The organism is Methylobacterium terrae (assembly GCF_003173755.1).
GTDB lineage: Bacteria > Pseudomonadota > Alphaproteobacteria > Rhizobiales > Beijerinckiaceae > Methylobacterium > Methylobacterium terrae.
The window spans coordinates 311,569-367,271 of record NZ_CP029553.1; the positions used below are offsets into that span (position 1 = coordinate 311,569).

Genomic DNA, 55,703 nt, shown 5'->3' on the forward strand with positions numbered 1-55,703 from the left:
GCGCCAGCCCGGTGCGGCAATGGGCGATGAGGTCGTCGGCCGAGGCCTCGGCGCCCGGGCGCAGGACCACGACGGCGGTCACCGCCTCGATCCATTTCGGGTGCGGCAGGGCGACCACCGCCACCTCCGACACGCCCGGATGGGTGAACAGCACCTCCTCGACCTCGCGGCTCGCCACGATGGTGCCGCCGGTCTTGATCACGTCCTTCACCCGGTCGACGACCGTGATGAAGCCCTCCTCGTCCATCACCCCGACATCGCCGGAATGGAACCAGCCGCCCCGGAACGCCTCACGGGTCTCCTCCGGCTTGTCCCAGTAGCCGGCCATGAGTTGCGGCGAGCGGTGGACGATCTCGCCCCGCTCGCCCGCCGCCACGTCCTGCATCGCATCGTCGACGATCCGGGTCTCGACGTTGAAGACCGGGCGGCCGCAGGAGGCCGGGCGGGCATCGTGCTCCTCGGGGCGGAGCACGGTGGCGAGGGGGGCGATCTCGCTCTGGCCGTAGCAATTTTAGGGCTCGGCCCCGGGCAGGCGGGCGCGCAGTTCCTCGAGCACCGGCACCGGCATGATCGAGGCGCCGTAATAGACGTGGCGCAGGGACGAGAGGTCCCGCCGCGCGAAGTCGGGCGAGCGCAGCAGGCTGATCCAGACCGTCGGCGGCGCGAAGAACGAGGTGAGGCGGTGCTCCTCGATCAGGCGCAGGCAGGTCTCGGGGTTGGGGGCCTCGATCAGCACCGTCTCGGCCCCGGCGAGCAGCTGGGGCATGGTGAAGGCGTGCATCTGCGCCGTGTGGTAGAGCGGCAGCGCGGCGAGCGCCCGGTCGCGCGGCCCGAAATCGAGGGCGGTGACGCAGCTGAGATACTCGGCCAGCAATCCCCGGCTCGTCATCATCGCGCCCTTGGGCGCCGCGGTGGTGCCCGAGGTGTAGAGGAGCTGGACCACGTCGTCGTCCTCGACCGCGACGTCGACCTCCGGCGCCTCCCCTTCGCCTTCGGCGAGCCGCAGCACGTCGAGGCCGCCGCCGCCGAACAGGCTCCCGAACCAGGGGGCCGTCCCCTCCCCCGGCCCGCCCTCGCCCAAGGCGTCCCGGGCCGCGGGTTCGAGGGCCGGATCGGCGATCAGCGCCCGCGCCCCCGATTGCTCGACGATGTAGCGCAGCTCCCGGCCGGTCAGGGCGTAGTTCACCGGGACGTGGATGATCCCGGCGCGGGCGCAGGCGAGCCACAGGATCAGGTAGGCGTCCGAGTTGCGCCCGAGCGCCCCGAGCCGGTCCCCCCGCACCAGACCCGCCGCGATCAGGCCGCCCGCGACCCGGTCGACGGCGCGGTCGAGGCGCGCAAAGCTCCAGCGCCGGTCGCCGAAGGACAGGGCGGTACGCTCGCGGTGGCGCCGTGCGGCGCGGCGCAGGGCGTCGGAGATCGTGTCGCGGCGGGCGCGCGCGGCCTCGTGCCCGGCGGGCAGATCGGATGCCATGGCGGTGTCTCCCTCAAGGCATCGCCCGACGGCGCGGGGCCGGCGCGTCGGACGCGATGCGTCACTGGCGAAAAGCATGCGGGCGGCTCCCGGTCGCCGCGCGACCGGGAGCCGCCCTGTCGGTCTTCGGGCCCGATCTACTGCGACCGCGCGACGAGGCGGCACTGGCTCTCGGCGAGCGGGCGGAACGCCTGCTCCGGCGGGATCTTGGCGACGAGCTTGTAGATGTCGTTGCGGCCCTTCGATTCCGCCGGCGTCTTCACCTGGAACAGGTACATGTCGTGCATCTTGCGGCCGTCCTCGCGGATGCTGCCGGTGCCGAGGACCGGATCGTCGGTCGGCATCTGCTTCATCTTGGCGAGCACCGGCCCGGCCTCCTTGGTGCCGGCCGCCTGCACCGCCTTGAGGTAGTGCAGCACCGAGGAGTAGACGCCGGCCTGGACCGAGGTCGGAAGGCGGCCCTGGTAGGCGCGGGCGAACCGCTCGGCGAAGTCGCGGGTCTTGTCGTTGAGGTCGGCGTAGTACGCCTCCGTCAGGACCAGACCCTGCGCCACGTCGAGCCCGATCGCCTGGATGTCGCTGGAGAAGACCAGGAGGCCGGCGAGCTTCTGGCCGCCCTGGGTGATGCCGAACTCCTTGGCCTGCTTGATGGCGTTGATGGTGTCGCCGCCGGCATTCGCCAGCCCGATCACCTTGGCGCCCGAGCCCTGCGCCTGGATCAGGAACGACGAGAAATCCTGGCCCGGGAAGGGATGGCGCACCTTGCCGACGACCTTGCCGCCGGCCTGCATCACCACCGCCTCGGTGTCGCGCTCCAGCGCGTGGCCGAAGGCGTAGTCGGCGGTGACGAAGAACCAGGTGTCGTCGCCGCCCCGCACCATCGCGCCGCCGGTGCCGCGGCTGAGCGCGTAGGTGTCGAAGGTCCAGTGGATGGTGTTGGGCGAGCACGCCTTGCCGGTCAGGTCCGAGGTCCCGCCGCCGGAGACCAGCAGGATCTTGTTCTTCTCCCGGGTGATCTCGTTCACGGCGAGCGCCACCGAGGAAGTCGGCACGTCGACGATCACGTCGACGCCGTCCTTGTCGTACCAGGTGCGGGCGACGTTCGCGCCGACATCGGGCTTGTTCTGGTGATCGGCGCCGACGACCGTGACCTCGATGCCCTTCTCGCGGGCCTTGAAGTCCTCGACCGCCATCCGGGCGGCCGCCGCCGATCCCTCGCCGGTGATGTCGGCATAGACGCCGGACCGGTCGTTCAAAACGCCGATCTTGGTCCTGATCTGCGCCTGGGCCTGTCCGGCGCTCATCACGCCGATGAGGCCGGCGACGATGGCCTTCCAGGGTCTCATCGATGATCTCATGGGCTCCTCCCGCTGCGCGCGCTTCGCGTCGTGCGGCGCGCTTCCAGCCGATTGGCGTTTCCTCGTGGGTCGATTCGTTCTTGTCGTTCGGGACGCCGCAGCTTCCCGAACGGGAGCCTGCCCGAGGTCCTAGTCTTCGTCAACGACGGGGCGGTCTTGTTCTTGCTCTATCACGAAAGTCGTGCCGGCTCGCCGCACCGGCTTCGACTTTCGTTGTATCAAGGCGGCGCGGCGTACGGACCGGTGCACGCAGTCCGGGACATTCGCGCCTCACACGGGATCACGCGCCGTGGAACACCGTGTAGCTCTCCACCGGCTCCCGCTCGGCCCGCAGCGCATTCACCGGCTCGTCCGGATCGGCGAAGCCCAACGCCATGCCGCAGACCACCATCTCGCCCTCCGGCACGCCGAGCTCGGCCCGCACCACCCCCGGATAGCTCGCGATCGCCGCCTGCGGGCAGGTGTCGAGGCCGCGGCCGCGGGCGGCGATCATCAGGGATTGCAGGAACATGCCGTAATCGAGCCAGCTGCCCTGCTCCATGTCGCGGTCGATGGTGAAGACGAGGCCGACGGGGGCGCCGAAGAACGTGAAGTTGCGCCCCATCTGGCGCTTGGCGCCCTCGCGGTCGCCCTTGCCGATCCCGGCGAGCCCGTAGAGCTGCCAGCCGAGCGTCCGGCGCCGGCCGAGATAGGGGTCCCGCCAGTTCACCGGGTAATACTCGTATTCCCGTGCCTCCGGCGCGTCGCTCTCGTGCGCGGCAGAGAGGGCGGCCGTCAGGCGCGCGAGCGCCGCCCCGGTGACGACGTGGACCTTCCAGGGCTGGATGTTGCTGCCGCTCGGCGCCCGTCCGGCGAGCGCGATCAGGTCGCGGATCGTCTCGTCCGGTACCGGGTCCGGCCGGTAGCCCCGGACGCTGCGCCGGCTCTCGATCGCGGCGTCGACGGCGTTGCGCTCTGTCATGCGGGCGTCTCCTCGCCTCCTGAGTGCCACGCCCCGCGCCCCGCTTCCAGCGGTGGCGCCGATCGGGCATGGTGCCGGGCCGCATTCAGGAACCCGACCGCCCCGTGAACAACGATCCCCGCTCGCACGGCCTCTGGGAGAGAACAGCCCCGCCCGCCCCCGACGCCGTGCCCCTGAGGGGCGAGGCGCGGGCCGACGTGGCGGTGGTGGGCGCCGGCTATACCGGCCTCTCGGCGGCCCTGCACCTCGCGAAGGCCGGCGCCCGGGTGACGGTGCTCGAGGGCGAGGCGGTCGGGTTCGGCGGGTCGGGGCGCAATGTCGGCCTCGTCAATGCCGGCCTGTGGGTGAAGCCCGATCTCGTGCCGGCGGCGTTGGGGCTCGAGCGCGGCGAGCGCCTGCTGGCGCTGCTCGGCGCCGCGCCCCGCCTCGTCTTCGACCTCGTCGCCGAGCACGGCATCGCCTGCGAGGCGGTATCCGAGGGCACGCTGCACTGCGCGGTCGGGAATAAGGGCCTGTCCGATCTCGAGGACCGGGCCCGGCAGTGGCAGGCGCGCGGGGCACCGGTCCGCCTCCTCGACGCGGCGGAGGCCGCGCGGGCCACCGGCACGCCGGCCTACGCGGGCGCGCTCCTCGACGCGCGCGCCGGCACGATCCAGCCGCTCGCCTATGCCCGCGGCCTCGGCCGGGCGGCGCTCGCCGCCGGGGCGGTCCTGCACACCGGCAGCCCGGTCGTCGGCGTCGCCGAGGAGGGATCGCGCTGGCGCCTGACGACGCCCGGCGGCACGGTGAGCGCCGAGTGGGTGATCGTCGCCACCAACGCCTACACGCGGGCGCCGTGGCCGGAGATCCGGGCCGAGATCGCCCACCTGCCCTACTTCAACATCGCGACCGCGCCGCTCTCCGACAACCTGCGCGGCACGATCCTGCCCGGCCGCCAGGGCGCCTGGGACACGAAGGCGGTGCTGACCTCCTTCCGCCTCGACGCCGCCGGGCGCCTCGTGATCGGCAGCGTCGGGGCGTTGCGGGGCACGGCGGCGTCCGTGCATCGGGCCTGGGCGCGGCGCACGCTGAGAAAACTCTACCCGCAGGCCGGCGACGTGCCGTTCGAGGCCGAGTGGTACGGCAAGATCGGCATGACGGCGGACGCCCTGCCGCGCTTCCACCGCCTCGCCCGCCGGGTCGTGGCGTTCAGCGGCTATAACGGGCGCGGCATCGCCCCCGGCACCGCCTTCGGCCGCGTCCTCGCCGACCTCGTCGCGGGCAGGATCGCGGACGTCGACCTGCCCCTGCCGGTCACGGCGCCGGAGCCGATCGGCTTCCGGGCGGTGCGGGAACTCGCCTACGAGGCCGGGGCGCAGGCGGTGCACTGGGGCGAGGCGCGGTTTCCGGGACGGGCGCTGCCGTAGAGGCAGATGGTCCGCCACCTGTCTTCGACCAGGACGTTCGACACCCCTCCATCGTCATCCCGGGGCCGCGCCGCGGAAACCCGGATCCACGGCCGCGGACGATGCAGGATGACGCGAAACGTCGTAAGCGATGTCGGGCACCGTCGCGGTCACGGATCCCGGGTTCTCGCCTCCGACGCGCCCCAGGATGCCATGGCACTTCCTACGCGAACCGGCGATCGTCCCAACCCGGATCCCGCTTCACCCGGAGAACGCTGCATCCTCCGGCGAGGGGCGAGACGGCACGGACCTGCGGATTCCTTCGCGCTGGCGCTCACAGCCCTTCCCTCTGGCCCGCCACGTGCTAAGCGCGACCGTGGGGAGACGCCCGTGAAGAAGGAATCGTGATGATGCTGTCGCGCAGATCGCTGGCGAGCCTTGTTGGGGCCGGCACCGTGGCGGCGGGGGCCGCCGCCTCCGTGATCGCCAACCCGGCCCTGGCGCAGGACGCGTCCGAGAGCGCCTTCGACCGGATCCGGCGCACGAAGAAGCTGCGCACCGCGGCGGTGGCCGGCGGCGCGCCGTACTACCAGAAGGACATCGCCACCGGGCAGTGGCGCGGCTTCTACGTCGACATGGCGAAGGCGCTGGCCGCCGAGCTCGAGGCCGAGCTCGAACTGTCCGAGACCACCTGGGGCAACGCGGTGCTCGACCTCCAGGCCAACAAGATCGACATGTTCTTCGGCCTCAACCCGACCCCGAAGCGGGCGCTCGTCGTCGACTTCTCGGTGCCGGTGTTCAGCAACGCCTTCACGGTCATCGCCAAGAAGGGCTTTGCCGCGAAGACCTGGGCCGAGCTGAACAGCCCCGACGTGAAGCTCGCGGTCGATGTCGGCTCCTCGCACGACGCCGTGGTGACGCGGCTGTGCCCGAAGGCCCAGATCGTGCGCTTCAAGTCCGCCGACGAGGCGACGCTGGCGCTCTCGACCGGGCGGGTCGACGCGCAATGCCTGATCCTGATGCTGGCGCTGACCGTGCTGAAGAAGAATCCGGCGCTCGGCCAGCTCGTGGTGCCGAACCCGGTCTTCGCCACCACCTCGAATGCCGGCTTCCGGCGCGAGCGCGACAAGACGCTGCGCGATTTCGTCAACACCTGGATCGACTACAACAAGGGCCTCGGCTTCATCCGCCAGACCATCGTGTCGAACATGGAGCTGGTCGGCGTGACCGAGGCCGACATGCCGGCCGGCGTCTCGCTGTAACCCTCGAGACCGGGCGAGGCGACCTGACATGGACAGGTTCGGACATGTATAACTGGGATTTCGGCTCGCTCTGGACCTACCGCTGGCTGTTCGTCCAGGGGCTCGGCGTCACCGTGGCCTTCACGGTCGCGATCGTGGTGATCGGGCTCCTGGTCGGTCTCGCGGCCGGCCTCGCCAAGCTGTCCGGCTTCGCGCCCCTGCGCTGGCTCAGCAACGCCTATATCGAGGTGTTCCGCTGCACCCCGCTGCTGGTGCAGCTGGTGTGGTTCTACTACGCCCTGCCGATCCTCGCCGGGATCGAGATCTCGGCGGTCGGCGCCTCGGTGCTGGCGCTGTCGCTCTACGGCGGCTCGTTCTACGCCGAGATCATCCGCGGCGGCATCGTGTCGATCGACCGCGGGCAGGGCGAGGCGGCCGCGGCGCTCGGCATGACCCCGGCCCAGAGCCTGCGCCGGATCGTGCTGCCCCAGGCGTTGAAGCGCATGGTGCCGCCGCTGATGAACCAGTCGATCATCCAGTTCAAGAACACCTCGCTCGTCTCGGTGCTGGCGGTACCGGACCTGCTCTACCAGGGCCAGGTCGCGGCCCATGACAGCTACCGGCCGCTCGAGATCTACACGCTCGTGGCCGTCCTCTACTTCGCGGCGCTCTACCCGCTCACCTGGATCGTGCGCCGGGGCGAGAAGCGCCTCGCCACCAGCGATTGAGGCTCGACCGCCATGGCAAACGAGACTTCCGGCGAACCGAAGATCGCGATCACCCGCCTCGCCAAGAGCTTCGGCGGGAACGCGGTGCTCAAGGACGTGTCGCTCACCGTGCCCGCGGGCGGCGTGGTGGCGCTGATCGGGCCGTCGGGCTCCGGCAAGTCGACGCTGCTACGCTGCATCAACCTCCTGGTGGTGCCGGATGGCGGCGAGGTCCGGGTCGGGGGCGACGCCTTCCGGTTCGGCCCCGGCACGAGGCTGCCGGGCATAAAGGCCCTGGCGCGTTTCCGCGCCGGGACCGGCATGGTGTTCCAGCACTTCAATCTGTTCCCGCACCTCACCGCGCTCCAGAACATCATGGAGGGGCCGCTCACCGTGAAGCGGATGCCGAAGGCGCAGGCCGAGGCGCGGGCCCGCGCGCTGCTCGCCAAGGTCGGCCTCGCCGACAAGGCCGAGCAGTATCCGAGCCGGCTGTCGGGCGGGCAGAAGCAGCGCGTCGCCATCGCCCGCGCCCTCGCCATGGAGCCCGAGGTGATGCTGTTCGACGAGGCGACCTCGGCCCTCGACCCGGAGCTCGTCGGCGAGGTGCTCGGCGTGATGCGGGCGCTCGCCGCCGACGGCATGACGATGGTGATCGTCACCCACGAGATCGCCTTCGCCCGCGAGGTCGCCGACCGGGTGGTGTTCCTGCGCGACGGCGTCGTGGTCGAGGAAGGCCCCGCCCGCACCCTGATCGACGCGCCGCGGCACCCCGACACCCGGGCCTTCCTCGCCCATTTCCACCGCCGCGGCGAGGCGCCGGCGGCATGAGCGCGGACCCACGCGCCGCCTTGCCGGAGGGTACGGCCGCCCGGGTGACGCTGGTGACGGGGGCGGGCAGCGGCATCGGCCGGGCCACGGCGCTCGCGCTCGCCGCCCCCGGCCACGGCCTCGTGCTCCACAGCGGCCGCAACGCCGACGGCCTCGCCGCGGTGGCGGCCGCCGCCCGCGCCCGCGGCGCCACCGTGGCGACCTGGCTCGACGACCTCGCCGACCCGCAGACCGGCCCGCGCGGCGTGGCGCTGGCCTCGGAGGCCTTCGGGCGTCTCGACGCCGTGGTGGCGGCGGCCGGCAAGGCGCAACGCGGCGGCGCGCTCGCGCTCGAGGCGGGGAGCCTCGCGGACGCGCTCGCGCTCTCGGCCGGGTCGTTCCTGCACCTCGCCCAGGCCGCCGCGCCGCTGCTGCGGGCGGGCGACGCGCCCCGGATCGTCGCGGTGTCGTCCTACGTCGCCCATCTCACCCGGGCCGATCTCGGCCTGTTCGCGGCCTCCGCCGCCGGCCGCGCCGCCCTGGAGGCGCTGGTGCGCAGCCTGTCCCGGGAGCTCGCGCCGGACGGCATCACCGTCAACGCCGTGGCGCCGGGCCTGACCGCCAAGGATCCGGGCCGCGGCGGCGCGCTCTCGAGCGAGGCGATCGCGACCCTGGAGGCCGCCATTCCCCTCGGGCGCCGGGCCGATCCGGCGGAGGTCGCGGCGGTCATCGCCTTCCTGGCCTCGCCGGCCGCCTCCTACGTCACCGGCCAGGTCGTCCACGTCGACGGAGGGCTCACGTGAGCTCCGATTCCCTCATCATCGAGAACCTGCGCGTCGTCCTGATCGAGAGCCCGATCAGGATGGCCCGCCGCCAGGGCGTCGGCGACGTCAAGGGCAGCGTCAAGCGGGTGCTCCTGCGGCTCACCACCCGCGAGGGCGTGGTCGGCTGGGGCGAGGCCGCCCCCTGGGAGGTGTTCACCGGCACCGCCGAGGGCGCCTTCGCGGCGCTGGACACCTACCTGCGCCCGCTGATCCTCGGCCGCTCGGCGCGCGGCGTGCGGGCGCTCGCCGCCGACCTCGACCGGGCGCTCACCGGCCACACCGACGCCAAGGCGGCGGTCGAGATGGCGCTGTTCGACATCCTCGGCCACGCCTGCGGGCTCTCGGTGGCGGAACTCCTCGGCGGCCGGGTGCGGGACACGATCCCGCTCTCGTTCTCGATCGCCGACCCGGATTTCGAGGCCGACCTCGCCCGCATGCACGCCATGACGGCGACCGGCCACCGCCTGTTCAAGGTGAAGACCGGGGTGAAGACCCACGCCGAGGACTTGCGCCATCTCGAGGCGATGCGGGCGGCCTTCGGCGAGCGCATCGACCTCAGGGTCGACTACAACCAGGCCCTCGACCCGTTCGGGGCGCTGCGCACGCTTCGCGACGTCGAGGCCTTCCGGCCGACCTTCATCGAGCAGCCGGTGGCGCGCCGCCACCTCGACGCCATGGCGGCGCTCACCGCCGCCCTCGACACACCGATCCTCGCCGACGAGAGCTGCTTCGATGCCGCCGACGCCCTGGAGGTGGTGAAGCGCCGGGCCGCCGACGCGGTCTCGGTCAAGCTGATGAAGTGCGGCGGGATGCTGAAGGCGCAGAGCCTGATGGCGATCGCCGACACCGCCGGGCTGCCGGGCTACGGCGGCACCCTGTGGGAGGGGGGCATCGCGCTCGCCGCCGGCACCCAGATGATCGCCGCGACGCCCGGCATCTCGCTCGGCTGCGAGTTCTACATGCCCCACCACGTGCTGACCGACGACGTGCTGGAGGCGCGCGTGCCGGTCGAGGGCGGGGAAGTCGTGGTGCCGAAGGGGCCGGGTCTCGGGATCGCGGTGAGCGAGGCGGCGATCCGGGGCAACGCGCGGGTGCTGGCGGAGGCGTGAGGCGCGAGCCTCCCTCGACGGTTCCGCCAGCTTCCCGGATCTCACGCCGCCGCCCGCGGCGCCTGCGCCACCAGCTCGTCCGCCGGCCCGAAGAACTCGTAGCGGATCCGCGCCGCCGGCACGCCCAGGCGGGCGAGGCCGTGGACGAGGCTCGCGAGGAAGGGCTTCGGGCCGCAGAGATAGTAGGTCGCCTCCGCGGGCGTGTGGGCGACCAGCCACTCGGGCGTGATGCGGCCGGCGGCGTCGTAGTCCACGCCGGGCCGGTCCGAACCGAGCGGGACCTCGTAGACGGTGTGCAGGCGGATCGCCGGGCGGCCGGCGGCGAGCTGCCGGGCCTGCGCGGCCATGGCGTGGACCCGGCCGTTCAGCGCCCCGTGGACGTACCAGGTCGGGCGCTCCGGCGTCTCGGCGTGGATCGTCTCCAGCATGCTCATCATCGGGGTCAGCCCGACGCCGCCGCTCACCAGCACCACCGGCGAGGCCGCATCGCGGTCGAGCACGAAGTCGCCGGCGGGGGCGGCGGCCTCCAGCACCGTGCCGGGGCGGGCACCATCGTGCAGCCAGGACGAGACGAGGCCCGCGGGATGGCCCGGCGTCGCCTCGCGCTTCACGGTGATGCGGTAGGCCCGGCCGTTCGGCGCGCAGGAGACCGAGTAGTTGCGCACCACCACGCCGTGGCCCGGCAGGTCGAACCGCAGGCCGAGAAATTGACCCGGCCGGTGAGCCAGCACCGGCCCGCCGTCGACCGGCACCAGCACGAAGGAGCGGATCGTCGCGCTCTCGGCGTGGACGCTCTCGATGCGGAACTCCCGCCAGCCGGACCAGCCGCCGGGCCGCGCCTCGTGATCGTGGTAGATCGCGGCCTCGCGATCGATCAGGATGTCGGCCAGGAACCAGTAGGCCTCGCCCCAGGCGGCGCAGATCTCGGGCGTGGCGGCCTCGGCCAGCACGTCCCGGATCGCCCCGAGCAGCGCCTCGGCGACGGAGCGGTAATGCGCGGGCTGGATCGCCAGGGTGACGTGCTTCTGGGCGATGCGCTCGACCGCGCCGGCGAGCGCGCCGAGGTCGTCGATGTGGCGCGCATAGGCCAGCACGGCATCGGCGAGCGCCTTGGGCTGGGACCCGGTCGCGCCGTGATGCGACTGGTTGAACAGGTCGCGGATCGCCGGATCCTCGAACAGGCGCTCGTACATCCGGCGCGTGATCGCCAGCCCGTGGATCTCCAGGGCCGGCACGGTGGCCTTGACGAGGGCGATGGTGGCGGGGCTCAGCGGGATCGGCATGGCGCGGCTCGAAGGTCCGTTCGGTTAAAAGGTGTATTCAATATGCACCTTATAGGCCGGCGGATAAAAGGTGTATAGGAATTACATGTTATGAGGCGGGCACGGCTCCCATGCGCCTGACGCGCTACACCGACTACGCCCTGCGCACGCTGCTGTATCTCGGTGCCCAAGACATCGGTGCCCATGAGCCGCGGCAGAGCTCGATCGGCGAGATCGCCCGGGCCTACGGCATCTCGGAGAACCACCTGACCAAGGTGGTGCACCAGCTCGGGCGGCTCGGCCTGGTCCGCACGATCCGCGGCCGCGGCGGCGGCCTGCGCCTCGCCCTGCCGCCCGGCGAGATCGTGGTCGGCGCGGTGGTGCGGCAGATGGAAGAAGATCTCACCCTGGTCGAGTGCTTCGGCGCGGGCGCCTGTGCCATCACCCCGGCCTGCCGCCTGCGCGTCGCCCTCGGCGAGGCGCTCGCCGCGTTCCTGACGGTGCTCGACCGCTACACCCTGGCGGACCTGCTCGCGGGCGGGGCGGCGCCCGACCTGGCGCGGCTCCTCGGCCTGCCGGAGGCGGGGGCCGAGCGGGCGGGACGCTAGGGACCGCCAGCCCGACGAAGGAGCACGATCGAGGATCGCGTGCACACTCTCCCCGCTGCGCAGGGCCGTCGGGGGGCAATCCCGTTCGGACACAAGCGCGGGTCCCTCTCCCGTGCGGGAGAGGGGGGCCTGCGCTCCATTCTCGATCCGGAACGTCTCCGGCCAGCCCTGCCCCTTGCGGGAGAGGGTGCATTCCCCGGCCTCAGCCCCTCGCCCGCCCCGGCCGGTTCTCCTCCGGCGTGTAGTCGATCGTCGTGAAGCTGCCGCCCTGGAGGGTGCGGGCGACCGGGTCGAGGGGGTTCTCCTGCGCCAGGATCTCCTCGGCCCAATCCTCCGCCGACTGGGTCGGCCGGTAGCCGATCGCCGCCGCGGCGGCACTGTTGTCCCAGTAGCTGCGCGGGTTGTTCGACGCGCCCCAGACCGCGACGTAGCCGGGGATCGGCGCCGCGATACTGCGCAGCACGAGCTGGGCGAGGTCGTCGTGGCCGAGCCAGGTCGAGAGGTGGCGGAACTCGGTCGGGCGCGGCAGCGCGCTGCCGATGCGCAACGCCACCCCCTCGATGCCGTGCCGGTCCCAGTACATCTGGCCCATCAGCTCGCCCCAGGCCTTGCTGAGGCCGTAGGCGCCGTCCGGCCGGAACGGCGCCGCGGCGTCGAGCCGCTCGGTCACCTTGTGCATGCCGAAGGCGTGGTTGGAACTGGCGAACACCACCCGGCGAAGGCCGTGACGGCGGGCGCCCTCGTAGACCGCGTGCAGGGCGATGAGGTTGTTCTCGATCACCTCCGGCAGCGGCTTCTCCACGCTGGTGCCGGCGAGGTGCACCAGCACCTCGGTCCCCTCGAGCAGCCGGTCGACGGCCCCGGGGTCGCGCAGGTCGCCGGTCGTCACGGTCTCGGATTCCGAGAGCGGCGTCAGCGCCGTCGGTCCCCCGCCCGAGCGCAGAACGCAGCCGGCGGCGACGAGCCGCGGCCGCAGCACCGCCCCGACCTGCCCGCCCGCCCCCGACAGGGCGACCCGGATCCCCGCTGCCTCGCTCATGCTTCCTCCCGTTTCATGGTTCGTGGGTGGGCGCCCCGCCGGGGCGCGTCACGCCTCATCATCGAGGAGCGACGGTCCGTCGTCGAGGATCGTCGCGACGTGGTGGGACAGGGCGCGGGCGAGCGCCGGCCCGTCCCGGCTCTCCGCCGCCGCCACGATCCCCAGATGGCGCTGCGCCGTGTGGGCGAGGTCCGCCGGCCCGGCGATCAGCTTGAAGCGGTGGTTGTGGGTCAGGCAGCGCAGGAGCATCGGCTCCAGGCTCGGCCACCCGGCCTGCGCGAAGAGCCGGCGGTGGAACTCGCGGTCGGCCTGGGCGAGGGCGTAGGGGTCGCCGGCGGTGGCCGCCGCCTCCATCAGGCCGAGCTGCACCTCGAGGTCGGTCCGCAAGCTCCCCGATGCGCCGGGAGGCCCCGCGCAGGCCCGGCGGGCGGCGCGGCATTCGAGGTCGCGGCGCAGCCGCAGCATCTCCACCGCCTCGTCGGGGTTGAGGTCCGAGACCCGGGTGCCGCGATGGCCGGAGCGCTGCACCAGCCCCTCCTCCTGCAGCAGCAGCAGCGCCTCGCGGATCACCCCCTGGCTGCAGCCGAACCGGCCGGCGAGTTCCAGTTCGAGCAGGGCGGCGCCCGGCGGCGTCTCGCCGAGCATGACGGCCCGGCGCAACGCGTCGGCCACCTGCACGTGGCGGCGGGCCCGTGACGGAATCGGTACGACGGCGGCGATCATGCCTCCGGCCTCGGTCATGCCCCCTCCCTTGTCAAGCATTATCGATATCGATAATCACCGCAAAGCTCGCCGCGACCGCCCCCGGCACCAAGACCGGGACCGCGCAGGGCATTGATTCTGCATTGTTTCCGGCCCGGCCGGCAATGCCCCACGGGAGGGACACGCGATGGGGAAGGTGAGCGGCCTGCGAACGCAAACCAGGAAGGTGAGCGGCCTGCGAACGCAAGCCGGCAAGCCGAGCGGCCTGCGGTGGCGCATCCTGGCGCTCGTCGGGCTCGGCACGGTCGTCAACTACATCGACCGCAACACGCTCGGCGTGCTGGCGCCGGTGCTGAAGGACCAACTCGGCGTCTCGACCGAGCAGTACTCGTTCATCGTCGCGGCGTTCCAGATCTCCTACGGGGTGATGCAGCCGGCGGCGGGCTTCCTCACCGACCTGATCGGCCTGCGCACCGGCTACTGCCTGTTCGCGCTCGTCTGGGGTTCGGCCTGCGCGCTGCACGCGCTCGCCGGCAACTGGCAGGCGATGGCGGCGTTCCGGGGCCTGCTCGGCCTCGGCGAGGCGGCGGCGATCCCCTCGGCGGTGAAGACCTCGACCCTGTGGTTCCCGCCCCGGGAGCGCTCGATCGCCACCGGCTGGTTCAACACCGGCTCGTCGGTCGGCGCGATGATCGCGCCGCCGCTCGTCGTGTGGCTGTCGCTGACCTGGAGCTGGCAGGTCGCCTTCGTGGTCACCGGCCTCATGTCGGTCGGCGTCGCCGCCCTGTGGTGGCTGCTCTACCGCGATCCGCACGACCATCCCGGCCTCGGCGAGGCGGAGCGGGCGCATATCGGCACCGACGCGCCGCGGGCGGTGCTGGCGAAGCCCTCCGTCGGGGCGGTGGTCGGCCGGCGGCAGTTCTGGGGCATCGCGGTCGCGCGCTTCCTCACCGAGCCGGCCTGGCAGACCTTCAGCTACTGGATCCCGCTCTACATGGTCAGCGCGCGGGGCATGGACATCAAGCAGTTCGCGCTGTTCGCCTGGCTGCCGTTCCTCGCCGCCGATCTCGGCTGCGTGCTCAGCGGCTACCTCTCGCCCTACCTCGCCCGGCGCTTCCGGATCTCGCTCGCCAATTCCCGCATCGCCGGCATCGGCATCGGCGCCGTCTGCATGGTCGGCCCGGGGCTGATCGGCCTCGCCTCGAGCCCGTTCGCGGCGATCTGCCTGTTCTCGCTCGGCGCCTTCGCCCACCAGGTGCTGTCGAGCCTGCTCTACGCGGTCGTCACCGACAATTTCGCGCCGCACGAGGTCGCCACGGCGACGGGCTTCTGCGGCATGGCGGGCTATCTCGGCGGCACCCTGTTCTCGCTGCTGATCGGGCAGCTCGCCGGGCGCATCGGCTTCGAGCCGCTCTTCGCCTGCCTCACCGTCTTCGACCTCGTGGCGCTGCTCGTGGTCTGGCTGGTGCTGGGCGAGCGCCGGCGGGGGCGGCCGCTGCCGGCGGGCGCTGCGGCGCACTGAGTCGGCGCCCGGCAACACCCGCCCGAGGAACGCCTTGCATCCCGCGCGGCGGGCCGCGAAGGTCCGCCGCGAGAAGAACCATCAGGAGGACAAAGCCCGTGTGGACGCCGACGACCCGGTATCCCGACCCCGCCATCGAGGTCCTCGACCCCTCCTTCGCCCGCTACCGGGTGTTCAGCGCCGGGGTCGAGCGCCTCGCCACCGGCTGCCGCTGGAGCGAGGGCCCGGTCTGGTTCGGCGACGGGCGCTACCTCCTGTGGAGCGACATCCCCAACAACCGGATCCTGCGCTTCGACGAGGAGACCGGCGCGGTCTCGGTCTTCCGCAAGCCGTCGAACTTCGCCAACGGCAACACCCGCGACCGCCAGGGCCGCCTCGTCACCTGCGAGCATGGCGGGCGCCGGGTGACGCGCACCGAGTACGACGGCAGCATCACGGTGCTGGCCGATTCCCACGAGGGCAAGCGCCTCAACTCGCCCAACGACGTGGTGGTGGCCTCCGACGGCGCGGTCTGGTTCACCGACCCGCCCTTCGGGATCCTCGGCAACTACGAGGGCGAGCGGGCCGAGCCGGAGCTGCCGCAGAACGTCTACCGCCTCGATCCCGTCACGGGCGCGCTCGACGCCGTGGCGACCGACCTCGCCGGGCCGAACGGCCTGTGCTTCTCGCCCGACGAATCGATCCTCTACCTCGTCGAGTCGCGGGCGCAGCCGAACCGCCGCATCCTCGCCTTCGACGTCGAGGGCGGGCGCCTGACCAACAAGCGCGTCCACATCGATGCCGGCCCGGGCACGCCGGACGGCTTCCGCTGCGACACAGACGGCAACCTGTGGTGCGGCTGGGGCATGGGCACCGACGCCCTCGACGGGGTGATGGTCTACAACCCGGAAGGCACCCTGATCGGCCGCATCCGCCTGCCGGAGCGCTGCGCCAACCTCTGCTTCGGCGGCCGCCACCGCAACCGGCTGTTCATGGCGGCGAGCCAGTCGCTCTACGCGCTCTACGTCGACGTGCAGGGCGTGGCCGGGGGATAAGGTGGCAGGCCGGGCGGGCGTCCCGGCCACCGCGGGGTCCTCCCCCGCCCGGCATTCCCGTGCGGCACGGGCAGAGGATCCGGGAACGGACGATCCCGCGGGCGCCGCGTCCGCCCCGGGGCGCGGCGCGCCCGCGTCGAGGGCCGAGGCCGTCGCGCGGCGCCCGGTGAAGCGGTGATCCACACCGAAGAACATCGTCGCACATGTCGCGGCATCAAAGAAAAGTACTCCCAAATTCTGCGGTAATATCAGAACATCATTCCGGTTGACGCTCACCGCATCCCTGATCACAGTCCGACATGCATCGAATTCGGGTCGTTCTCGATCTCGTTGCTTGCCACGTGCCGGATCGAAACCCGATCCCGCCCAGGAAGGACCGTGATCATGATCCCGTGCCGCGCGTTCCGGCACCCTCGCCCCGGCGCCCAGCGGGGCGTCGCGGCATGACGATCCCGTTGCGCCGCCCCATCCCCGCGCCACCGGCCGAGGGCGCGATCGCGGTCGCGCGGGCGCTGAAGCCGGTCCTGGCGCCGCTCGCCGCGGCGGACGACCGCGACGGGCGCTTCGCCCATGCGAGCCTCGCGGCGATCCGGGATGCGGGCCTTCCCGCCCTGACGGTGCCGGCGGCCCGGGGCGGCGGGGGTGCCGGTCTCGCGGTCGCGAGCGCGGTGATCGGGGCGTTGGCCGAGGCCGACCCGGCGGCGAGCCTGGTCCTGGCGATGCAGTTCGTCCACCACGCGAGCCTTGCCCGAGCACCAAGCTCTGCGTCGGGACCGCTCGCCCGGCTGCAGCAGGCGGCCCTGCGCGAGGGCGCCTTCGTCAACGCGCTCAGGGTCGAGCCGGCCCTCGGCTCGCCGGCCCGCGGCGGCCTGCCCGAGACCGTGGCGCAGGCCACGCCCGAGGGCTGGCGGGTCAGCGGGCGCAAGATCTACTCCACCGGGGCGCCGATCCTGTCCCACGGGCTGGTCTGGGCCCGCACCGACGAGGCGAGCCCGCGGGTCGGGTTCGTGCTGGTGCCGATGGGCGCGCCGGGCGTGCGGATCGAGGAGACGTGGGACCATCTCGGCCTGCGGGCAAGCGGCAGCCACGACGTCGTCCTCGACCGGGTGCCGGTGCCCGACGACCACGCCCTCGACCTGCGCCCGCCCGCCGCCTGGGGGGCGCCCGACCCCGTGACGCTCGCCTGGAACACGACGCTGCTGGCGAGCCTCTACGACGGCGTCGCGCGGGCGGCGCAGGGCTGGCTGTGCGAGCACCTGAACGGGCGCGCGCCTTCCAATCTCGGTGCGCCGCTCGCGAGCCTGCCCCGGTTCCAGGAGGCAGTCGGCGAGAACGCGCGCCGCCTCGCGGTCAACCGCCGGCTCCTCGGCGGCGTCGCCGCCGAGACCGATGCCGGGGAGCCGCCCGCGGCGGGCGAGAGCGGGCTCGTCAAGCTCACCGTCACGCAGAACGCGATCCGCGTGGTCGAGGACGCGGTCGCGCTCGTCGGCAATCCGGGCCTCTCGCGGAAGAACCCGCTCGAGCGCCACCTGCGCGACGTGCTGTGCGCGCGCATCCACACCCCCCAGGGCGACGCGGTCCGGCTGGCGGCCGGGCGCGCGGCGCTCATGGCCTGAGAAGGACCGACCGTCATGGCACAGGCAACGGCACAAGCAGCGGTGGAAGCACAGGACGTGCATTTCATCGGCTTCGTCTCGGCCCAGTACGGGTCGGAGATCCACGCCCCCTCCGGGCCGGTCGTCGACCGGGCCTACCTCCGGGCCTCGGCCCAGGCGCACGAGCATGGCGGCTTCGACCGGGTGCTGGTCGCCTTCCACTCGACCGCGCCCGACAGCGTCGCGCTGGCGCAGTCCATCACCTCCGTCACCGAGCGGATCGGCCTGATGATCGCGCACCGGCCGGGCTTCCAGGCGCCCACGGTCGCCGCCCGCCAGCTCGCCACCCTCGACCACCTCACCGGCGGGCGCGCCGGGGTCCACATCATCACCGGCGGCAACGACGCGGAACTCGCCCAGGACGGCGACTTCCTGACCAAGGACGAGCGCTACGCCCGCACCGGCGAGTATCTCGACATCGTCAAGGCATCCTGGACCCACTCGGCCCCGTTCGACTATGATGGGCGCTACTACCGCGTCGCGGGGGCGTTCTCGGCGGTGAAGCCGGTGCAGCAGCCGCACCTGCCGGTCTATTTCGGCGGCTCCTCGGACGCGGCGATCGCGGTGGCGGGCCAGCACGCCGACACCTACGCCCTCTGGGGCGAGACCCAGGCGCAGGTGCGCGAGACGATCGCGCGGGTGCGCGCCGCCGCGAGACCCCACGGGCGCGAGGACCGGATCCGCTTCAGCCTGTCGTTCCGCCCGATCCTCGCCGCGACCGAGGCGGCGGCCTGGGCACGGGCGGAAGACATCCTCGCGCGTACCCGGGCCTTGCGGGCCGCCCGCGGCCTCGGCCCCGCCGCGGTGCCGCAGAACGAGGGCTCGCGCCGGCTGCTCGCGGCCGCCGCGCAAGGCGACCGGCTCGACCGGCGGCTCTACACCGCCATCGCCGCCGAGACCGGGGCGCAGGGCAATTCCACGGCGCTCGTCGGCACGCCCGAGCAGGTGGCGCAAGCGCTGCACGAGTACCGGGCGCTCGGAGTGACGACCTTCCTGATCCGCGGCTTCGATCCGCTGGAGGACGCGGTGCAGTACGGGCGCGAGCTGATCCCGGCCTTCCGGCAGCTCGCCGGGGCCCGCCGCCCGGCCGCCGCGTGAGGCCCGGCATGCGCCCGATCCTCGGCGTCCTCGCCCTTCTCCTCGCCGCCCTCCCCGTCCGTGCCGAGACCGTCCTGCGGGTCGGCGACCAGAAGGGCGGCTCGCGCGCCCTGATGGAGGCGGCGGGTGTCCTCGACGGCCTGCCCTACCGGCTCGAATGGCGCGAGTTCCCGGCCGCCGCGCCGCTCCTCGAGGCGCTCAATGCCGGGGCGATCGACACCGGCATCGCCGGCGACGCGCCCTTCACCTTCGCGGCCGCCGCCGGCGCGCCGATCAAGGCGATCTTCGCCATCCGCCAGAACCAGGCCGGCCTCGCCCTGCTGGTGCGGCCGGATTCGCCGGTGCGGTCCTTCGCCGACCTCAAGGGCCGGCGGATCGCGACGGGGCGCGGCTCGATCGGCCACATGCTGGTCCTGGCGCAAGGCGAGAGCGCGGGCTGGGGCCCGGGCGACGTCGCGCTGTCGTTCCTCCTGCCCGCCGACGCCCAGATGGCGCTCACCTCCGGCGCCATCGACGCCTGGGCGACCTGGGAGCCCTACACCTCGCAACTCGAGGTTTCGGGCCGGGCCCGGATCGTCGCCGACGGGCGCGGGCTGACGCCGGGCCTGAGCTTCCAGATCGCCCGCGACGACGCCATCGCGTCGAAGCGCCCGGCGCTGGAGGATTTCGTGCGGCGCCTCGCCCAGGCCCGGGTCTGGGGCACGGCGCACCAGCAAGCCTTCGCCCGCCGCTGGTCGGCGCTGATCGGCCTGCCCGAGGCGGTGCCGCTCGCCTGGTTCCGCCGGGCCGACATCCGCCCGGCACCGATCGACGAGGGCGTGATCGCCGACGAGCAGCGCGTCGCCGACCTCTACCACCGCGCCGGGCTGATCCCGCGCCGGCTCGAGGCGCCGTCGGTGTTCGACCCCTCGTTCGGCGACGCCGCCCGCGCCGGGGCGGCGGCAGCGACGCAGTAGGGGCTCAGCCGTAGCGCCGCGCCGCCTCGACGGTGAGCCCGAGGCCGACCGAGCCGAAGGTGTCGCCCTCGACCACCCGGGCCTCCGGCGCCGTCGCCAGGATGGCGGCGCGCACCGGGGCGAGGCGGGTCGAGCCGCCGGTGAGGAACAGGGCATCGATCTTCCCCGGGGCCACGCCCGCGTCGCGCAGGCACCGCGCGATGCAGGCCCCGATGCGCCGGGCGAGGTCGGCCGAGTGCCGGGCGAGGTCGGGGCGGCCGATCTCGGCCGTCAGGCCGGGCTCGACCCAGCCGAGCGGCAGGCCGATCCGGTCGACCTCCGACAGGGCGATCTTGGCATCCTCGACCTCCATCGCCAGGGTGTGGCCGCGCTCGGCCTCGATCACCGCGGCGAGGCGGTCGATCAGCTCGGGGCGCGCCACCTCGCGGCGCAGGGAGCGCAGCTCGCGCAGGGTTCGGCCGTCGTAGAGCCGGTTGATCTGCGACCAGGTGGCGAGGTCGTGGTAGTAGGCCGAGGGCACGTCGAGGCCCGGGCGCCGCATCGGGCTGCCGAGGCCGAGGAGCGGCATCACCTCGCCGACGCTGAGCGTGCGGTCGAAGTCGGTGCCGCCGATCCGCACGCCGTCGTTGGACAGGATGTCGCCGGCCCGCTCCACCGCCCGGTGCCGCTCGGGGCTCAGGCGCACCACCGAGAAGTCCGACGTGCCGCCGCCGATATCGGCGATCAGCGCCACCTCCTCGCGGGCGAGCCCGCGCTCGTAGTCGAGCGCGGCGGCGATCGGCTCGTACTGGAACGACACCTCGGCGAAGCCGACCTCCCGGGCGATGGCGGCCAGCGCCTCCTCGGCCCGGCGGTCGCCGTCGGGGTCGCCGTCGACGAAGTGGACCGGGCGGCCATGGACCACCCGGGTCAGGGCCTCTCCCGCTTGGCTCTCCGCCCGCGCCTTCACGGCGGCGAGATAGCGGGCGATCACCGCCCGGAACGACAGCCGCCGGCGCCCGACCGGCGTCGTCTCCTCGAGGAGCGAGGAGCCGAGCACCGATTTCAGGCTGCGCATCAGCCGCCCGGGCGTGCCCTCGACATAGGCCGCGATGGCGGCCCGGCCGATCGCCTCGTCGCCGGCGGGCGGGAAGAAGATCGCGCTCGGGATCGTGACCGCCTCGCCCTCCAGCCGCGCCAGCGCGGGCCCGTCGGCCCGGTTGAGTCCGAGAGTGGTGTTCGAGGTGCCGAAATCGAGGCCGCAGGCCGCCATGCCGAATCTCTGCCGGTGCCGGGGAGGAGGGGCGCGCGACCTAGCGGGTTCCGCCGCCACGGTCCAGCCCGGACGCCGGGCCAAGCCGTCTCTCGCTACGGAACAATGCGCCGTCTCGGCGGTTCGTCAGACCTGAGCAGTCGCTGAACTGCAGGAGACGAGGAGCTTCCCATGAGCAGCACCACCGACAAGATCAAGGGCCTGGCCAACGAGGCGGTCGGCAACATCAAGCAGGGCATCGGCAGCGCCACCGGCAACGACAAGCTGCAGGCCGAGGGCAAGGCCCAGGAGCTGAAGGGCGAGGCCCAGAAGACCACCGGCGACGTCAAGGACGGCATCAAGAATGCCGCCGACACGGTGAAGAGCAAGCTCTGAGCCGGGCGCGGGCCGGCGACCGCGCCGGCCCCTCCCCGCGAACGATCGGGCCGGTCCCTCGCACCCCGTGCGGGAGGCCGGCCTTTTCTTTTGCCGAACCGGAGAGGAAACCACGATGAACAGGGACCAGATCGAGGGCGGCCTGCGCAACATCAAGGGCCGCGGCCAGACCGCGCTCGGCGCCGTGTCGGGCCGCGCCCGGCCCCAGGTCGAAGGCGCGCTCAACCAGGTCGTCGGCGGAGCCCAGTACGCCTACGGCCGCGGCCGGCGCGTCGCCGAGGACCTGACGCATGACGGTGCGGCGCTGGCCGGCCAGATCGAGAAGCGCGGGCGCCATGCCTACGACCGCGGTCGCGACGCCTACGAGCGCGGGCGAGAGGCCTACGGCGAGGCGCGTCACCGCGGCCGTGCCGCCCTGCGCCGGGCCGAGGCGCACCCGACCGAGACGCTGCTGGCGGTCGCCGGCCTCGCCTTCGTCGCCGGCTGGCTGCTGAAGGGGCGCCGCTGACGCGGCGCTGGCTGCTGAAAGGGCGCCGCCGACGCGGCGCTGGCTCTTGAAGGGGCGCCGCCGATGCGGCGACTGGGCGTGCCGCCGCCGCAACGCAGCAGCCCCATGTTGCATTGCGGCGGGCGGGGGCCGGCTTCGCCCTCGCCTCCGGGTTGCTTATGGTCTAGCTTAGGGACCATCCCCGCGCCAGCCGAACGACCCGATGACCCAGAGCACGCCCCCCGGTCCGCCAGACGCCGCCCCGGTTGCGATCGACCCCGGCATCGCTGCCGAGAAGACCGCTCCCGCGACGGTGGCCGCTGCCCTGGCGGCCCCGGCCCTGCCCTTCTCGGTCCAGGAGCACCTCGGCGAGCGGCTGCGCGCGCACTACGCCGCGGTCGCTGAGGAGCCGGCGCCCGCCGCCTTCGCGGACCTGCTCGCGCGGCTCGAGCAGGCGCTCGCCATCATGGGCGCGCCGAAGAAGGACGCGTTTCGCGAGGATCTGCTCGCCGCCGCGCCGGCCCTCCGCCGCTTCGCCCTGACCCTGACCGCCAACCCGGTCCGCGCCGACGACCTGGTGCAGGACACGATGCTGAAGGCCTGGCAGAACCGCGACCGGTTCGAGGCCGGGACCAACCTCAGCGCCTGGCTGTTCACGATCATGCGCAACGCCTTCTACTCGGAGCACCGCAAGCGCGCCCGGGAGGTCGAGGACAGCGAGGGCGTCTACTCGGCCCGCCTGACCTCGGCACCGAACCAGGGCGACCGGCTCGACGTGCAGGACCTGCAGGCCGCGCTCAACAAGCTGGTGGCCGAGCAGCGCGAGGCCCTGATGCTGGTCGCGGTCGGCGACCTCTCCTACGAGGATGCGGCCGCGCTGATGCAGTGCAAGGTCGGCACGGTGAAGAGCCGGGTCTGCCGCGCCCGCGACAAGCTCGCCGAGCTCCTGGGCTACAGCGGCGGCGAGCTCGGGGCCGACCGGCTGACCCGCTCGGTGATGGGGCATTCCGGCGCGGTGGCCCTCGACGGCTGACAGGACCTGCTCCGAAGGCGCCCTCCCCCGGGCGGGCTTTCCTCGGGCATCACCTCGCGCGGCCTGCCGCCCCCTGCCGGACGGCATCGATCCGAGCGGTGCGGCGGCCGGCGCGCGCCATTCGGCCTATGGGCGCCCGGCCGGACAGGCGCCGTCCGCCACGGACGGCCGCATCGGCCCCAGGCCCCGGGCGGATCGCCGCACGACACCTGAAGTATCGATCCGGGCTGGCCCCGCGCAAACGACGCGCGCGATTCAGGCGTGGCCGACCATTCAACCGACGCTGACGCTGCTGCGCCTTCGCGCCGCCCCCCGGCCAATCCTTCGGCCGGTGAGTTGAGTCGCGCGTCATACTTTTGCGTACGTTGCGTCGGCGGACCCGCTAGCCGACGCCGGATCTGGCGAGATGACATTCCGGCCGTTCGTCGGCGACGCGGGGACTGTCGCGCCTCGAAAGTTCGACATCGTCTTGATTGAGAGAAACCGTTCGGCCCACGCAAAGAAATCGTGGCTGATTTTTTTCAGGAGATGAACCGGCACCGTGACCGTTTGGATTGAATTGCATCAAAACGATGCTTCACATAGTGGGCACCAGTATATTTCGCATCGCAACATCATGGACTCGGCTGACAGAGATAGGCCAGAATCATTCGCACAATGTTCGAAATTGGACAGACGCGAGACTGCCGTATCGTTAGATCAAGGGAGGGCTCGCCGTGAACGCGTGGTTGGGCGATGCGAGGGGCCTCCCGCGATCGTCGCCTCTTCGGACGGTGCCGCCCTCCGGCCGGACCGTGCGGCGGATTCCCGATTTCCGGAGACGACGACGTTGAATGCGCCGGATGAGCCTCGGTCCCCCGAGGCCGGTCTTTTCGAGGGCAACCTCCTGCTCGAGGCGCTCGACACGGGCGACCGCGCCCTGCTGGCGCCCTATCTCGAGCGCGGGCAGCGGACCCGCGGGACCGTGCTGTTCCGGGCCGGCGAGGACGTCTCGCACGTCACCTTCCCGCTGAGCCAGACGACCGTGACCCTGGTCTCGCGCATGCGCGACGGGCGCATGGTCGAGACCGCGACGGTGGGGCACGAGGGCGCCATCGGCGGCGTGGTGAGCCACGGCTACCTGCCGGCCTTCAGCGAGGCGATCGTGCAGGTCTCGGGCGGCGTGCTGCGCCTCGACGCCGAGCGGCTGACCCGGGCCAGGGCCGCCTCCCCGACCCTGCGCGACCTGTTCGTGCGCTACGCCGACTGCCTCCTCGCCCAGGTGCTGCAATCGGTGGCGTGCAACGCCGTCCATCCGATCGAGGAGCGCTGCCTGCGCTGGCTCCTGACCTTCCAGGACCGGCTCGGCACGCCGGTCCTGCCGGTGACCCAGGAGATGCTGGCCGAGATGCTGGGCGTGCGCCGCACCTACCTCACCGGCGTGATCGGTGCGCTCCAGCGCCGGGGCCTGATCTCGGTGCGCCGCGGCCAGATCACCATCCTGGACCGGGCCGCGGCCGAGCATTCGGCCTGCGAGTGCTACGGCAAGGTCCGGCACCATTTCAGGTCCGTGCTCGGAGCGGTCTACAGCGAGACCGGCGGCATCGTGGCAGTCGATCCGACGCAGCGGCACGAGTAGCACCCGTCAGGCGACCAGCTTGAGCCCGAGGATGCTGAGCACGATGAGGCCGATGCAGGCGAGCCGCGCCGCATCGGCCGGCTCGCCGAACAGCGCGATGCCGAGAAGCGCGGTGCCGACCGTGCCGATGCCGGTCCAGACCGCGTAGGCGGTGCCGACCGGCAGGCTGCGGAGCGCGAGGCCGAGCAGGCCCACGCTCGCCAGCATGCCGAGGCCGGTGAGGAGCGAGGGCAGCGGCCGGGTGAAGCCGTCGGTGTCCTTGAGGCCGATCGCCCAGCCGACCTCGAGCAGGCCGGCGACGAGGAGTAGGAGCCAGGCCACGAAAAGAACCCCTGTCGCGGGCAGGGCCGTCCCTGCGGAGCGTCACCGCCCCGGGGACAGGGCGGCCGGGTCGTCACGGCCCCGCCCAGATGGGGCCGGCTCGCGCCGGCGCAACCGCCGCGCTCTCCCCGGTCAGGGGCGGACGCAGAGGCGGGTGCGCGTGTTGACCCAGCACGCTCCCTCGCGCCGGACCGGCCCGAGGGGCGCGTCGGCGTGGGTGGCGCCACGCTCCCCGTTCCAGCTCGCCTGCGCCGTGGCGGGACCGGTCCGGCTCACGAAGGCGACGTAATCGACTTGCCCGCCCCGGTCGGCGGTGTTGAAGGTGAAGCTGCCATCCGCCATCGCGTCGACGTCGCAGGGTCGATCGACCAGGACCCGGCCGTCGACCGACAGGAAGCAGCCCCGTGTCACGGGCGCGGCCAGCAGCGGCACGGCGGCGACGGTGAGCACGATCGCGGCGGGCACGGCGAGGAATTGGCGCATGGGGCATCGGCTCCCGTCGGTGGCACGATCATCCCGAGCAGGGCCGACCGGACGAGAACGGCCCCTCGCATCGGGCGAGGACGGGGCGATCCTCGCGTCCTGCCGCCGCCGACGCGTGACGACGCCGGACGCGGATGTAACGTTTTGTAACGACGGCGCCTTTTCGGGTTGCCGGAGGGGCGCACGGCCGTATCCTCGGGCCCATGAACGACGGCCTCACCATCGCCCTCGTGGAGGACGACCCCGAGATCCGCGCCCTGCTCGCCGGCTACCTCGAGGGCGAGGGCTTCCGGGTCCGCTGCCTCGACGGCGGCGCCGGGCTCGACCGGTTGCTCGCCCAGGGCCCGCGGCCGGACCTCGTCGTGCTCGACTGGATGCTGCCCGGCGAGGACGGGCTGTCGATCTGCCGGCGCCTGCGGGATTCCGGCGGCCCGCCGGTCATCATGCTGACCGCCAAGGACGAGGACATCGACCGGGTCCTCGGCCTGGAGATGGGGGCCGACGACTACGTCGCGAAGCCCTTCAACCCGCGGGTGCTGCTCGCCCGCATCCGCGCGGTGCTGCGCCGCGCCGGCGCGGCCCCAGCCGGAGCGGCGAACGCCCCCGAGCGCCTGCGCGTCGCCGACCTCGTCGTCGATCTCGCGGCCCGCACGGTCCAGCTCGACGTCCCACATGCCGGAATCCCACATGCCGGGAACCATGCCGGCGATCCGGGGCCGGAGGTGCCCCTCACCAGCGCCGAGTACGACCTCCTGCACTGCTTCGTCACCCGGCCGCAGCGGGTGCTCTCCCGCGACCAGCTCCTCGACTGGACCCGCGGCCGCACCGCGGACGCCTTCGACCGCACCATCGACGTGCAGGTGAGCCGCCTGCGCCACCGCCTCGACGGCGCCGGCAGCACGGCCGCCGCCCTGATCAAGACCGTGCGCAACGCCGGCTACATCCTGGCGGCGCCGGTGGCGCCGCTCGCGCCGGTCGCACCGGTGGCACCCGCGGCCGCGGAGACGCCGTGATGCTGCGCGGGCTCCCCGGCCGGGTCGGCCTCCCGGGCCGGGTCGGACTGCTCGGGCGGATCATGCTGATCCTGCTCGGCGCCCTCTCGGCCCTGGTGCTGGGCACGGTCGCCCTCGACCACTGGCAGCGCCGGGAGGTGCATCACCGGTACGCTACCCCCTATCCGCGCATCGACCAGGCCGCCGGCATCGTGGCGCTCCTGCGCGACGCGCCGCCGGGGCAGCGCGCCGCGATCCTGCGGGCGGTGAGCGGCCAGTCGCTGCGGGCCGAGATCCGCCGGGAGGCCCCGCCGGAGGGGCCGGACCTGCTGCACGAACCGGGGATCGAGGCGCGCCTGCGCCGCCTCGCCGGCGTGCCGGACGAGGCTGATCTGCGCGCCTACACCGACAGGACCATGCTGTATCGCGGGGTCGATCCGGCCTCGGCCGAGGCGGATGCCCCCGGCCGGACGCCCCTCGGGCGGCTCTCGCGCGCCACCTACCGCCTGCCGGACGGGCGCGTCGTGGTGATCGACGCCCTCGAGCGGCCGCGCAGCCTCGCCCTGTTCCTGTTCGGCCAGCCGCTCAGCCTGTGGGTGGCCGGCCTCGGCGTCCTGGTCGCCGGCCTGGCGCTGCTGGGCGCCCGCAACGAGATCGCGCCGTTGCGCCGGCTCACCGCGGCGGTGGCGCGCTTCGACGGGCGCACGCCCGAGCCGGTGCCCTCGGGCAGCGGCGCTCCCGAGATCCGCCGCCTCGCCGCGGCGGTGCGGGCGATGCAGGAGCGCATCGCCGGGCTGCTCTCCGAGCGCTCCCTTTTGATCGGGGCGATCTCGCACGACCTCAAGACCTACCTGACGCGGCTGCGCCTGCGCGCCGAGGGCGTCGCCGATCCCGGCTTGAGCGCCCGGATGGTCGCCGATCTCGACGCGATGACCGACCTGATCGAGACCTCGCTCACCTTCGCGCGCGGCACCGCGATCGAGGCGCGGCGCTCCGGCGTCGACCTCGCCGACCTCGTCGCCGCGGAGGTGGCCGAGCACGCCGCGCTCGGGGCCGGGATCGGCCTCACGGGCGAGGACGTGGCGGACGCGGTCGTCGCGGGCGACGCCGTGGCGCTCCGCCGGGTGATCGCCAACCTGATCCAGAACGCCGTCGCTTACGGGCGCGCGGCGGTGGCGGTCCGGGTCGAGCGCGTCGGCGCGACCTGCCGGGTGGTGGTCGACGACGACGGGCCGGGCATCCCGGAGGGCGAGCGCGAGGCGGTGTTCAGCCCGTTCTACCGGGTCGAGCGCTCGCGCAGCCGGCGCACCGGCGGCACGGGGTTGGGGCTCGCCATCGCCCGCCAGATCGTCGAGGCGCATGGCGGCGCGCTCTCCGCCGCGACCGCCGACCTCGGCGGCGCCCGGCTGGTGGTCGAGCTGCCGGCGGCGTGAGGCCGGTTACACATCGTTACGATCCGGCCGCCTTCCGTCACATCCGGGACGAGGGCGCGGGCGAACCTCCTCCCCGTCGATCGGCCGGTGCCACCGGACCGAGCTTGTCAGGGAGTTGAGACCCCGATGCTGAAGATCCTCGCCTCCGCCGCCCTCCTCGCCACGATCGCGGCGCCGGCCTCGGCCCTGCCGCTGGTCCAGGACGCGATCGCCGGGTCGGCGCCCGCGCCGATCGTCCAGGTCTATGGCGGCTGCGGTCCCTACGGGCATCGCGGGCCCTACGGCGGGTGCCGCACCGGCGGGCAGTGGGGCGGCTACGTCCGCGGCCGCTCCTGCCCGGCCGGTTTCCATATCGGCCCCTACGGCCGGCGCTGCTGGCCGAACTGACGCCCTGCCTGAGCGACGACCGCGCCCTGCCGCATCCGCGGCGGGGCGCGTCCTGCTGCAACGCTGCCATGCGGCGGCCACGGTTTGACACCGCGCGAGCCCTCTCCGATCATCCACATCACGGACAACAAGTCCATACTATGGACATCGGGAGGGCATCATGACCATCGCCATGCCGCCGGGAGACCCGGCCGCCGGGCTCGACGCCGCCACCCTGCGGCGGATGCCCTACCAGAAGCCGCAGCCGGCGGAGATCCGGCCCGACCTCGTGGTCGCACCGGCGATCCCCGAGGACGACCGGATCTGGGTGCCGCAGGCCGAGAGCGTCTGGTTCCGGCCGCTCTGCCTGAACGTCTCGGCAGGCTACTGGATGAACCTCCTCAAGGTGCGCAAGGCCGGCATCCTCAGCCGCCACCGCCATCCCGGACCCGTCCACGCCTTCGTGCTCAAGGGCAGCTGGCGCTACCTCGAGCACGACTGGGTCGCCAGCGAGGGCGCCTACGCCTTCGAGCCGCCGGGCGAGACCCACACCCTCGTGGTCGACGAGGGCGTGGAGGAGATGATCACCTACTTCCAGGTCAACGGCTGCATGTACTACGTCGATCCGTGGGGCCGCCACACCGGCTACGAGGACGTGTTCACCAAGATCGACCTGTGCCGGGCACATTACGAGGCGGTGGGACTGGGGGCGGATTACGTCGACCAGTTCATCCGCTGACGAAGGCGTTGCCCGCCTCGGTCGTCGATGTCAGCGGTCATGGATCCCGGGTTCTCGACATCGTCGGGCCTCGGGCTGACACGGCGAGGTGTCGACGCACCCGCCCCCATGACAATCCGTGAGCGGTAGAACCGCTGCGCCCGAGCAAACCGACACCCCAACGAACACCAATCGGGAGGACCGGAACGCGATGTCGTCCGGCACGTCTTCGTCCCTTCACGCCGCGCCCCTCAAGTCGCCGCGCCTGCGCCGCATCCAGTGGGTCGCCGTCGCGTTCCTGACCGCGGCGGGCATCATCAACTACGTCGACCGCTCGGCGCTCTCGATCGCCAACACGGCGATCCGCGACGAGATGAGCCTGAGCCCCGCCCAGATGGGCTGGCTGCTCTCGGCCTTCTCCCTCGCCTACGCGTTCTCGCAGCTGCCGATCGGCGCGCTCCTCGACCGGTTCGGCTCGCGGATCATGCTGGGCGCGGGCATGTTCTTCTGGTCGCTGGCGCAGCTCGTCTCGGGCTTCGTCGCCAATTTCCAGCAATTCGTGCTCGCCCGCGCGGTGCTCGGCTTGGGCGAGGCGCCGCAATTCCCCGCCGGCGCCAAGACGGTGAGCGAGTGGTTCTCGTTGCGCGAGCGCGGCACGCCGACCGGCATCTTCATCGCCTCGTCCTGCATCGGCCCCTGCATCGCCCCGCCGCTCCTCACCGCCATGATGGTGGGGCTCGGCTGGCGCTGGATGTTCGTCGTCACCGGGCTCGTCGGCATCGTGGTCGCGGTCGGCTGGTATCTGGTCTACCGCAACCGGGCCGAGGTGGCGCTGACGCCGGAGGAGACGGCGCATCTCGACGAGGGCGCGACGCCTGAGCCGCCGGCCCGCCGCATGACCTTCCCGGAATGGCGCGGGCTGTTCGCCCACGCCACGACCTGGGGCATGATCCTCGGCTTCATGGGCGTCATCTACATGGTCTGGCTCTACCTGACCTGGCTGCCCTCCTACCTCGAGCACGAGCGCGGCCTGAGCGTCGGCCGCACCGGCTGGGTGGTGGCGATCCCCTACGTGTTCGGCACGATCGGCATGCTCTGCGCCGGCCAGGCCGCCGACCGGCTGCTCGCGCGCGGCGCCGGCATCGTCGCCAGCCGCAAGTGGCCGGTCTGCGTCGGGCTCCTCGGCGGCGGGATCTTCACGGTGCCGGCGGCCTACACCCCGAGCGTGACGCTCGCGGTCGTCTACATCTGCCTGGCGATGTTCTTCATCAACATGGCGAGCGCCGCCGCCTGGATGATGGTGAGCGTCGCGGTGCCCAAGCGCCAGGTCGCGTCGCTCGGCAGCATCCAGAACTTCGGCGGCTACTTCGCCGGCTCGTTCGCGCCGGTGATCACCGGCTACATCGTCCAGGGCACCGGCTCCTACGTCAACGCGCTGCTGGCCGCCGCCGGCGTCGCGGTGCTGGCGGCCTTCGCCTACATCGTCCTGGTGCGCAAGCCGCTCGAGGGCGGCGAGACCCTGATCCTGACGGAGCGCGCGGCATGACCCTCGCCGAGACCTTCTCCCCCGGCCTCCTCGCCGGCCGCACCGCCCTCGTGACGGGCGCCACCTCCGGCATCGGCGCCGGCATCGCCGTGGCGCTCGCCCGCCTCGGCGCCCGGGTCGTCGCCGCCGGGATCGGGGCGGCCGCCTGCGAGATCCCGCCCGGCCTCGCGCTCGCCGCGCACGAGCTCGACGTCACCGACGGCGGGGCGATCGCGGAACTCGTCGCCTCCCTCGACCGGCTCGACGTCGTGGTCAACTGCGCCGGCATCATCCGGCGCGGCGACGAGCACCGGCCGGAGGTGTTCGAGGAGGTGCTGGCGGTCAACCTCACCGGCACGATGCGGGTCTGCGCGGCGGCGCGCCCGAAGCTGGCGGAGACCGGCGGCAGCATCGTCAACACCGCCTCGATGCTGTCGTTCTTCGGCGGCGGGCTGGTGCCGGCCTACAGCGCCAGCAAGGGCGGGGTGGCGCAGCTGACGAAGTCGCTCGCCATCGCGTACGCGCCGGACGGGATCCGGGTGAACGCGGTGGCGCCGGGCTGGATCGCGACGCCGCTGACGCGGGCGCTGCAGGACGATCCCGCGCGCGCCGGCCCGATCCTGGCGCGCACGCCGCTCGGGCGCTGGGGCACGCCGTCGGACGTCGCGGCGGCGGTGACCTTCCTGGTGAGCCCGGCCGCCGCCTTCATGACCGGGGTGGTGCTGCCGGTCGACGGCGGCTACCTCGTCACCTGAGGTCACCGGGGAGGATCGATCGCGCATGGGCCCAGACGATTCCGACGGCGCGGGCCCGCGCCCGGACGTTCCCGGCACCGCCGCCTTCGGCAAGTTCATGCGGGTGCTCCAGGCCGTGGCGGACGCGCCCGAGCCGGCGACGGTCGCCCGGCTGGCGAGGGAGACCGCCCTGCCGCGGCCGACGGTGCACCGGATCGTGGCGGCGCTGACGGCGGAGGGCCTCGTGACCGACGAGGACGGGTCTCTCCGCCTCGGCCCGCGCCTCGTGAGCCTGGCGTTCCGGGCCTTCGACGGCTCGCTCCTGCGCCAGGCGGCGCGCGATCCCCTGGCGCGCCTGCGCGACGACCTCGACGAGACCGTGCACCTCGCGGTGCCGGACCACGGCGAGATGGTCTACATCGACAAGCTCGAGAGCCACCGCACCGTGCGGATGGCCTCGCGCATCGGCACGCGGGTGTCGCTCCACACCAGCGCCGTCGGCAAGGCCTGGCTCGCGACCCTGCCCGAGGCCGAGCTGGCCCCGCTCCTGCGAAGGCTCGCCCTGCCGGCGCGCACGCCCCACAGCATCACCGATCCGGACGCCCTGCGCCGCGAGATCGCCGCGACGCGCGCGCGCGGCCATTCGCGCGACCTGCAGGAGAACGAGCTCGACATCTGCTGCTACGGCATGGCGCTGCGCGGTGCCCGGGGCCGGGTGCTCGGCTGCATCAGCGTCAGCCTGCCGCGCTACCGCTTCGAGGCCCTGGCGCCCGGGACGGTGCTCGCCGCGATGGCGGCCTGCGCCGAGGGCGTGGCGCGGGTCGCAGGAGCCGGCTGAGCGCGGAAGCGCGGCCCGCCGCGCATCGCCGCAGCGCGAACGGAGCCGTGCACGAACCGGCCACGCTGTGGTAGGGCCCGCCCCGGGCGGTGCGAGGCCGCCGCCGGGTCGCGAGTGGGGGCGACGGACCAGTGACTGATCGCCGCGAAACCGACCGCATCGACGCCGAGATCGGCCGCCTCGCCCCGAGCCACGACCCGTTCGCCGCCGCCGTGCGCGCGACGCGGATGCCGATGCTGATCACCGACCCGAGCCAGCCCGACAACCCGATCATCTTCGCCAACGCGGCCTTCACCAAGCTGACCGGCTACGCCCGCGCGGAGATCCTGGGGCGGAACTGCCGCTTCCTGCAGGGGCCCGAGACCAGCCGCGACGACGTGGCGAAGATCCGCGACGCGGTCGAGCGGCGCGAGGCGATCGAGATCGAGCTTCTCAACCACAAGAAGAACGGCGAGCGGTTCTGGAACCGCCTGCTGATCTCGCCGGTCTTCGACGAGGACGGCACGCTGACCTATTTCTTCGCGTCGCAGTTCGACGTCACGCTGGAGCGCGAGCACCTGCACAACCTCGGCGAGGCGCTGCGCCGGCGCGAGCAGATGCTCGACGCCCTGGTGCGCTCGTCGTCCGAGGTGCGCTACCGGGTCAGCGCCGACTGGCGCCGGCTGTACCACTTGTCCGGCGGCGACTTCCTGGCCGACACGAACTCGCCCTCCGCCGACTGGCTCGAGACCTACATCCCGCCCGAGGACCGCGCCGCGGTGCTGGCGGAGGTCGAGCGCGCCATCCGCACCAAGACCTCCTACAGCCTCGAGCACCGGGTCTACCTCGCCGACGGGTCGATCGGCTGGTCGTCGTCCCGCGCCGTGCCGGTGCTCGACGGGGACGGCCGCATCACCGAGTGGTACGGCGCGGCGACCGACATCTCCGAGCGCAAGGCCGCGGAGGTCGCCTCGCGCGACCTCACCGTCTCCCTCGGCCGGCAGGTCGCCGACCGCACGGCGGAGCTGCGCCTCTACGGCGACATCATCCAGTCGAGCGCAGCCCCCATCTGCGCCTTCGACCCCGCCTACCGGCTGATCGCCTTCAACCAGGCCCACAGCGACGAGTTCTCCCGGATCTTCGGGCGCCGCGTGCAGATCGGCGACGTGTTCCCCGACCTGTTCCCGCCGGACCAGGGCGCGGTGATGCGCGGCTTCATGGCCCGGGCGCTCACCGGCGAAACCTACACGGTGACCGAGGAATTCGGCGATCCCGCCCTCGCCAAGCCCACTTGGGAGGTGTCGTACTCGCCCCTGCGCGACGGCGAGGGCCGGGTGATCGGCGCGTTCCACTTCGCCAAGGACATCTCCGACCGGCTGCGGGCCGAGACCGAGCTCGCGGCGACGCAGGAGGCGTTGCGCCAGTCGCAGAAGATGGAGGCGGTGGGCCAGCTCACCGGTGGCCTCGCCCACGACTTCAACAACCTGCTCGCCGGCATCTCGGGCTCGCTCGAGCTGATGCAGACCCGGATGAACCAGGGCCGCGTCAAGGACGTCGAGCGCTACATGGCGGCGGCGCAGGGAGCGGCCAAGCGCGCCGCGGCGCTGACCCACCGCCTGCTCGCCTTCTCGCGGCGCCAGACGCTCGACCCGCGGCCCACCGACGTCAACGGCCTCGTCGCCGGGATGGAGGAGCTGATCCGGCGCACCGTCGGCCCGGGGATCACGCTCACGGTGGTCGGGGCCCCCGACGCCTGGCCGGCGCTCGTCGACCCCTCGCAGCTCGAGAACGCGCTGCTCAACCTCTGCATCAACGCCCGCGACGCGATGCCGGACGGCGGCGGCATCACGGTCGAGACCGCCAACCGGGCGATGGATGCGGCGACCGCCCGCCGGTACGACGTGCCGCCGGGCGAGTACCTGTCCTTGAGCGTCGCCGATACCGGCACCGGCATGTCGCCGGAGGTCATCGCCCGGGTGTTCGAGCCGTTCTTCACCACGAAGCCGATCGGCGAGGGTACCGGCCTCGGCCTGTCGATGATCTACGGCTTCGCGCAGCAATCCGGCGGGCGGGTCCGGATCGCCTCGACGCCCGGCCAGGGCACGACCGTGAGCCTCTACCTGCCGCGCCACGACGGCGCGGTCCGCGAGCCGGAGGAGACCGGGGCGGCGACCGCGCTGCCGCGCTCGGACGAGGGCGCGACCGTGCTGGTGGTCGACGACGAGCCAACCGTGCGGATGCTCGTCACCGACATCCTGGACGATCTCGGCTACACGGCGATCGAGGCCGGCGACAGCGCGGCGGGCCTGCGCGTGCTGCGCTCCGACGTGCGCATCGACCTCCTGGTGAGCGATGTCGGCCTGCCCGGCGGCATGAACGGCCGCCAGATGGCGGAGGCCGCGCGGGAGACCCGGCCCGACCTCAAGGTGCTGCTCATCACCGGCTACGCCGAGACCGCGATCCTCGGCGAGGGCAAGCTCGGCCCCGGCATGGCGGTGCTGACCAAGCCCTTCTCCGTCGAGACGATGGCCGCCCGGATCCGCTCGATCATCGAGGCGGGCCGGGAGCGGGCGCGGCTCGGGTAAGCCGCCCGGCGCAGGGCCTCCCGAGCGGGAGCCCCGCCCTCCACTCACGCCGCCCTGACAGTCTCGAGGAACCGCCGCACCTCCGCGGTCAGGCCCTCGGACTGGCGCGACAGCGCGGTGGCCGAGGCGAGCACCTGGGTCGCCGCGGCGCCGGTCTCCTCCGCCGCGCCCGCCACGCCGGCGATGTTCCCCGTCACCGCGTCGGTGCCGGAGGCGGCGCGGGTGACGTTGCGGACGATCTCCTGGGTCGCCGCCCCCTGCTCCTCGACGGCCGCGGCGATCGAGGTCGCGACGCCCGAGATCTCGCGGATGCGCCCGGCGATGGCGCCGATCGCGCCGACGGCCTGCTCAGTCGAGCCCTGGATCCGGCCGATCTGGGCGGTGATCTCCTCGGTCGCGCGGGCCGTCTGGCCGGCGAGTTCCTTGACCTCGGCGGCGACCACCGCGAAGCCGCGGCCCGCTGCCCCGGCGCGGGCCGCCTCGATCGTGGCGTTGAGCGCGAGCAGGTTGGTCTGGCCGGCGATCGACGAGATCATGCCGACGACGTCGCCGATGCGGGCGACCGCGCTGCTGAGCTCCTGCACCAGGGTGCCGCTGCGGTCGGCCTCGTCGACCGCGGCGCGGGCGAGCGCGGCCGAGCCGTCGACCTGCCGGCCGATCTCGTCCACCGAGGCGCCGAGCTCCTCCGCCGCGGAGGCCACCGTGACGACGTTGCCCGCCGCCTCGCCGGCGGCGGAGGCGGCCCCCGCCGAGAGGTCGGCGGTCCGGCCGGCGGTCGCCGTCATGGTGCGGGCGGTGGCCTGCAGCTCGGTCGCGGACGCGGAGACCTGGCCGACGATGCCGCCGACCGCCCGCTCGAAGGCGTCCGCCATCTGGCGCATCCCGGCCCGGCGCTGCTCCTCGGTCGAGGCGCGGGCGAGCGCGGCCTCCTCCTCCAGTGCCCGGCTGCGGATCAGGCTGTCCTTGAACACCCCCACCGCGCGGGCCATCCGGCCGACCTCGTCGCGCCTGTGCGTGCCCTCCACCGCCACCGCGACGTCCCCGGCGGCGAGCCGCTCCATCGTGCGCGACATCGCCACGACCGGGCCGGCGACGCCGCGCTGCAGGATCAGCCAGGCGAGGACGAGCGCCAGGGCGCAGGCGGCCGAGGCGAGCGCCACGGTGGTGACCCGGGCGTCCTCGCCGGCGGCCGCCGCCGTCCCGCTCGCCTGCCGCATCTTCGCCTCGGCGCCGGCCTCGATCGCCGACAGGGCGCGGCGGGCTTCCGCCAGCGCGGGATCGACCCGCTCGCGGCCGACCTTGAGCGCCTGGTCCTGCTGGCTGCCGAAGGTCTTGGTGATCACGTCGTCCGTCGCCTCGAACGCCTGGTTGAACCGGGCGAGGACCTGGTCGGTGCCCGCCGCCGCCTCGGGCATCAGGGCCTTCAGCCGATCGAGCCGGCCCGGCAGGCCCGCGGCGATCGCCTTGGTCTCCTTCTCGAGGGTGTCGAGCTCGGTCATCGAGCTCTCCGAGACGATGCGGTTCACCACGGCGCCGTAGCGCGCCAGGTCGAGCTGGACCTCGAACGCCGCGCGCCCCGCCGCCACCTCGCGGCCGAGCACGTCCTGGTAGGTCTGGGCGATGAGGCTCATCCGCGAGAGGGAGAAGCCGCACAGGCCCGCCAGCATGACGAGCAGCAGGCCGACGGGAATCGACGCCTTGGCGAGGATCCGCATGTTGTAAAGGCGAGGGCGAGGCACGGTGCCGCTCCGTTGGGGCAAACTCGCCGGATCCTGATCGAACGGACTGAAGGTAAGATTAATGTCCTAAGGTCAGCCCCGGCGGTGGCCCGCCGGTCCGGCGCGCCATCGGGATACGGAACCCCCGCCCTGATCCTCGCGGTCGGCGCGGCGCGGCGACCGGACCGGGGTGCCGCATCCGTCCACCGCCGACCGGGCGTTCACCCGCTCCTCCGGGCGGTCCAGCGCCCCGTGCAGGGGCTGAGACCGGAGAGGGTCCAGCGTCCGCTTCCGGCCGCGCCCCGCAGGCGGCCGGTGACCGCGACGCTGGCGAGCCCGCTGCGGATCGTGCCGGAGATGCGGCCGTCGGCGGCGGCCCGCCCGGAGGCGTCGACGCCGCTGCCGCCGGCCTCGTCCACGATGCCGTCCCGGATGACGATCGGGTAGCGGTAGGGGCCGGTGCAGTTCCCGGTCTCGGCGGTCGCGACGACCGACCAGGCGCCGTCGAAGCGGTTGGCCGCCGGGGCGGCGGATGCGGGAGCGACGAGGATCGAGCCGGCGAGGGCGAGGAACAGGGCCGGTGCGGGCACCGGGCGACGCGGCTGGGTCATGGTCTCCTCTGATCGGGGCTCGAGGGCGGCCGCGGAGGGGCCGCGACGGGACCGGGCACGGACGGGGGAACCGGACCGTGCCCGGCCCGCGACCGTTCCGGACACCTCGGGGGAAAGCGCCGGAACGATGGGGGACGCCCTCGGGAGCGCGTCGCTCCCCAGGGCGGTTCGGGAGGGCGGGGCCGGTCAGGCCCCGCCGAATTCGGGCTCGAGGTCCCGGGCCAGCCGGTCGCGGGCCCGGCTGACGCGGCTCTTCACGGTGCCGGCGGGGCAGCCGAGCAGCTCGGCGGCCGCCTCGTAGGTCAGGCCCTCGACCGCGACCAGCACCAGCGCCTCGCGCTGCGCCGGCTCGAGCCGGTCCAGTGCGCCTTGCAGTTCGCGCAAGGTCGCCTTGTGCTCCTGCTCGGCGGCGCTCGACAGGCCCGCCGCATGGGTGCCGTCGGGGTCGGGCACCTCGAGGCGATGCTTGCGGCGACCGTTGTAGAAGCCGTTGCGCAGGATCGCGAACAGCCAGGCCGACAGGCTGGTGCCGGCAACGAACTGGCGCCGGTGCTCCCAGGCCTTGAGCAGCGTGTGCTGCACGAGGTCGTCCGCATCGGCGCCGTGCCGGGTCAGCGACTGGGCGTAGCGGCGCAAGCGCGGCACCGCGTCGAGCAGTTCCTCCTTGAAGCGCGCCGGGACCTCGCGCGAGGCCTGCGCCACCTCGAGGGCACGGGTGATGCGTGCCAGAACCTCGCCGAGGCGCGATCCGCCGTCGAGGTCGACGACCTCCGGGTAGTACTCCCGCAGCAATCCGCCGAGATGCGACTGCATCAGGGCGATGGCGGCGTCCGATGCGGCGACCGGCTGGCGCGGCTCGTCGTCTGTTCGCACGGGAAGGAGCTCTTGAACTTCACCCTGTCGGACTAGACCGCACCTCCCGACGGCCTAGTCCCGTGCGGCAGGTCGCCGTCCGGACGACGATGCAACTTATTTCTGGTCGCCGCCAATTACGTCAATGATACGATTTTACCGGTGAATCTCGCCGCCCGGCGGGAACCCGATAGCGCGCGATCCGTTTGTGCTCCGCTGCCCGAGGGGCGAGCGCGAAGGCCGCCGAGGGCGGCGGCCCCGAGCGAAAGGATCGAGCGAGCCGTGACCGCGGGCGTCGACAGGCACGAACTCCGGCAGATCATCGCCGGCCTCAGCGAGGGGGTGATCCTGGTCGAGCCCGACCAGACCATCGCCTACGCCAACGAGGCCGCCCTGGCGATGCACGGCGCCGAGAGCCTGGACGAGATCGGCGCGACGATCGACGCCTACCGCGAGCGCTTCGCCCTGCGCTACCGCAACCACCGCGCCCCGGAGAGCTACCCGATCGAGCGGGTCGTGGCCGGGGAGCGCTTCCACGACGTGGTGGTCGAGGTGACGCGCACCGACAGGCCGGATGTCGGCTTCGTGCACTCCCTGCGCAGCCTCGTCGCCACCGACCGGGAGGGCAAGCCGAGCTGCCTGGCGCTGATCCTCAAGGACGTGTCGGACCAGTTCGAGGCCGAGGAGCGCTTCGAGCGCACCTTCAACGCCAACCCGGCGCCGGCCGTGATCACCCGCCTCTCCGACCTGCGCCACGTCAAGGTCAATGCCGGCTTCCTCGAGATGACCGGCTACACCCGCGACGCCGTGATCGGCCGCAGCGTCTACGAGGTCGACGTGCTGGCCAACGCCCGCAACCGCGACCTCGCGGTGTCGCGGCTCGACCAGGGCGGCACGATCCCGCAGATGGAGGCGCGCCTCGAACTCCCCGACGGCGGCAGCCGCTTCGTCATCGTCGCCGGCCAGCCGATGGAGATGGGCGACGAGCCCTGCATGCTGTTCACCTTCGCCGACCTGGAGCTGCGCCGGAAGGCCGAGACGGCTTTGCGCCAGAGCGAGGAGCGCTTCGCCAAGGCGTTCCGCCTCACCCCGGTCCCGACGATGCTCGCCCGCGCCGAGGACTTCCAGGTCACCAGCATCAACGAGGCCTTCGGCCGGGTCTTCGGCCACGGCGAGGACCGGGTGGTTGGGCGCACCCCGGCGGAGTTCGGGCTGTGGGTCTCGGACGAGCAGCGCCGGCGCTTCGAGGACGTGCTGCTGCGCACCGGCTGCGTGCTAGGGCTGGAGGTGTGCCTGCGCCACGAGAACGGCGCCGACCTCGACTGCCTGGTCTCGGCCGAGCGCGTCACCATCAACGACGGCGAGTTCGTGCTTTCGGTCCTGCAGGACATCACCGAGCGCAAGCACACCGAGCGCGAGCTGTTCGACGCGATCGAGACGGTGATGGCCGACACCTCCTGGTTCAGCCGCGGCCTGATCGAGAAGCTCGCGAACCTGCGCCGGCCCGGCCGCGAGGCGCCGGGCGCCGCGGTGCCCGACCTGACGCTGCGGGAGCGGCAGATCCTGAACCTGATCTGCTCGGGCCTCGACGACGACGGCATCGCCCGCAAGCTCGGCCTGTCGCGCAACACCGTGCGCAATCACGGCGCCGCGCTCTACCGCAAGCTCGGCGTGCACCGCCGCACGGAGGTGATCCTGTGGGGCCGCGAGCACGGTTTCCCGCTCCAGGCATCCGGTAGTTGAAGTTCAATCTACCGGTATTTTCCTACCATTGAACGCGCGTCCGGGACGCACATCTTCCCGGCGGTCGGAGTTTTCTCACTCGTCACGAGGTGCTCATGACCAAGCGCGCGCCATCGACTTCCACCGAGCACGTCAAGGGCTCGGTGAAGGAGGCCATCGGCAAGCTCACCGGCGACGTCCGGATCGAGTCCGAGGGCCGGCGTCAGAAGGACGAGGCGAGATCCCCGAAGGGGACCGGGCCTCGCCGGGACTGACGCGACACGCCGTCCGGCCTCCCCGCACGGGGGCGCCGCCCCACCCCACCCCACCCGAAGAAGAGGGAGAATCGACATGGTTGACACGGATCGCATCACCGGCGCCGCCCGCGAGATCGGCGGCAAGATCCAGGGCGCCGTCGGCGACCTGACCGGCTCGCACCGCGACTCGGCCGAGGGCCGCTTCCGCGAGGCGCAGGGCGCGGCGGAGAACGCCTACGGCCAGGCCAAGGACACCGTCCGTCAGGTGGCCGATCGGGCCCAGGACTACGCCGGCCACGCCGCGGATCAGGCCCAGGACTACGCCGAGGACGCCTACGAGCGCGGCAGCCACTACCTGCGCCGCGGCACCCGCCAGGTCAGCCACCAGGTCGCCGAGTACCCCGTCGCCTCGCTGGTGATCGCCGGCCTCGTCGGCTTCGGCCTCGGCCTCCTCGTCAACGCCAACCGCGATTGACCTCGCGCCGCTCGGCGTCGCGGACGAAGATCGCGCCCCGGGGCGCGGGAGCGCCGGGGTCCGGTGCCGTCCCGACCCGGGAGGCCCGATCCGAGATGCTCTGCCCCGAGATGCTCTGCCCAGAGATGTCCGGCCCCGAGATGCTCTGCCCGAGACACGCGGCCACAAGTTGCATGAACGACCCGGAGTAACGACGTGACCCTCCAGACCCCCGTTTCCCCCCTGGCGACCGCGGCGCAAGCCGATACCCGCGCGGTCCTGCTCAACCAGGTCTCCTGGGGCGCCATCTTCGCCGGCGCCGTCACGGCGCTCGTGACGCAGGTGATCCTCAACCTCGTCGGCGTCGGCGTCGGCCTCTCGTCGGTGGGCGTGAACGCCGCCGACAACCCGGCCGCCTCGACCGTGTCGACGGGGGCGGGCCTGTGGTTCGTGATCTCGGGCATCGTCGCCTCGCTGGTCGGCGGCGCCATCGCGGGCCGGCTCTCCGGCAAGCCGCTGCCGGGGGCGGCCGCCCTGCACGGCCTCGTCTCCTGGGCGGTGACGACCCTGGTGGTGATCTACCTGATCACCTCGGCGGCGAGCGGCCTCGTCGGCGGCACGCTCAGCACGGTCTCGAGCGCGCTCGGCGGGGCCGGCAACCTCGTCGGCGGCACGGTGCAGACCGCCGCCCAGGCCGCGGCCCCGTCGCTGTCGAAGGTCCAGAACCCGCTCGAGGGCATCGAGGACAAGGTGCGCCAGCAGGCCGCCGGCCAGGACCCGCAGGCCGCCCGCGACGCCGCGGTGGCGGCGGTGCGCGCCGTGCTGACCGGCGACGCCGCCCAGAAGGAGCAGGCCAAGACCCGCGCGGCCGACGCGCTCGCCAAGGCTCAGAACATCTCGCCCGACCAGGCCAAGGCGCAGATCGACGACTACCAGAAGCAGTACGACCAGGCGGTCGCCACCGCCAAGCAGAAGGCCGAGGCCGCGGCGGTCGCCGCCAAGTCGGCCGCGACGCAAGGAGCGTTCTACGCCGCAATCGCGCTGCTGCTCGGCGCCGCCGCCGCCTTCTTCGGCGGCCGCCTCGGCGCCCCGAAGCTCGTCGGCGCCTACGACACCACCCGCCGCGTCTGACCGCATCCCGGCTCCCGCCCCGCGGCGGGAGCCCCCCATCCCGACCCCGATTCAGGAGAGCGTTCGATGAGCAGCACCACCGACAAGCTGAAGGGCCTGGCCAACGAGGCGCTCGGCAACGTCAAGCAGGGCGTCGGCAAGGTCACCGGCAACGACCAGCTCGTCGTCGAGGGCAAGGCCCAGGAGCTCAAGGGCGAGGCCCAGCGCACGGTCGGCGAGGCCAAGGACGGCCTGAAGGGCGTCGCCGACGCGATCACCGGCCGCAAGTAAGGGCCGCCGGGACGATCCATCCCGGTGCGGCGGGGCTCGCCCGCCGCACCGGTTTCCCGAGACTCAGGAGGACAGCATGAACCGGGACCAGTTCCGTGGCGCGTCGCGTCACCTGAAGGGCCGCGTGCAGACCGCCCTCGGCGGCCTCACCGGCGACCCCGCGCGCCAGGTCCGCGGCGCCGCCAACCAGGCGGCCGGCGGGGCGCAATACGCCTACGGCAGCGCCCGGGACCGGGCCGAGGATCTCGTCGACGACGGCCGGCGCCTCGCCCACGAGGCGCGCGAGCGGGCCGAGGACTTCGCGCATCAGGCCCGTGGGCGGGCCGGCGCGCTGGTCGAGGACGGGCGCCACGCCGCCCGCGCGGTGCATCGCCGCGGCACGGCCTACGGCCAGCGCGCCGTGCGTTACGCCGAGGGGCACCGCACCAAAACCGTCGTCGGTCTCGCCGCCCTCGCCTTCGCGGCCGGCTGGCTCGTCCGCCGAGGGCGCTGATCCCCGGCCACACCGCCCCCGAGAGGAGATACGCCGTGCTGCGCAAGATCTTCACCCTGTTCGTGCTGCCGAGGCTGATCGCCTACCTCAGCCGCCGCGGCTCCCGCCCCCGGCCCGGCCGGACCTACTGACGGCGCTCCGCGAGCCGGGGCTTCTACCGGGCCGATGCACCGGCACCGGCCGCCCCGAGAAGGCGGCGGAGCGTCGCCTGTTCGGTTCCGATAGCAGTTCAAGCGCGGGACCCCTCTCCGGGCGAGCTCAGGCTCGCCCGGAGAGGGGGAAGTACGCTCTACCTTTGATCGATCGGGTCGAACCGGACTTGGACGACCGCCCCGTCGGCCGTCGCACGGCACCCCCGTACCCGCACCGGACGTTACGAAACCGTCATCCCCCGCTCAGCATCGGTTAAGCCGGTGCGGCGCGTGATGGCGGCCGGTGGCAGGGGGATGAGGGCGCGCCATGGCGGTCGATCCGCGTCGAACGGCGCTCGCCCTCGGGCGGTTCGGGCTCGGCGCCCGTCCCGGCGACCTCGCGCGGGGGGAGCCGGTGGAGGACATCCTTCGCCGCGAGGTGCTGGCGGGCACCGTCCCCCTGCCGAGCGGCCCCGACCTCGCCGCCACGCCGACGCTGCTCTCCGCGCTCCAGGCCGAGGAGCAGGCGCGCAAGCTCGCCCGGGAGGGCGCCTCGGACGCGCCGATCCCGGAGGGGCCACCGCCGCCGCCGCTGCCGGAGCGCACCTATCGGGCCGAGGTGGCGGCGCGCCTCGCGCTCGCGCAGGCCGCGTCCACCGGCTTCGTCGAGCGCCTGGTCTGGTTCTGGGCCAACCACTTCACGGTCTCGGTGGCGCGGGGGCCGCGGCTGCGGGTCAGCGCCGGCGCCTTCGAGCGCGAGGCCGTCCGCCCGCACGTTCTGGGCCGCTTCCGCGACATGCTGCTCGCCGCCGCCACCCATCCGGCGATGCTGATCTACCTCGACAACGTCGCGTCGGTCGGCCCGAACTCGCCGGCGGGCCTGCGCAAGGGCAAGGGACCCGACCGGGGCCTCAACGAGAATCTCGGCCGCGAACTCCTCGAGCTGCACACCCTGGGGGCCGACGGGGGCTACACCCAGGCCGACGTGACGGCGCTCGCCCGCATCCTCACCGGCTGGTCGCTGCAGCGCGACGGCAACGCCGAGGGCCTGCCGGGCTCGACCACCTTCCGCCGCGGCGCCCACGAGCCCGGCGCCGTGACGCTGATGGGCCGCACCTACCTCGACGTCGGGCCCGGGCAGCTGCGCATGGCGCTCGACGACCTGGCGGCCCATCCGGCGACCGCCCGCCACATCGCCCTGCGCTTCGCCCGCCACTTCGTCGCCGACGACCCGCCCCCCGCCCTGGTGGCGCGCCTGGGCCGGACCTTCATCGACCAGGACGGCGACCTCTCCCGCCTGGCGCTGACGCTGCTCGAATCCCCGGAGGCCTGGGACCCGGTGCAGCGCAAGGTGCGCTCGCCGCAGGAATTCCTGGTCGCGGCCCTGCGCGGGCTGGCGCTCGCCCCCGATCCCAGGACGGCGATGGCGGGGCTCGCGAGCCTCGGCCAGCCGTTCTGGGCGGCTCCGGCGCCGAACGGCTACCCGGACGAGGCCGGGGCCTGGGCCTCGCCGGAGGGGTTGCACGCCAGGCTCGACCTCGCCGCCCGGGCGGGCCAGCTCGCCGCCGGCACCGATCCGACGGCTCTCGCCGACGCGGTGCTCGGGCCGCTCGCGAGCGACGAGACCCGCACTGCCCTGCGCCGGGCGGAGAGCCGGGCGCAGGGGATCGCCCTCGTCCTGATGGCGCCGGAATTCCAGCGTCGGTGAGACCCCGTGAGGTAGGATCCATGGCCGACCACTGCGACTCCCATCCGAGCCGCCGGGCGATCCTCGGCACCGCCGGCGCGCTCTTCGCCTGGGGCGCCATTCCCCGCACCGCCACCGCGGCGCCCGGCGCCCGCGACGCCCGCCTCGTCGTGGTGATCCTGCGCGGCGCCCTCGACGGGCTCTCGGCGGTGGCGCCGCTCGGCGACCCGGCCTACGCGGACCTGCGGCCCGGCATCGCGCTGGCCCGCGACGGGTCCGGAGCGGCCCTCCCCCTCGACGGCTTCTTCGCCCTGCATCCGTCGCTCCCGACCTTCGCCCGGCTCTACGCCGCCCGCCAGGCCCTCGTCGTTCACGCCGCCGCCACGGGCTACCGCGAGCGCTCCCACTTCGACGGGCAGGACGTGCTCGAGAGCGGCCAGCCCGGCCCCGGCCACACCGCCAGCGGCTGGCTCAACCGCCTCGTCGCCGCCCTGCCGGCCGGAGAGGGCATCCCGCCCCGCACGGCCCTCGGGGTCGGGGTCGTGCCGCCCCTGATCCTGCGCGGGCCGGCCCCCGTCCTCGGCTGGGCGCCGCCGCGCCTGCCGCGGGCGAGCGACGAGCTCGGCCGGCGGGTGCTCGGCCTCTACGAGGCCCGCGATCCGATGCTCGCCGCCGCGCTCGCCCGCGGCCTCGACGTCGATGCCCTGGCGGGGGGCGGGCCGAAGGGCTCGGGCGGCCTGCGCGGCCTCGCCGAGGGCGCGGCCCGGCTGATCGCGGCCGATGACGGCCCGCGCATCGCCGCGCTCGCCCTCGACGGCTTCGACACCCACGCCAACGAGGGCGGCGCCACCGGCCGCCTCGCCGGGCTGCTCGGCGGGCTCGACGGCGTCTTCGCGGCCTTCGCCGAGATCCTGGCGCCGCGCTGGTCCGACACCGCGATCCTGGTCGTCACCGAGTTCGGCCGCACCGCCCGGGTCAACGGCACCACCGGCACCGACCACGGCACCGGCACGGTGGCCTTCCTCCTCGGCGGCGCCGTGCGCGGCGGCCGGGTCCTCGCCGACTGGCCGGGCCTCGGCCCCGCGCAGCTGCGCGAGGGCCGCGACCTCGCCCCCACCACCGACGTGCGGGCGGTCGCCAAGGGGCTCGCGAGGGACCTGTTCGGCCTGTCGCCGGCGGTGCTCGCCGGCCGCGTCTTCCCGGGCAGCGAGGGGGTGCGGCCGATGGGTGGTCTGGTGGCGTAGGCGCCGCCGCCCGTCCTCATGCGCGCCGTCCGGGACGAGGCCGGGCGGACTCCCCCCGGTACGCCCCCGCCTCTTTCCTGTGCATGCGACAGCCTTCCTGTGCATGCGACAGCCTTGGCCCGGACCCGCCGCAGCCCCGGAGCGTTTCCCGCAGCAGACAACGGGAGCGGGAGCCGATGGCGAAGCGCAAGGCGAGGCAGCGCGCGACGGTGGGACCTGAGGAGGGCGTGGCGCCGCTGGTGCCGCCCGGCGCCCTCGCGGTGGCCCTGCTCGGCCTGCGCGAGCGGAGCCGGCCCCTCTTCCACGTCGCCCGCGACACCCGCCGGCTGGAGGAGCTCGCGGCGATCCTGCGCGGGCTGGCGCCCGGCCTCGGCGTCGCGATCTACCCGGAATGGGACTGCCTGCCCTTCGACCGCGCCTCGCCCTCCCGCGGGACGATGGGGGCGCGGGCCGGCGTGCTGCGCTGGCTCACCGATGCCGACCACCTGCCCGACATCGTGCTCACCACCGCGCCGGCCCTGATCCAGCGCGTGCCGCCGCCTGAGACCTGGGCCGACGCCCGGGTCGAGATCGCGGCCGGCGACGCCCTCGATCCCGGCCGCCTGACGGCGGAGCTGCAGCGCCTCGGCTACATCCTCGACGACCGGGTCGACGAGCCGGGCGAGGTCGCGGTGCGCGGCCGCACCATCGACGTCTTCCCGGCCGCCGCCCCCCGGCCGTGCCGGATCGAGCACGAAGGAGGCCGGGTCACCGCGATCCGCAGCTACGATCCGGTCTCGCAGCGCTCCCTCGACGAGGTCGAGACGCTGGTGGTCGATCCGGCGACCGAGGTCATCCTCGCTCCCGATTCGCCGTTGCGCCTGCGGCCCTTCACCGGCCAGGAGCACGGGCTGCCCACCCTCTACGGCAAGCTCGCCACGGTGCTCGACTACGTGCCGCAGGCCCGCCTGGTGGTCGAGGCCGGGGCCGAGGCCCGCGCCGACGCCTTCTTCGAGCAGATCGCCGAGGGGCAGACGAGCGAGGTGGGACAGCGCGGCAAGGCGGCGCCGCTCTACCTCTCCGCCGCCGAGTGGACGAAGACCCGCGAGGCCCGCGAGGTGGCGCAGGCGAGCGACGCGCAGGCCGACGCGCTCGCGGTGCCGGCCTTCGTGCGCGAGCGTCGGCCGGGCCCGGCCTTCTCGGCCTACCTGCGCGAGCGCCTGAAGGCCGGCGAGCGGGTGGTGCTCGCCGGCGACGCCACCGCCCTCAAGCGCCTGTCTCGCCAGGCCGCGCGGGCGGCGGAGCGGGGCGTGCGCCCCGTCGCCGACTGGTTCGAGGCCGCCGCCGCCGCGCCCGGCGAGATCGTGGCGCTCGCCGCCCCCCTCGATGCCGGCTTCCGGGTGCCCGACCTCGCCGCCACGGTGATCGCCGCGCCCGACGTCCATGGCGGCACCTCGGTGAAGGCGAGCGCCGGCCAGCCGGTGATCCTGCCGATGGGCGAGGTCGACCTCCGGGTCGGCGACGTCGCGGTCGACCGCGACCACGGCCTGTGCGTGTTCGAGGGGCTGGAGCGCATCGGCACCGGCGACGGCGGCGGCACCGAGGCCCTGCGCCTGCGTTTCGCCGGCGACGCGACCCTGATGGTGCCGGTGGCCCAGGCCGACCGGATCTGGCGCTACGGCTCCGAGGAGGAGGCCGTCGCCCTCGACAAGCTCGAGGGCGGGACCTGGGCGAAGCGGCGCCTGACCACCGAGGCCGGGCTGGCGCGGGCCGCCCGGGCGATGCTGGCCGCCGCCGAGGAGCGCCGCGAGGCGAAGGCGCCCGCCCTGGTGCCGCCGGAGCGCGAGATGGAGCGCTTCGGCGCCGGCTTCGGCTTTCCCCTCACCCCCGACCAGGCGAAGGCCGTCGACGGGGCGCTGGCCGACCTCGCCGGCGAGCGGCCGATGGACCGGCTGGTCTGCGGCGATGTCGGCTTCGGCAAGACCGAGGTGGCGCTCCGCGCCGCCGCCGCGGCGCTGCTCGCCGGAAAGCAGGTGGCGGTGGTGGCGCCGACCACCGTGCTGGTGCGCCAGCACCTGCGCACCTTCGAGCGGCGCTTCTCCCGCTTCGGCATCGGGGTGGCGCAGCTCTCGCGCCTCGAAGGCGCGGCGGAGGCCAAGCGCGTGCGCCGGGGCCTCGCCGACGGCTCGATCCGCCTCGTCGTCGGCACCCACGCGCTCGCCGGGCGCGGCGTCGCCTTCGCCGATCTCGGCCTCGTGGTGATCGACGAGGAGCAGCGCTTCGGCGCCGCCCTGAAGGAGCGCCTGCGGAGCATGGCCGGCGACGCCCACGTGCTGACGCTGACCGCAACGCCGATCCCCCGCACGCTGCAATCGGCGCTCGTCGGCCTCAAGTCGCTCAGCGTCATCGCGACGCCGCCGGCGGTGCGCCAGCCGATCCGCACCCTCCTGACGCCGCTGCACGACGACACGCTGCGGGCCGCGCTGATGCGCGAGAAGGGCCGCGGCGGGCAGAGCTTCGTCGTCTGCCCGCGCATCGAGGAGATCGGCCCGATGGCCGAGCGCCTTCGGCAGCTCGTGCCGGAACTCGCGACCGTCGTCGCCCACGGCGAGATGAAGCCGGCCGAACTCGACGAGATCATGGTGCGCTTCGCCGACGGCGAGGGCGACGTGCTGCTCGCCACCTCGATCATCGAGAGCGGGCTCGACGTGCCGCGGGCCAACACGATGCTGGTCCACGACGCCGAGCGCTTCGGCCTCGCCCAGCTGCACCAGCTCCGCGGCCGGGTCGGGCGCGGCCAGCGCCGCGGCGTGACCTACCTGCTGACCCGGCCCGACCGCGCGCTGCCCCCGGCGGCCGAGAAGCGCCTGCGGACGCTCGAAGCCCTCGACCGCCTCGGCGCGGGCTTCGCCATCAGCGCCCGCGACCTCGACCTGCGCGGCGCCGGCGACCTCGTCGGCGAGAACCAGGCCGGCCACGTCAAGCTGATCGGGCTGGGCCTCTACCAGCACCTGCTGCAGCTCGCGCTGCGCGCCGCCAAGGGCGAGCCGGCGGAGGATTGGGCGCCGGAGATCAATCTCGGCCTCGCCGGCGACGTGCCGGAGGATTACGTGCCCGAGCCCGAGGTGCGCTTGAGCCTCTACACCCGGCTCCTGCGCCTCGGCGCGGCCGAGGAGGTCGAGGCCCTGCGCGGCGAGGTCGAGGACCGCTTCGGGCCGCCGCCCGCCGGCGTACGCGCGCTGTTCGCGCTGGCCCATCTGCGGGTCGCGTGCCTGACCCTCGGCATCGCCCGCCTCACCGGCGGCCCGCAGGGCCTGGCGATCGACTTCCGGCCCGGCTGCGCGCCCGCGGCGATGCCGCTCTCCGACGAGGTGACTGCCCGCGACGGGCGGCTGATCCTGCGCCGCCCCTGCGACGATCCGGACCGGCGGGCCGAGGCGGCGGCGGAGTTCCTGCACAGGGTCCAGGAGGCCCGCGACCACCAGGGCTGAGTGACGACACGTTCCGGTCCGCAGGTTTCATCCCCGCGGCCGGAACGATCGCCCACGGTCAAGGTTGAATCCCGGACCCCGGGAGCGAGGGGCCGCCCGCGAGCAGTGCCGATGGACCGACAGCACGACATCTCCTCGTCCGACCTGCCCCCGTCCGACCTGCCGGAGGCCGTCGCCGACGAGAGCGTGGCCGAAACCTGCGAGCGGGTGCAGGAACCGGCCGAGGACATCGTGCTCGAGCCCCTGGCCGATTTCCCCCACATCGACCTGCGCACCCCCGGCGAGCCGTGGGAGAAGCGCCGCGCCGCCGGCAAGTGCCTGCGGGCGAAGGTTCCGCACGACAGCCACGGCCCGGTCCCGGTGCCGGAGGACCGGCCCGACCCGGTGCGGCTGATCGAGGAGGCGCAAGGCGGGCGCCAGGCCCGCCTCATCCCCTTGCGCGTCGCCCGGATGGCGAGCTCGCCCTTCGCCTTCCTGCGCGGGGCCGCCACCGTGATGGCCTGGGACCTCGCCCGCACGCCGACGAGCGGCATCGACGTGGTGATGAACGGCGACGCCCACATCTCGAATTTCGGCCTGTTCGGCACCCCCCAGCGCGACATCGTGCTCGACCTCAACGACTTCGACGAGGTGACGATCGGCCCCTGGGAGTGGGACCTGAAGCGGCTCTGCGCCAGCATCGAGGTCGCCTCGCGCGACCTCGACGTGCCGCCGGCCGAGCGGCGCGAGGCGGTGATCGCGGCGGCCCACGGCTACCAGCACACCATGACGGAGCTGGCCCCGCAGGGCTCCCTCGACGTCTGGCACCGGGCGGCGCGGGCGGAAGAGCTCGATATCAGCGGCATCGCGATCGACGACGAATCGCGCGAGGTGGTCGAGCGCGCGGTCGAGAAGGCGCGCAAGCGCCACAACAAGAGCCTGCTCGCCCGGATCGGCGAGCGCCGGGTCGACGGCGGCTGGCGCTTCCGCCAGGAGCCGCCGATCCTGACCTGGGTCGACGACGAGACCCGCGAGGCGGTGACCGCCGGGCTCGAGCGCTACGCCGAGACCCTGCCGCCGGAGCGCCGGTTCATGCTGAACCGCTACCACGTCGTCGACGTCGCCCACCGGGTCGTGGGCGTCGGCAGCGTCGGCACGCGGGCCTACGTCGCGCTGCTCTGCGGCAACTCGGACCAGGACGTGCTCTTCCTCCAGGTCAAGGAGGCGGTGCGCCCCGCCCACGCGCCCTACGTCGCCGGCATGCCCGAGCCCTACGCCTCGCACGAGGGCGAGCGGGTGATCTACGGCCAGCGCCTGCTCCAGGCGGTCGGCGACCCGCTGCTCGGCTGGACCACCATCGACGACCGCCCGTTCTACGTCCGCCAGATGAAGAACATGAAGGGCGAGATCCCGGTCGGCTGCATGCGCGGGCAGCCGCTGGTCTACTTCTCCTGGGCCTACGGCGCGCTGCTGGCGCGAGCCCACGCCCGCACCGGCGACGCCGCCGCCATCGCCGGCTATTGCGGCCGCGACCGCCACGCCGACCTGCGCGAGGCGATCGCCGACTGGGCACGGGCCTACGGCGACCGGAATGCCGAGGACCACCGGTTGTTCCTCGACGCCATCGCCTCCGGGCGGCTGGAGGCGGCGGAGGATCCCGAGCTCTAGCTGGAAGTTCGAACCGCTCCATCGCTTCGATGTCCGCTTGGGGTTGGGGAGCGGACTTCGCGGTGCGGCTTCAACCGGACGTTCAGATCACTGGCGACTGGTCCGGCCCGAGCGCGACATAGGCACATCGTGTGTTGCCCCAAGGGTCTTGCTTCCAAGGGTCTTGCTTCCAAGGGTCTTGCTTCCAAGGGTCTTGCCCCCAAAGGGGCGTGTCGATCGCCCGACGGCGGAGCGACCCGCTCACTGCCACGCGTAAGCGCCCGACCGGATCGCTTGCAGCCAAACCGGGAACGCCGTCGACATCGGAAGGCCGATGGGCGACATGCGCCCGTGAACCAGGTCGAGCACCGCGCGCGGCACGTCGAGAATGACCGGCGCCGAGCCGTCGTAAGCGTCTCTGACAAGACAGAGATGGTAACGGCGGTCGCTCGGCTCCCCGTGGGGATTGTCGACCGGGTCGGCGGTGGTCGCAGCGTCGAGCGCATCCTCTACGACAGCCCAAGAGAACAGCGGATCGGCCGCAGCGATGGCCGCGGCGTTGAGCCGTGCCAGATCCGACACGAAGCTGAGCACGAGGTCTGCACCTGCGCGGTCGCTCGCGAACCAGCGGGCGAGCGGTGGATTGACCTCGACATCGCCCCGTACGGGATCGAAGCGGCGCTTGGGGATCCAGCCGGCGAGCCACGCGTCGATCCGTCGGCCCTCGGTCAGCGCCGCTTCGCCGCCGCTCAGCACGGCCGCACCGTCGAGCCCTTCCCGGGCGAGCCGCGCGACGAGAACGGCAATCCGGTCCGCGTCGCGGGCGCGGAACTGGACCAGGTTCTCGGCGCGTTGCTCCGGCGTCAGCCCCCTGGGATCACCGCGATGAAGCGGCGTGTCGGGTGGGTAGTCGCCGAGCCGAGCCGAGAGAAGGGCGTAGGGATCGCTTGACGCCTCCCCGGTGGCCATATCGGAACGCGCGACGACGCGATGGCGATTCCGTTCGGACGACCTTCGGTTGCCGAGCCAATCGAAAATTCCGGGCATGGCTCCGATCTTACAACAGGCGCGCGACGAGACCACCGGGCACCGTGCCGATAACCCGCGCCGCTGGATGCCGGAACGTCGGTATCCCGGAAGCTCGCGAGGGGTCGAGAGCCCCCCCGCGCGATCAAGCGAATCGGGTTCCCGCCTTTATCGCGTGCCGCCGGACGACGCCCCCGCCCGCTCCCCCAGGCAGCGCCGATACAGCGTGCTCCGGCTGATCCCGAGGCTCCTCGCCGCCCGGCTGACATTGCCGCCATGGGCGGCGAGCGCCGCCCGCATCGCCTCCTCGGCGAGGGCGTCGAGGCGGCCGGCGGCGGGCGCAGGGCGAGCCGCCGGGGCAGGCGCGGGGCGCGCGGCCAGCCCCTCGGGCAGATCCTCCGGCCCCAGCACCTCGCCGGGCTCGGCGAGGGCCGCGAGCGCCCTCAGGCAGGCGGCGAGCTGGCGCAGGTTGCCGGGCCAGGACGCCTCGGCGAGCGCCGCCTCGCAGGGCGGCGACAGGCTCACGCCGCGCGCCGGGGCATCGGTCCGGGCCCACAGGCCCCGCACCAGGGCGAGGCGGTCCGGCCGCTCGCGCAAGGTCGGCAGGCGCACCCGGTAGGGGGCGATGCGGTAGAACAGGTCGGCCCGGAAGGCGCCGTCCTCGACCATGCGGGACAGGTCGCGGTGGGTGGCGCAGATCAGCGCGAAATCGACCGGGACCGGGCGGGTGCCGCCGACGGGCAGCACCTCGCGCTCCTGCAGCGCCCGCAGCAGGCGCGATTGCAGGGACAGCGGCATGTCGCCGATCTCGTCGAGGAAGAGCAGGCCGCCCTCCGCCTGGCGCAGCAGGCCCTTGGCGCCGTGGCGGGCCGCGCCCGTGAACGCGCCGGGCTCGTAGCCGAACAATTCGGCCTCGATCAGCGTCTCGGGCAGCGCCGCGCAGTTCACCGCCACGAAGGGTCTTTGCGCGCGCGCGCAGGCCACGTGGGCGGCGCGGGCGAAGACCTCCTTGCCGGTGCCGGTCTCGCCCTCGACCACCACCGGGATCCCGGCATCGATCAGCCGCACGGCGCGGGCGAGGAGCTTCTCGGTGGCGGCATCGAGGATCGGCGCCTCGCGTCTCGGCGCGACGGGGATCGCCGCCACGGGCTCCGGGAGATCCGGCCTCCCCGGCTCGACCGGCAGCCGGCGCCGCACCGTCGCCGGCGCATTCTGGAGGCGGCCGTAGAGCGGCGCGCCGGCTTCGTCCCGCAAGGAGAGCGGTCCCGGCGCGAGGCTGCCGCCATGGCCGGCGGCGTGCTCGGCGCCGAGGTCGCTCCACGACAGCCCGAGGAGCGCCAGACCGTGCCGGTTGGCGCCGACGAGGCGCCGTCCCTCGAAGACCAGCACCCCCTCGCGGGACGTACCGAGGAGGTTCACGTCGCGGTGGAGCCGCAGCACCTCGCAGCCCGGCGGCACCGCCTCGAACAGGCGGTGCTCGATCGCCGCGACCGCGAGCCCGACGAGGCCGAGGGCGTGGCCCTGGTGGATCGCCGCCGGTCCGGTCAGGTCGAGGACGCCCAGCACCGTGCCGTCCGGACCGAGGATCGGCATCGCCGCGCAGCTCAGGATCCGGTGCGGCTCGAAATAGTGCTCAGGTCCCCGCACCTCGACCGGGCGGCGCTCGATCAGCGCCGTGCCGATGGCGTTGGTGCCGGTCAGGCTCTCGTTCCAGGGCACGCCGGGGCGCAACGACACCTGCGCCGCGCGGCCCGCGAACGCGTCGCTGCCGAGGGTGTCGAGGATCAGGCCGTCGGCGTCGGTGAGGATCACCAGGCTCCCGGTCGCCCGCGCCTCGCCGTGCAGCGCCTCGATCTCCGGCCGGCAGCGCTGGCGCAGGACCTCGTTGCGGTCGAAGGCCTCGCGCATCGCGGCCGCCGTCAGCGGCTCGACCCGGGGTCGCTGCCCGAAATCGAGCCCCAGAGCCGCGCAGCGCTCCCAGGAGCGCAGGATCGGCGGCGGCGGCTCCGCCGCTCCCGGCCCGAAGGCCTGCCGCCGGGCGGCCAGCAGGGTGCGGGGCGTCGTCACGCGGCTCTGCATGCGCGGCCTCCTCCCGTCTCGCCGCCCGGCCGGGCGGCCTGTCGCTGTTTGCGACAAGTGTCGCAGGTGTCGCGCGCCCGATCCAGCACCGTGCCGGCCGGACAGGGTCGGAGTTTGGTCGAAGGTCGCGGCGACCAGCCCGCGAAACGCGAGTTCGATCAACGGCTTGCCGCGTCACGGCGGGGCCGGGCCGACGGCCCGCGCCCGGCTGGCACGCCCGCTGCCGGGAGAGGTCCCGCCACGTCCCGCGAACGGGACGAGTGGGAGGAACGCATGAACAAGCCGGAACTCTTCGCCGAGGCCAGGACGAAGTCGCCGTTCTCAGGCCGCTACGACAACTTCATCGGCGGCCGGTGGGTGGCGCCGGTGGCCGGCCGCTACTTCGAGAACACCTCGCCGATCACCGGCGGCGTGATCTGCGAGGTCGCCCGCTCGGACGCGCAGGACATCGAGCGGGCGCTCGATGCCGCCCACGCCGCCAAGGAGGCCTGGGGCCGCACCGCGCCGGCCGAGCGCGCCCGGATCCTGCTCAGGATCGCCGACCGGATGGAGGACAACCTCGACCTGATCGCGCTCGCTGAGACCTGGGACAACGGCAAGCCGATCCGCGAGACGACCCACGCCGACATCCCGCTCGCCATCGACCACTTTCGGTACTTCGCCGGCTGCGTCCGGGCGCAGGAGGGCTCGCTCTCCGAGATCGACCACGACACCGTGGCGTATCACTTCCACGAGCCGCTCGGCGTCGTCGGCCAGATCATCCCGTGGAACTTCCCGATCCTGATGGCGGTCTGGAAGCTCGCCCCCGCGCTCGCCGCCGGCAATTGCGTGGTCTTGAAGCCCGCCGAGCAGACCCCGGCCTCGGTTCTGCTGCTCGCCGAACTCGTCGGCGACCTCCTGCCGCCGGGCGTCCTCAACATCGTCAACGGCTTCGGGCTGGAGGCCGGCAAGCCGCTCGCCTCCTCTCCGCGGATCGCCAAGATCGCCTTCACCGGCGAGACGACGACCGGGCGGCTGATCATGCAGTACGCCTCGCAGAACCTGATCCCGGTGACGCTGGAGCTCGGCGGCAAGTCGCCGAACATCTTCTTCTCGGACGTGGCGGCCGAGGACGACGACTTCCTCGACAAGGCGCTCGAGGGCTTCACCATGTTCGCCCTCAACCAGGGCGAGGTCTGCACCTGCCCGAGCCGGGCGCTGGTGCACGAATCGATCTACGACCGCTTCATGGAGCGGGCGATCGCGCGGGTGGAAGCGATCACCCAGGGCTCGCCGCTCGATCCCGCCACGATGATCGGCGCCCAGGCCTCGTCGGAGCAACTCGAGAAGATCCTCAGCTACGTCGATATCGGCCGCCAGGAGGGCGCCGAGTGCCTGACGGGCGGGGCCCGCGCCATCAAGGAGGGCGAGCTTGCCGGCGGCTACTACATGCAGCCGACGGTGTTCCGCGGCCACAACCGGATGCGGATCTTCCAGGAGGAGATTTTCGGACCGGTCCTGTCGGTCACGACCTTCAAGGACGACGCCGAGGCGCTCTCGATCGCCAACGACACCCTGTACGGCCTCGGCGCCGGCGTGTGGACCCGCGACGGCAGCCGCGCCTACCGCTTCGGCCGGGCGATCCAGGCCGGCCGCGTCTGGACCAACTGCTACCACGCCTACCCGGCCCACGCCGCCTTCGGCGGCTACAAGCAGTCCGGCATCGGCCGCGAGACGCACAAGATGATGCTCGACCATTACCAGCAGACCAAGAACCTGCTGGTCAGCTACTCGCCGAAGAAGCTCGGGTTCTTCTGAAAAAAGCCGGAAAACGAGGAACGCGCAGGTCTCCCCTCTCCCGGCATCGCCGGGAGAGGGGGTCCTGCACCGGTCTTGTCCGCGTCGTTTCCCTCACAAACCCGCGTCTCCCCCCCAAAGGACGCCCCCATGAGCGCAGCTCCACCCCGCGTCACCGCCACCCCGGCGGCCCTCGCCCTGATCGCGCGCTTGCGCGCCACGCACGGCGAGGTCCTGTTCCACCAGTCCGGGGGCTGCTGCGACGGCTCGGCGCCGATGTGCTACCCCGTCGGCGACTTCCTCATCGGCGACGGCGACGTGCGTCTCGGCGCGATCGGTGGGGCGGAGTTCTACATCAGCGGCCCGCAATACGAGGTCTGGAAGCACACCCAGCTCATCATCGACGTGGTGCCTGGCCGCGGCGGCATGTTCTCGCTGGAGAACGGCTCGGGGCAGCGCTTCCTCTTGCGCTCGCGCGTGTTCGACGCGGCCGAGAGCGCGGCCCTGACGGTGTGAGGCCGTGGCGGGGCCGGCTCGCCCCGTGCTAAGCGCGGGGCAGTCCTCCCGGAGCCAGGCCATGCCGACCCTGACCCATCTCGACGCCGCCGGCGCCGCCAACATGGTCGACGTCACCGACAAGGCCGCGACAGACCGCGCCGCCCGCGCCGAGGGCCT

The 55,703-nt window shown here is 73.3% G+C and carries 51 protein-coding genes and 1 pseudogene (2 of these 52 only partly in view); 37 read left to right on the forward strand and 15 right to left on the reverse strand.

The window, feature by feature from the left end; translation table 11 throughout:
* The 4 genes and pseudogenes from DK419_RS29890 to DK419_RS01370 all read right to left on the reverse strand — a co-directional run.
* Window positions 1-385 carry the 5' portion of an AMP-binding enzyme gene (locus DK419_RS29890; RefSeq protein ID WP_425352655.1) on the reverse strand. It extends 149 nt beyond the left edge of the window, so the window shows 385 of its 534 coding nt (coding positions 1-385); it begins with the start codon at window positions 383-385; its stop codon lies beyond the left edge, outside the window.
* A pseudogene (locus DK419_RS01360) lies at window positions 374-1,552 on the reverse strand (AMP-binding protein); the annotation flags it as partial. The pseudogene DK419_RS01360 and the gene DK419_RS29890, both read right to left, overlap by 12 nt.
* Before the next feature lie 59 nt (window positions 1,553-1,611).
* Window positions 1,612-2,820, reverse strand: coding sequence for an ABC transporter substrate-binding protein (locus DK419_RS01365; RefSeq protein ID WP_109957513.1), 1,209 nt, complete (start codon window positions 2,818-2,820; stop codon window positions 1,612-1,614).
* Between the two features lie 292 nt (window positions 2,821-3,112).
* Entirely contained in the window at window positions 3,113-3,793 is a 681-nt protein-coding gene (locus DK419_RS01370; protein WP_109957514.1) for a nitroreductase, read from the reverse strand.
* Between the two features lie 104 nt (window positions 3,794-3,897).
* Here DK419_RS01370 and DK419_RS01375 point away from each other — a divergent pair, with 104 nt between their 5' ends.
* The 6 genes from DK419_RS01375 to DK419_RS01400 all read left to right on the forward strand — a co-directional run bounded on the left by DK419_RS01375 (window position 3,898) and on the right by DK419_RS01400 (window position 9,866).
* Window positions 3,898-5,199: an NAD(P)/FAD-dependent oxidoreductase gene (locus DK419_RS01375; RefSeq protein ID WP_109962049.1), complete on the forward strand. Its 1,302-nt coding sequence runs from the start codon at window positions 3,898-3,900 to the stop codon at window positions 5,197-5,199.
* A 389-nt stretch (window positions 5,200-5,588) separates the two neighbouring features.
* Window positions 5,589-6,440 carry a transporter substrate-binding domain-containing protein gene (locus DK419_RS01380; RefSeq protein WP_109962050.1) on the forward strand — a complete coding sequence of 284 codons (852 nt, stop codon included), beginning with the start codon at window positions 5,589-5,591 and terminating at the stop codon, window positions 6,438-6,440.
* 44 nt (window positions 6,441-6,484) lie between these two features.
* Window positions 6,485-7,147 (forward strand): amino acid ABC transporter permease, encoded by a 663-nt coding sequence (locus DK419_RS01385; RefSeq protein ID WP_109957515.1) that lies wholly within the window; start codon window positions 6,485-6,487, stop codon window positions 7,145-7,147.
* A gap of 12 nt (window positions 7,148-7,159) precedes the next feature.
* On the forward strand, window positions 7,160-7,954 hold the full coding sequence (locus DK419_RS01390) for an amino acid ABC transporter ATP-binding protein (RefSeq protein ID WP_109957516.1): 795 nt from the start codon (window positions 7,160-7,162) through the stop codon (window positions 7,952-7,954).
* Entirely contained in the window at window positions 7,951-8,736 is a 786-nt protein-coding gene (locus tag DK419_RS01395) for an SDR family NAD(P)-dependent oxidoreductase (RefSeq protein WP_109957517.1), read from the forward strand. Before DK419_RS01390 ends, DK419_RS01395 begins: the two co-directional genes overlap by 4 nt.
* Window positions 8,737-8,795: 59 nt before the next feature.
* Window positions 8,796-9,866, forward strand: a complete 1,071-nt coding sequence (locus DK419_RS01400) for an enolase C-terminal domain-like protein (protein WP_109962051.1) — start codon at window positions 8,796-8,798, stop codon at window positions 9,864-9,866.
* 41 nt (window positions 9,867-9,907) lie between these two features.
* On the opposite strand, the gene hmpA is transcribed toward DK419_RS01400, so the two are convergent.
* On the reverse strand, window positions 9,908-11,149 hold the full coding sequence (gene hmpA, locus DK419_RS01405; RefSeq protein ID WP_109957518.1) for an NO-inducible flavohemoprotein: 1,242 nt from the start codon (window positions 11,147-11,149) through the stop codon (window positions 9,908-9,910).
* Between the two features lie 110 nt (window positions 11,150-11,259).
* Here hmpA and DK419_RS01410 point away from each other — a divergent pair, with 110 nt between their 5' ends.
* A complete protein-coding gene (locus DK419_RS01410) occupies window positions 11,260-11,736 on the forward strand; it encodes an Rrf2 family transcriptional regulator (RefSeq protein WP_109957519.1) in 477 nt (158 codons plus the stop codon).
* A gap of 202 nt (window positions 11,737-11,938) precedes the next feature.
* Here DK419_RS01410 and DK419_RS01415 read toward each other — a convergent pair whose 3' ends face one another.
* Together DK419_RS01415 and DK419_RS01420 are read right to left on the reverse strand one after the other, a co-directional pair.
* Window positions 11,939-12,775 (reverse strand): NAD-dependent epimerase/dehydratase family protein, encoded by an 837-nt coding sequence (locus tag DK419_RS01415; RefSeq protein ID WP_109957520.1) that lies wholly within the window; start codon window positions 12,773-12,775, stop codon window positions 11,939-11,941.
* A 48-nt stretch (window positions 12,776-12,823) separates the two neighbouring features.
* Window positions 12,824-13,516 (reverse strand): GntR family transcriptional regulator, encoded by a 693-nt coding sequence (locus DK419_RS01420; protein ID WP_245442783.1) that lies wholly within the window; start codon window positions 13,514-13,516, stop codon window positions 12,824-12,826.
* Window positions 13,517-13,664: 148 nt separating this feature from the next.
* Between DK419_RS01420 and DK419_RS01425 the strand changes: the two genes are divergently transcribed.
* The 5 genes from DK419_RS01425 (at window position 13,665) to DK419_RS01445 (ending at window position 19,742) form a co-directional block, all read left to right on the forward strand.
* The gene (locus tag DK419_RS01425; protein ID WP_109957521.1) at window positions 13,665-14,999 is read left to right on the forward strand and encodes an MFS transporter; all 1,335 of its coding nucleotides are present in this window, start codon (window positions 13,665-13,667) and stop codon (window positions 14,997-14,999) included.
* A 98-nt stretch (window positions 15,000-15,097) separates the two neighbouring features.
* Entirely contained in the window at window positions 15,098-16,033 is a 936-nt protein-coding gene (locus DK419_RS01430; protein ID WP_109957522.1) for an SMP-30/gluconolactonase/LRE family protein, read from the forward strand.
* 443 nt (window positions 16,034-16,476) lie between these two features.
* Complete coding sequence (locus DK419_RS01435; RefSeq protein ID WP_109957523.1) at window positions 16,477-17,649, forward strand: acyl-CoA dehydrogenase family protein; 1,173 nt, start codon at window positions 16,477-16,479, stop codon at window positions 17,647-17,649.
* A gap of 15 nt (window positions 17,650-17,664) precedes the next feature.
* The gene (locus DK419_RS01440) at window positions 17,665-18,786 is read left to right on the forward strand and encodes an LLM class flavin-dependent oxidoreductase (RefSeq protein WP_109957524.1); all 1,122 of its coding nucleotides are present in this window, start codon (window positions 17,665-17,667) and stop codon (window positions 18,784-18,786) included.
* Window positions 18,787-18,794: 8 nt separating this feature from the next.
* Window positions 18,795-19,742, forward strand: coding sequence for an ABC transporter substrate-binding protein (locus DK419_RS01445; protein ID WP_109957525.1), 948 nt, complete (start codon window positions 18,795-18,797; stop codon window positions 19,740-19,742).
* A 4-nt stretch (window positions 19,743-19,746) separates the two neighbouring features.
* Here the strand turns inward: DK419_RS01445 and DK419_RS01450 are convergent, their stop codons facing one another.
* The gene (locus tag DK419_RS01450) at window positions 19,747-20,994 is read right to left on the reverse strand and encodes an Hsp70 family protein (RefSeq protein WP_109957526.1); all 1,248 of its coding nucleotides are present in this window, start codon (window positions 20,992-20,994) and stop codon (window positions 19,747-19,749) included.
* Window positions 20,995-21,165: 171 nt separating this feature from the next.
* Between DK419_RS01450 and DK419_RS01455 the strand changes: the two genes are divergently transcribed.
* From DK419_RS01455 to DK419_RS01470, 4 genes are all read left to right on the forward strand, one after another.
* Window positions 21,166-21,369 (forward strand): CsbD family protein, encoded by a 204-nt coding sequence (locus tag DK419_RS01455; RefSeq protein ID WP_048430992.1) that lies wholly within the window; start codon window positions 21,166-21,168, stop codon window positions 21,367-21,369.
* Window positions 21,370-21,484: 115 nt separating this feature from the next.
* Window positions 21,485-21,877, forward strand: a complete 393-nt coding sequence (locus DK419_RS01460) for a CsbD family protein (RefSeq protein ID WP_109957527.1) — start codon at window positions 21,485-21,487, stop codon at window positions 21,875-21,877.
* A gap of 202 nt (window positions 21,878-22,079) precedes the next feature.
* Window positions 22,080-22,889 carry a NepR family anti-sigma factor gene (locus DK419_RS01465; protein WP_109957528.1) on the forward strand — a complete coding sequence of 270 codons (810 nt, stop codon included), beginning with the start codon at window positions 22,080-22,082 and terminating at the stop codon, window positions 22,887-22,889.
* Window positions 22,890-23,718: 829 nt separating this feature from the next.
* Window positions 23,719-24,507 (forward strand): Crp/Fnr family transcriptional regulator, encoded by a 789-nt coding sequence (locus tag DK419_RS01470; protein WP_245442785.1) that lies wholly within the window; start codon window positions 23,719-23,721, stop codon window positions 24,505-24,507.
* A 6-nt stretch (window positions 24,508-24,513) separates the two neighbouring features.
* Here DK419_RS01470 and sugE read toward each other — a convergent pair whose 3' ends face one another.
* Both sugE and DK419_RS01480 read right to left on the reverse strand, forming a co-directional pair.
* Window positions 24,514-24,828, reverse strand: a complete 315-nt coding sequence (sugE, locus tag DK419_RS01475; protein ID WP_109957530.1) for a quaternary ammonium compound efflux SMR transporter SugE — start codon at window positions 24,826-24,828, stop codon at window positions 24,514-24,516.
* A 132-nt stretch (window positions 24,829-24,960) separates the two neighbouring features.
* Window positions 24,961-25,311: a hypothetical protein gene (locus DK419_RS01480; RefSeq protein ID WP_109957531.1), complete on the reverse strand. Its 351-nt coding sequence runs from the start codon at window positions 25,309-25,311 to the stop codon at window positions 24,961-24,963.
* A 203-nt stretch (window positions 25,312-25,514) separates the two neighbouring features.
* Here DK419_RS01480 and DK419_RS01485 point away from each other — a divergent pair, with 203 nt between their 5' ends.
* From DK419_RS01485 to DK419_RS01520, 8 genes are all read left to right on the forward strand, one after another.
* Entirely contained in the window at window positions 25,515-26,324 is an 810-nt protein-coding gene (locus tag DK419_RS01485; protein WP_109957532.1) for a response regulator, read from the forward strand.
* Window positions 26,324-27,736 (forward strand): sensor histidine kinase, encoded by a 1,413-nt coding sequence (locus DK419_RS01490; RefSeq protein ID WP_109957533.1) that lies wholly within the window; start codon window positions 26,324-26,326, stop codon window positions 27,734-27,736. The genes DK419_RS01485 and DK419_RS01490 overlap by 1 nt, the downstream gene beginning before the upstream one ends.
* A 126-nt stretch (window positions 27,737-27,862) precedes the next feature.
* Window positions 27,863-28,123, forward strand: coding sequence for a GCG_CRPN prefix-to-repeats domain-containing protein (locus DK419_RS01495; RefSeq protein WP_109957534.1), 261 nt, complete (start codon window positions 27,863-27,865; stop codon window positions 28,121-28,123).
* Between the two features lie 160 nt (window positions 28,124-28,283).
* The gene (locus DK419_RS01500; protein WP_245442786.1) at window positions 28,284-28,841 is read left to right on the forward strand and encodes a 2,4'-dihydroxyacetophenone dioxygenase family protein; all 558 of its coding nucleotides are present in this window, start codon (window positions 28,284-28,286) and stop codon (window positions 28,839-28,841) included.
* 190 nt (window positions 28,842-29,031) lie between these two features.
* The gene (locus tag DK419_RS01505; RefSeq protein ID WP_109957535.1) at window positions 29,032-30,366 is read left to right on the forward strand and encodes an MFS transporter; all 1,335 of its coding nucleotides are present in this window, start codon (window positions 29,032-29,034) and stop codon (window positions 30,364-30,366) included.
* A complete protein-coding gene (locus DK419_RS01510) occupies window positions 30,363-31,100 on the forward strand; it encodes an SDR family NAD(P)-dependent oxidoreductase (RefSeq protein ID WP_109957536.1) in 738 nt (245 codons plus the stop codon). The genes DK419_RS01505 and DK419_RS01510 overlap by 4 nt, the downstream gene beginning before the upstream one ends.
* A gap of 25 nt (window positions 31,101-31,125) precedes the next feature.
* The gene (locus tag DK419_RS01515) at window positions 31,126-31,917 is read left to right on the forward strand and encodes an IclR family transcriptional regulator (protein WP_109957537.1); all 792 of its coding nucleotides are present in this window, start codon (window positions 31,126-31,128) and stop codon (window positions 31,915-31,917) included.
* A 131-nt stretch (window positions 31,918-32,048) separates the two neighbouring features.
* Window positions 32,049-34,481 (forward strand): PAS domain-containing protein, encoded by a 2,433-nt coding sequence (locus DK419_RS01520; protein ID WP_208642263.1) that lies wholly within the window; start codon window positions 32,049-32,051, stop codon window positions 34,479-34,481.
* 44 nt (window positions 34,482-34,525) lie between these two features.
* Here the strand turns inward: DK419_RS01520 and DK419_RS01525 are convergent, their stop codons facing one another.
* The 3 genes from DK419_RS01525 to DK419_RS01535 all read right to left on the reverse strand — a co-directional run bounded on the left by DK419_RS01525 (window position 34,526) and on the right by DK419_RS01535 (window position 37,683).
* On the reverse strand, window positions 34,526-36,196 hold the full coding sequence (locus tag DK419_RS01525; RefSeq protein ID WP_109957538.1) for a methyl-accepting chemotaxis protein: 1,671 nt from the start codon (window positions 36,194-36,196) through the stop codon (window positions 34,526-34,528).
* A gap of 224 nt (window positions 36,197-36,420) precedes the next feature.
* A complete protein-coding gene (locus tag DK419_RS01530; protein WP_109957539.1) occupies window positions 36,421-36,810 on the reverse strand; it encodes a hypothetical protein in 390 nt (129 codons plus the stop codon).
* A gap of 186 nt (window positions 36,811-36,996) precedes the next feature.
* Window positions 36,997-37,683 carry a sigma-70 family RNA polymerase sigma factor gene (locus DK419_RS01535; RefSeq protein WP_245442787.1) on the reverse strand — a complete coding sequence of 229 codons (687 nt, stop codon included), beginning with the start codon at window positions 37,681-37,683 and terminating at the stop codon, window positions 36,997-36,999.
* A gap of 261 nt (window positions 37,684-37,944) precedes the next feature.
* Between DK419_RS01535 and DK419_RS01540 the strand changes: the two genes are divergently transcribed.
* From DK419_RS01540 to DK419_RS01585, 10 genes are all read left to right on the forward strand, one after another.
* A complete protein-coding gene (locus DK419_RS01540) occupies window positions 37,945-39,405 on the forward strand; it encodes a helix-turn-helix transcriptional regulator (protein ID WP_109957540.1) in 1,461 nt (486 codons plus the stop codon).
* Between the two features lie 95 nt (window positions 39,406-39,500).
* Window positions 39,501-39,659 carry a CsbD family protein gene (locus DK419_RS01545; RefSeq protein WP_109957541.1) on the forward strand — a complete coding sequence of 53 codons (159 nt, stop codon included), beginning with the start codon at window positions 39,501-39,503 and terminating at the stop codon, window positions 39,657-39,659.
* A gap of 76 nt (window positions 39,660-39,735) precedes the next feature.
* The gene (locus DK419_RS01550; protein ID WP_109957542.1) at window positions 39,736-40,116 is read left to right on the forward strand and encodes a CsbD family protein; all 381 of its coding nucleotides are present in this window, start codon (window positions 39,736-39,738) and stop codon (window positions 40,114-40,116) included.
* A 195-nt stretch (window positions 40,117-40,311) separates the two neighbouring features.
* Window positions 40,312-41,226, forward strand: a complete 915-nt coding sequence (locus DK419_RS01555; RefSeq protein ID WP_109957543.1) for a PhnA-like protein — start codon at window positions 40,312-40,314, stop codon at window positions 41,224-41,226.
* A gap of 66 nt (window positions 41,227-41,292) precedes the next feature.
* Complete coding sequence (locus DK419_RS01560) at window positions 41,293-41,496, forward strand: CsbD family protein (RefSeq protein WP_109957544.1); 204 nt, start codon at window positions 41,293-41,295, stop codon at window positions 41,494-41,496.
* 76 nt (window positions 41,497-41,572) lie between these two features.
* Window positions 41,573-41,989, forward strand: coding sequence for a CsbD family protein (locus tag DK419_RS01565; protein WP_109957545.1), 417 nt, complete (start codon window positions 41,573-41,575; stop codon window positions 41,987-41,989).
* Window positions 41,990-42,448: 459 nt separating this feature from the next.
* Window positions 42,449-43,828, forward strand: coding sequence for a DUF1800 domain-containing protein (locus DK419_RS01570; protein WP_109957546.1), 1,380 nt, complete (start codon window positions 42,449-42,451; stop codon window positions 43,826-43,828).
* A 20-nt stretch (window positions 43,829-43,848) separates the two neighbouring features.
* On the forward strand, window positions 43,849-45,051 hold the full coding sequence (locus tag DK419_RS01575; RefSeq protein ID WP_109957547.1) for a DUF1501 domain-containing protein: 1,203 nt from the start codon (window positions 43,849-43,851) through the stop codon (window positions 45,049-45,051).
* Window positions 45,052-45,227: 176 nt separating this feature from the next.
* Complete coding sequence (locus DK419_RS01580; RefSeq protein ID WP_109957548.1) at window positions 45,228-48,521, forward strand: DEAD/DEAH box helicase; 3,294 nt, start codon at window positions 45,228-45,230, stop codon at window positions 48,519-48,521.
* Window positions 48,522-48,632: 111 nt separating this feature from the next.
* Window positions 48,633-50,168, forward strand: a complete 1,536-nt coding sequence (locus DK419_RS01585) for a DUF2252 domain-containing protein (RefSeq protein ID WP_109957549.1) — start codon at window positions 48,633-48,635, stop codon at window positions 50,166-50,168.
* A gap of 240 nt (window positions 50,169-50,408) precedes the next feature.
* Here the strand turns inward: DK419_RS01585 and DK419_RS01590 are convergent, their stop codons facing one another.
* Both DK419_RS01590 and DK419_RS01595 read right to left on the reverse strand, forming a co-directional pair.
* Window positions 50,409-51,194: a hypothetical protein gene (locus DK419_RS01590; protein ID WP_162561112.1), complete on the reverse strand. Its 786-nt coding sequence runs from the start codon at window positions 51,192-51,194 to the stop codon at window positions 50,409-50,411.
* A 147-nt stretch (window positions 51,195-51,341) separates the two neighbouring features.
* The gene (locus DK419_RS01595) at window positions 51,342-53,252 is read right to left on the reverse strand and encodes a sigma-54-dependent Fis family transcriptional regulator (RefSeq protein ID WP_109957551.1); all 1,911 of its coding nucleotides are present in this window, start codon (window positions 53,250-53,252) and stop codon (window positions 51,342-51,344) included.
* Between the two features lie 273 nt (window positions 53,253-53,525).
* Between DK419_RS01595 and adh the strand changes: the two genes are divergently transcribed.
* The 3 genes from adh to moaC form a co-directional block, all read left to right on the forward strand.
* Window positions 53,526-55,049 (forward strand): aldehyde dehydrogenase, encoded by a 1,524-nt coding sequence (gene adh, locus DK419_RS01600; RefSeq protein WP_109957552.1) that lies wholly within the window; start codon window positions 53,526-53,528, stop codon window positions 55,047-55,049.
* A 129-nt stretch (window positions 55,050-55,178) separates the two neighbouring features.
* Complete coding sequence (locus DK419_RS01605; protein ID WP_109957553.1) at window positions 55,179-55,544, forward strand: DUF779 domain-containing protein; 366 nt, start codon at window positions 55,179-55,181, stop codon at window positions 55,542-55,544.
* A gap of 61 nt (window positions 55,545-55,605) precedes the next feature.
* On the forward strand, window positions 55,606-55,703 hold the 5' end (the start) of the coding sequence (moaC, locus tag DK419_RS01610; protein ID WP_109957554.1) for a cyclic pyranopterin monophosphate synthase MoaC. 397 nt of this gene lie beyond the right edge of the window; 98 of the gene's 495 nt are visible here — the first part of the coding sequence; its start codon is at window positions 55,606-55,608; its stop codon lies off the right edge, out of view.

What these genes read in the sequence shown, in the direction of transcription:
- DK419_RS01365 (WP_109957513.1), bottom strand. Translation starts at nt 2,820, where the DNA reads ATGAGACCCTGGAAGGCCATCGTCGCCGGCCTCATCGGCGTGATGAGC.
- DK419_RS01370 (WP_109957514.1), bottom strand. Translation starts at nt 3,793, where the DNA reads ATGACAGAGCGCAACGCCGTCGACGCCGCGATCGAGAGCCGGCGCAGC.
- DK419_RS01380 (WP_109962050.1), top strand. Translation starts at nt 5,589, where the DNA reads ATGCTGTCGCGCAGATCGCTGGCGAGCCTTGTTGGGGCCGGCACCGTG.
- DK419_RS01385 (WP_109957515.1), top strand. Translation starts at nt 6,485, where the DNA reads ATGTATAACTGGGATTTCGGCTCGCTCTGGACCTACCGCTGGCTGTTC.
- DK419_RS01390 (WP_109957516.1), top strand. Translation starts at nt 7,160, where the DNA reads ATGGCAAACGAGACTTCCGGCGAACCGAAGATCGCGATCACCCGCCTC.
- DK419_RS01395 (WP_109957517.1), top strand. Translation starts at nt 7,951, where the DNA reads ATGAGCGCGGACCCACGCGCCGCCTTGCCGGAGGGTACGGCCGCCCGG.
- DK419_RS01400 (WP_109962051.1), top strand. Translation starts at nt 8,796, where the DNA reads ATGGCCCGCCGCCAGGGCGTCGGCGACGTCAAGGGCAGCGTCAAGCGG.
- hmpA (WP_109957518.1), bottom strand. Translation starts at nt 11,149, where the DNA reads ATGCCGATCCCGCTGAGCCCCGCCACCATCGCCCTCGTCAAGGCCACC.
- DK419_RS01410 (WP_109957519.1), top strand. Translation starts at nt 11,260, where the DNA reads ATGCGCCTGACGCGCTACACCGACTACGCCCTGCGCACGCTGCTGTAT.
- DK419_RS01415 (WP_109957520.1), bottom strand. Translation starts at nt 12,775, where the DNA reads ATGAGCGAGGCAGCGGGGATCCGGGTCGCCCTGTCGGGGGCGGGCGGG.
- DK419_RS01420 (WP_245442783.1), bottom strand. Translation starts at nt 13,516, where the DNA reads ATGACCGAGGCCGGAGGCATGATCGCCGCCGTCGTACCGATTCCGTCA.
- DK419_RS01425 (WP_109957521.1), top strand. Translation starts at nt 13,665, where the DNA reads ATGGGGAAGGTGAGCGGCCTGCGAACGCAAACCAGGAAGGTGAGCGGC.
- DK419_RS01435 (WP_109957523.1), top strand. Translation starts at nt 16,477, where the DNA reads ATGACGATCCCGTTGCGCCGCCCCATCCCCGCGCCACCGGCCGAGGGC.
- DK419_RS01440 (WP_109957524.1), top strand. Translation starts at nt 17,665, where the DNA reads ATGGCACAGGCAACGGCACAAGCAGCGGTGGAAGCACAGGACGTGCAT.
- DK419_RS01445 (WP_109957525.1), top strand. Translation starts at nt 18,795, where the DNA reads ATGCGCCCGATCCTCGGCGTCCTCGCCCTTCTCCTCGCCGCCCTCCCC.
- DK419_RS01450 (WP_109957526.1), bottom strand. Translation starts at nt 20,994, where the DNA reads ATGGCGGCCTGCGGCCTCGATTTCGGCACCTCGAACACCACTCTCGGA.
- DK419_RS01455 (WP_048430992.1), top strand. Translation starts at nt 21,166, where the DNA reads ATGAGCAGCACCACCGACAAGATCAAGGGCCTGGCCAACGAGGCGGTC.
- DK419_RS01460 (WP_109957527.1), top strand. Translation starts at nt 21,485, where the DNA reads ATGAACAGGGACCAGATCGAGGGCGGCCTGCGCAACATCAAGGGCCGC.
- DK419_RS01465 (WP_109957528.1), top strand. Translation starts at nt 22,080, where the DNA reads ATGACCCAGAGCACGCCCCCCGGTCCGCCAGACGCCGCCCCGGTTGCG.
- DK419_RS01480 (WP_109957531.1), bottom strand. Translation starts at nt 25,311, where the DNA reads ATGCGCCAATTCCTCGCCGTGCCCGCCGCGATCGTGCTCACCGTCGCC.
- DK419_RS01485 (WP_109957532.1), top strand. Translation starts at nt 25,515, where the DNA reads ATGAACGACGGCCTCACCATCGCCCTCGTGGAGGACGACCCCGAGATC.
- DK419_RS01490 (WP_109957533.1), top strand. Translation starts at nt 26,324, where the DNA reads ATGCTGCGCGGGCTCCCCGGCCGGGTCGGCCTCCCGGGCCGGGTCGGA.
- DK419_RS01495 (WP_109957534.1), top strand. Translation starts at nt 27,863, where the DNA reads ATGCTGAAGATCCTCGCCTCCGCCGCCCTCCTCGCCACGATCGCGGCG.
- DK419_RS01500 (WP_245442786.1), top strand. Translation starts at nt 28,284, where the DNA reads ATGACCATCGCCATGCCGCCGGGAGACCCGGCCGCCGGGCTCGACGCC.
- DK419_RS01505 (WP_109957535.1), top strand. Translation starts at nt 29,032, where the DNA reads ATGTCGTCCGGCACGTCTTCGTCCCTTCACGCCGCGCCCCTCAAGTCG.
- DK419_RS01510 (WP_109957536.1), top strand. Translation starts at nt 30,363, where the DNA reads ATGACCCTCGCCGAGACCTTCTCCCCCGGCCTCCTCGCCGGCCGCACC.
- DK419_RS01515 (WP_109957537.1), top strand. Translation starts at nt 31,126, where the DNA reads ATGGGCCCAGACGATTCCGACGGCGCGGGCCCGCGCCCGGACGTTCCC.
- DK419_RS01525 (WP_109957538.1), bottom strand. Translation starts at nt 36,196, where the DNA reads ATGCGGATCCTCGCCAAGGCGTCGATTCCCGTCGGCCTGCTGCTCGTC.
- DK419_RS01530 (WP_109957539.1), bottom strand. Translation starts at nt 36,810, where the DNA reads ATGACCCAGCCGCGTCGCCCGGTGCCCGCACCGGCCCTGTTCCTCGCC.
- DK419_RS01545 (WP_109957541.1), top strand. Translation starts at nt 39,501, where the DNA reads ATGACCAAGCGCGCGCCATCGACTTCCACCGAGCACGTCAAGGGCTCG.
- DK419_RS01550 (WP_109957542.1), top strand. Translation starts at nt 39,736, where the DNA reads ATGGTTGACACGGATCGCATCACCGGCGCCGCCCGCGAGATCGGCGGC.
- DK419_RS01560 (WP_109957544.1), top strand. Translation starts at nt 41,293, where the DNA reads ATGAGCAGCACCACCGACAAGCTGAAGGGCCTGGCCAACGAGGCGCTC.
- DK419_RS01565 (WP_109957545.1), top strand. Translation starts at nt 41,573, where the DNA reads ATGAACCGGGACCAGTTCCGTGGCGCGTCGCGTCACCTGAAGGGCCGC.
- DK419_RS01570 (WP_109957546.1), top strand. Translation starts at nt 42,449, where the DNA reads ATGGCGGTCGATCCGCGTCGAACGGCGCTCGCCCTCGGGCGGTTCGGG.
- DK419_RS01575 (WP_109957547.1), top strand. Translation starts at nt 43,849, where the DNA reads ATGGCCGACCACTGCGACTCCCATCCGAGCCGCCGGGCGATCCTCGGC.
- DK419_RS01580 (WP_109957548.1), top strand. Translation starts at nt 45,228, where the DNA reads ATGGCGAAGCGCAAGGCGAGGCAGCGCGCGACGGTGGGACCTGAGGAG.
- DK419_RS01585 (WP_109957549.1), top strand. Translation starts at nt 48,633, where the DNA reads ATGGACCGACAGCACGACATCTCCTCGTCCGACCTGCCCCCGTCCGAC.
- DK419_RS01590 (WP_162561112.1), bottom strand. Translation starts at nt 51,194, where the DNA reads ATGCCCGGAATTTTCGATTGGCTCGGCAACCGAAGGTCGTCCGAACGG.
- DK419_RS01595 (WP_109957551.1), bottom strand. Translation starts at nt 53,252, where the DNA reads ATGCAGAGCCGCGTGACGACGCCCCGCACCCTGCTGGCCGCCCGGCGG.
- adh (WP_109957552.1), top strand. Translation starts at nt 53,526, where the DNA reads ATGAACAAGCCGGAACTCTTCGCCGAGGCCAGGACGAAGTCGCCGTTC.
- DK419_RS01605 (WP_109957553.1), top strand. Translation starts at nt 55,179, where the DNA reads ATGAGCGCAGCTCCACCCCGCGTCACCGCCACCCCGGCGGCCCTCGCC.